The following is a 57,671-nucleotide window of genomic DNA, read 5'->3' on the forward strand; positions in this document are numbered from 1 at the left end:
CGCGGTCAGCGACCTTTCAAAGGGCGAGAGCGTCCATATCGATATGGATTCCCTGCGTCTGGAAACTACATTGTTAAATGGAAGCAGTTCTTATGTTGAATTTGCCGGTTCCTATTATGTCAACCCGCTGGAGGATGAGATCGCGCAGCCGGACGGCGTTCCATTTGATGTGCTGGCTTCCTCCGAGGAGGATTATAACCAGGTCACAACGGAGATAACAGGCAACCTGTTCGCAATTCTCCTGAAAGTCATGTCATAGGCGGCGGAAAATGCGAACATATATGATATATCTGCTGCTGACCGGAAAGCGCCTGCTCCGCCAGCTGCCGTATTTTCTGGCAGGGCTGGCGGTGATGGTGCTGCTCGTCGGCATGGCGGCGTTTTCGGCATCTAAGGTTTTATATGGGGAAACTTCATTAAAGAAAATCGAGGTGGGCGTGGTGCTTCCGGAGGACGATGCGCTTTCGGAAAAGATAACCAAAATGATTGCCTCGCTGGACAGCGTGGAAAGTCTCTGCGACTTTTCATATCTGGAACACGATGAAGCGTTCCAAAAGATGAAAAGCGGGGAGCTTCAGGCGGTTTTCGAGGTGCCGTCCGGCATGGCGCGCGGCATTTTGGACGGTACGAACCAGCCCGCCACGATCTGGTTTCCGGATGAGAGCGGGCTGGAAGGCACCGTTTTCAGGGAGCTGGCAGAGTCGGGCAGTTCGATGCTTGGCACTTCGCAGGCGGCGATCTACGCGGCAAATGAATGTTTAAATATCCAGGGAGTGCCGGAACAGATTCCGGTGTCTGAACAGGATTTGAACCGTATCTTTTTAAAATATGCGATGAACCGGGAGGCACTTTTCCGGAAGAAAACGGTCAGCGCGGCGGGGGATGTATCGACGGCGGTCTTTTATGGAATTTCGGGGATTGTATTTCTGATGATTCTTACCGGAATCCCGGCAGCGCCGTTTCTGGCGCCCCAGACGGAGGCGCTGGAACAGGGGCTTCGGCGTATCGGGATCCGGCGGTGGTATCCGCTTTTCTGCAAATGCTTGTGCATGACGCTTCTTCTGATGGCAGTCACGGCGGGCGGCTATGGCTGGGCGGTGCAGAAGGGATATGCGCTGGCGGGGCGGGAAGAACTGGCGGCGTGGGGGCTGACCTGCGCGGCAGTTTCGGCGTGGATTCTGCTGTTTTATGAGGTGTGCAGAAGTTCGGCAGCGGCGATTTTGACGTTGTTTGCGGTTAATGTGGTATTTCTCTTTCTGGCGGGCGGCATCATCCCGTCCGTCTTTCTGCCGGAGCTGGTTCAGAAAGTCGGAAATATGACGGTGACGGTGCTCTGGATGGATGGAATCCGCTTTATTGCTTCGGGCGAGGAGACAGGGGCGGTTCCGGTGCTGTGGAAACTGGCTGCGGCGGCATTGGCATGCTTTGCACTGGCGCTTGCCGCCGGAAAAAGGAGGGATTGACGGATGCGGAAGCTGGCGTGGTGGTTCTGTATGTTTGGAATGACGCTGCGGCGGGCTCTTTACCGCCCGGTGTTCCTCCTGTTTCTTCTGATCTTTCCATTGGGAATGGGCGCGCTCCATCAGGTGGAAAAACGGGATTCCGGGCGGATCGCGGTGGCGCTCTGCCCGGGAACGGATGCGTGGAATCAGGCGCTTGCAGAAAGACTGGAATCGGAAGAGAGCCGTTCATTTTTCTTTTATCCGTGCGGGACGGAGGAAGAGGCAAAGGAGGCGGTTATGACCGGACGGGCGGAGTGCGCCTACCTGTTTCCAGAGGGATTAAAAGAACGGCTGGACGAGGGGCATTATACCCGTGCGGTCCGCGTGCTGGTGTCGCCGTCCACAGTGGCAGAGAAAATTATATCAGAAAAGATATTTTCTGAACTGTTCGAGGTGTATGGGCGGGAACTGCTGGCGGACTATGGGAAAAATGGAGCGGCATTCCAGACGGTGATGGCGCGCTGCCAGACGACGGAGGCGCGGGAAAAGGCGTGCGGCGTGCTGATGGAACTTTATGAAAAATACCGCAGCAACGGAAGCACCTTTACCTTTGATTATCAGACCTTACAGGGAGGAACGGCACTGCAGACAGGGGCGATGAAGGTGGTCTTTCCAGTGCGCGGGCTGACGGCGGTTTTCCTTTTTATCATGGGGCTGGCGGCAGCTGTCATGGCGGGCGAGGATGCAGAGCGTGGGCTTTATGCGGCGGTTCGGAGCCGGGAGCGGTGGCTGCTGCAGACGGCGGAGATCGCGGCGTTTGTCTTTTTAGCATCCATTTCGGCCTATGCGGCGCTTCTGGCGTCGGGAAATGGGGCAGAGCCGCTTTTAGAGGCGGGAAAGCTGCTTTTTTATCTCTTCTTCGTGACCATGTATGCCTTTGGATGCCTGGCAGTCTGCCGGAAGCCGGGATTTCTGGCGGCGCTGATTCCGGTGTTTATCCTTGCGAGCCTCCTGCTCTGTCCGATCTTTTTTGACGCTTCGCTCTTTTTGCCGGGAGCCGCGGGTGTGCGAAAGCTGCTGCCGCCGTGGTGGTATCTGAGCGGCATTTTCGGTTCCAAAAGTGCCTACCCGTGAACAATTACTTTTTTACAACGTTTTTTTGGATAACTTCGATAAAAAGATTGCTATTTTTTCATTCAATTATTATAATAAAAAGAGACATCCGGTATCGAGCATCAATCTGCCGGATGTTTTCATGCGAGAAAATCAGGAGAGGAGTGAACACAATGGAAAGCCGGAGTCATAAGGCGGAATCAGACGGCAGCTACCCAGAACCGAAGGCAGCGTACACATGCATTTGCAGGAATGACAGCTGCAAACAGCGGATTCCTTGTGTACACTGCCGCATCTGTGGATAAGTTTCCGGCATTCTGCCTGTGTGCAGGAGCAGGAAGGGAGCAGCCTGTCCGATTTCCAAAATGACAATATTTTGGAAGGAGACGGGAATGTTAGAAGAAGAGAAGAAAGAAGAGCTGCTGGCTCTGCTGTCCGGGAAGAAGTACCGGGAGCTGAAAAGCCAGCTGGTCGAGATGAATGAGGTGGATATTGCCTCATTTATCGAAGAATTGGATTCAGAGAAGACGGTCGTTGTATTCCGTATGCTGCCGAAAGAGCTGGCATCGGAGGTATTTGCCTGTCTGGAAGTCGAACAGCAGCAGCATATCATTACCAGTATTACGGATAATGAGCTGCGTGCCATCATTGACGACCTGTATGTCGATGATGCGGTCGATATGCTGGAGGAGCTGCCGGCGACGATCGTGCGGCGCGTACTTCAGAACTCCAGCCCGGATACGAGAAAACTGATCAACCAGTTCCTCAATTACCCGGAAAACAGCGCCGGAAGCGTCATGACGGCGGAGTACGTGGGACTCAAGAAAAATATGACGGTGGAGCAGGCATTTGATTATATCCGGAAATATGGTGTGGACAAGGAGACGATTTACACCTGCTACGTCATGGATGAAAAACGCCGCTTAGAGGGCGTTGTGACGGTCAAGGATCTTCTGATGAATGATTATGCGGCGCTCATGGGCGATATCATGGATCCGCATGTGATCAAGGCGTATACGACGGAAGACCAGGAAAAGGTCGTGGAGACGTTCAATGAGTACAACCTCTTGAGTTTACCGGTTGTGGACGGCGAAGACCGTCTGGTCGGCATCATCACGGTCGATGATGTCATGGATGTCATGGAGCAGGAGGCGACGGAGGACTTCGAGAAGATGGCGGCGATGCTGCCGAGTGAGAAGCCGTACCTGAAGACGGGCGTGTTCCAGCTTGCGAGAAATCGTATTCCGTGGCTGATGATCCTGATGTTGAGCAGTATGGTGACCGGCGGTATTTTGTTAAAATATGAGAATGCCTTTTCGGTAATTCCGCTTTTGGTTACGTTTATTCCGATGCTGATGGATACGGGCGGAAACTCCGGCAGCCAGGCGAGCACGATGATCATCCGTGGTATGGCGGTCGGCGAGGTAGAACCGGCGGATATTCTGAAAGTTATGTGGAAAGAAATCCGCGTGGGAATGCTCTGTGGACTTTCTCTGGCGCTTGTCAATTTCGTGCGCCTGATGATCCAGTATCCGGGGCAGGTACTCATCTGCCTGACGGTAGTTATCAGCCTGTTCTGCACGGTTATCATCGCGAAGACGATCGGATGTGTGCTTCCGATTGCGGCGAAGACGATCCATCTCGACCCGGCGATCATGGCGTCGCCGATGATCACGACGATCGTGGATGCGTGCAGCCTGATGATTTATTTCCAGCTGGCGTGCCATCTGCTGAATATGAAGGCGTGATATAAATTACCTGCCTGCTGGCCCATGTTTTCGTACGGTCAGCGCAGTAAATGCGCAGACTTACGGAACAGTTACTTTATTTTATAATTCCAATATTTTAATTATTTCTAGGAAAGGAAAAACTGTTTGGAACATAAGCTTCCAGACAGCCGTGTGAAAAGTATGACAAAGATCAGAACCAGATACGCACCGAGCCCGACAGGCAAAATGCATGTAGGAAACTTAAGAACTGCATTATACGCATACCTGATTGCAAAACATGAGGGCGGCGATTTTATCCTACGAATCGAGGATACCGATCAGGAGCGTTTCGTTGAAGGCGCGACCGAGATCATTTACAATACGATGCGCGATACCGGACTGAAGCATGACGAAGGTCCGGACATCGGAGGTCCGGTTGGCCCGTATGTACAGAGCGACCGTCAGAAACAGGGCATCTACATGGAATATGCGAAGAAGCTGATCGATAAAGGCGAAGCTTATTACTGTTTCTGCGATCAGGAACGCTTAAACAGCTTAAAGAGAGAAGTAAACGGCGAAGAGATCATGACCTATGATAAGCACTGCCTGCACCTTTCCAAGGAAGAGGTAGAGGCAAACTTAAAGGCAGGAAAGCCGTTTGTCATCCGTCAGAACAATCCGACCGAGGGAAAGACTACCTTCCACGATGAGATTTACGGGGATATTTCCGTAGATAACTCCGAGCTGGATGATATGGTTTTAATCAAATCGGATGGATTCCCGACCTACAATTTCGCAAATGTGGTGGACGATCATTTACAGCAGATCACCCATGTAGTCCGCGGTAACGAGTACCTGTCTTCTTCACCGAAGTACAATCGTCTGTACGACGCATTCGGATGGGAGGTTCCGGTTTATGTGCACTGCCCGACCATCACGAACGAGGAGCACAAGAAGCTGAGCAAGCGAAGCGGTCATTCTTCCTATCAGGATCTCATCGATCAGGGCTTCGTTTCCGAGGCAGTTGTCAACTTCGTTGCCCTGCTTGGCTGGTCACCGGAAAATAATCAGGAGATTTTCTCCTTAGACGAGCTGGTAAAAGAGTTCAACTACAAGAATATCAGCAAATCTCCGGCTGTTTTCGATATGGTAAAACTGAAATGGATGAACGGCGAATACATCAAGGCGATGGATTTTGATAAGTTCTATGAAATGGCAGAGCCGTACATCAAAAAAGTAATCACCAAGGATCTGGATCTGAAGAAGATCGCGGCGATGGTTAAGACGAGAATCGAGATTTTCCCGGATATTGAGGGACACATCGATTTCTTCGAGACACTGCCGGAGTACGATCCGCAGATGTATGTTCACAAGAAGATGAAGACCAATCTGGAGACATCCTTAAAGGTATTAAAAGATGTTCTGCCGATTCTGGAAGCACAGGAAGACTACTCCAACGACGCCCTGTACGCGGCGTTGTCCGAGTATGTATCCAAAGAGGGCGTTAAGACCGGCTTCGTAATGTGGCCGATCCGTACCGCTGTATCCGGCAAGCAGATGACGCCGGCAGGCGCGACCGAGATTATGGAAGTGCTTGGCAAGGAAGAGTCGATCAGCCGTATCAAGAAGGGAATTGAGCTTCTGGAGGCACAGCAGTAGGCTGTCGTAACCGTCGATGTTCGACTTGAAGCAAGTTTGGCTTCGCAGATTAAATCAGTAGGTAGTAAATAAACAACTGCTTTTTCATGTATCGTAGATGCATGAAAAGCAGTGAAAAGGTGCGCTTTGTGAGAAATACATTCCAAGGCGCACTTTTCTTACATTTGTACTTGACAGATTTGCTTCAGATGCGCGGCAGAAGGATGTCTTGCACGTCAAAATGCGAATTTCGAAGCAAATATGCCGAGATATTCTTGAATTGTGGAGTAAGGAAACAGGAAATGGCATTCAGTAAAGCACAGACACAGGCAATCATGCATAAAGATGGTCCCATGATGGTTCTGGCGGGACCGGGATCAGGGAAAACAACGGTGATCACCCATCGGGTCCAGTATCTGACGAAGGAGTACGGAATCGATCCGGGGGATATTCTTGTGATTACCTTTACCCGGGCAGCAGCCGAGGAGATGCGGGAGCGATATGAAGCATTGACCGGCGGCGGATCCAGAGTCACCTTCGGCACGTTTCATTCGATCTTTTTTAGGATCTTAAAGCTGGCATACCGATATACTGCTGACAATATTGTCCGGGAAGAGCAGCAGATGCAGTTTGTCCGGGAGCTGGCTCAGGCCGGAGGTCTGGAGCCGGAGGATGAAAATGAGTTTGCAGCCTCCATTTTAAGTGAGATAAGCTCTGTCAAGGGAGAGAGGATTGCACTGGAACATTACTATTCCAAAAACTGTCCGGATGCAGTTTTCCGTCAGCTCTATGCAGGCTATGAAGAGAAAATGAGCCGGGCCGGACTCATCGATTTCGATGACATGATGGTGCTGTGTCTGGAACTTTTTACGGAAAGAAAAGATATCCTGTCTGCCTGGCAGAGAAGGTATCGGTACATCCTGATCGATGAGTTTCAGGACATCAACCGGCTTCAATATGAGATCGTGCGGATGTTAGCCAAGCCGGAAGATAATCTTTTTATCGTGGGCGATGATGATCAGTCGATTTACCGGTTTCGTGGGGCCAAACCGGAGATTATGCTGGGGTTTGAGCGGGATTATCCGGGTGCCGGACGGATTCTTCTGGATGTGAATTACCGCAGTACCGAGGAGATCGTGGCACCGGCATTGCGGCTGATCGGAGAAAACCAGAAACGTTTTTCAAAGGCCATCCATACAACGGGACGGCATGGGAAGAACGTGATCACGAAGCTCTGGCAGGATCCGGGGGAAGAAAATCTGGCCATTGTCAGGGAGATACAGCTGTATCTGCAGTCGGGAGTGCGGCCGGGGGATATCGCAGTTTTATACCGGACCAATGCTGGTCCTCGTTTTCTGATGGAAAAGCTGATGGAATACAACCTTCCTTTCCGGACAAGGGATACGGTGCCGAACCTCTATGAACACTGGATTTCGCGAAATATCCTGACCTATATCCGGATCGCCATGGGAAGCCGGGCGCGGGAAGATATTTTGCAGGTCATCAACCGTCCGAAGCGGTATATCAGCCGGGATGCGATGCCGGATGAGACGGTTTCGTTCGAGAAGATGAAGGTATTCTATGCGGAGAAAGACTGGATTGCCGAGCGGATCGAGAGTCTGGAAGGGGATCTGCGGGCCATCGCCCGGATGTCACCTCTGGCAGCCGTCAATTATATCCGCCAGGGCATGGGATACGACGAATATCTGATCGAGTATGCGGCATTCCGGCGGATGCGGCCGGAGGAACTTTTAGAGACTGCCGACGAATTAAAAGAAAGTGCGGCGGGTTTCAAGACCTTTGACGAGTGGTTTACACACATCGACGCGTACAAGGAGGAACTGCTCCGGCAGGCGGCGCAGCGGCGGACGGAGACGGATGCGATCACACTCGCGACGATGCACAGCGCCAAGGGGCTGGAATTTCCCATTGTCTATATTCTCGATGCCAATGAGGGCATCACGCCGCACAGCCGCGCGATGCTGGATGAGGATATGGAGGAAGAACGACGTCTGTTCTATGTGGCAATGACGCGTGCAAAGACCCGGCTGCATGTGTATGCGGTGCGGGAGCGGTACCATAAAAAGGCGGAAGTATCGCGGTTTGTGTGGGAGTATCTGGGGCGGGAGTCGTAGAGAAGATATCGGGTGGACGCATTTATCATGAAGCATAACGTATGGAAAAAAGAAAATAGATAGGAGGTGTTTGTATGCCGATTTTGTTTGCAATTATATTTTTAGCAGTTGTTTTTAAGGGCGTTGGCTTGCTCTTGGGCATGTGTGGAAGACTACTTGGTGCTGTTCTGAGCCTGGCAGGATTTATCCTTTCATTGGCAGTAGGAACGCTGGTGTTTGGATTGTCGGCGGTATTTTCAGTGGTGCTGTTGGGAATTGCTGGAGTGTGGCTGGTGGCGAAACTTTTGCTGTAAACGTCGAATGATACAAGATATAAATGAAAAAGAGTGAAAATGAATCCGTTTTTGTACTATGTGTGGAGAAAAAATTCATGCATATGTGTAGAAGCGGATTTTTGCGATATTCTGGTGGAAGAGTTTTCGGAGTGGTATGAGGAAGTGAGGAGTTGTGCGGTGCCGAAAGAGTGAAAAGCAACAAATAAAATACATTAGAAATTAATTGAATTGACATTTTTTACAAATGCAGCTTGAAATATTGATATAGCATATGGTAACATTGAATATATAAAATATGAAAATATTGACGGAAGATTGTTGCTTTGATGGTTTTACAAAAATAAAAAGACTCTTTCGAGCCTTTTTATTGCCGCACAATGCGGGCATACAATTTCGGATAATCCTTATTTGCACTCACCATGTAAGTTTGTAAACTTATGGTAACATAAAGGATAAAAAAGATCAAGGGTATAGAGAAGGAAATAAAGTACATGAAAGAGAAAATGGAATACTATTTAGGTCTTGACATGGGAACCAATTCAGTCGGATGGGCTGTAACAGATAAAGAATATCGTTTGATGCGGGCGAAGGGAAAAGATTTGTGGGGAGTTCGTTTGTTCGAACGTGCTAATACAGCTGAAGAACGGCGGGCATATAGGATTAACCGAAGAAGACGTCAGCGGGAAGTAGCTAGAATTGGAATTTTAAAAGAATTATTTGCCGATGAAATTGCAAAAGTTGATGCTAATTTTTTTGCACGCCTGGACGACAGTAAATATTATCTTGATGATAGACAGGAAAATAATAAACAGAAGTATGCGATATTTGCTGATAAAGATTACACGGACAAAGAGTATTTTAGCCAATATCAGACAATTTTTCATCTGAGAAAAGAACTGATCATGTCAGATCAACCTCATGATGTTCGTCTTATTTATCTGGCGCTGTTAAATATGTTTAAACATAGAGGCCATTTTTTAAATAAAACGTTGGGAACCTCGGAATCATTAGAATCGTTTTTTGATATGTATCAAAGATTAGCTGTATGTGCGGATGGAGAGGGAATCAAACTTCCAGAAACGGTGGATTTAAAGAAATTAGAACAGATACTTGGAGCACGTGGATGCTCTAGAAAGGCAACATTGGAACATATATCTGAAATAATGGGGATTAATAAAAAGAATAAACCAGTTTATAGCCTCATGCAGATGATATGTGGACTTGATACTAAAATGATAGACCTTTTTGGGCAGAAGATTGATGAAGAACACAAAAAAATCTCTCTTTCATTTCGAACGTCCAATTATGAAGAAATGGCAGAGGAAGTCCGTAATATGATAGGGGATGATGCATTTGAACTTATATTGACAGCAAAAGAAATGCATGATTTTGGCTTGCTGGCGGAGATTATGAAAGGATATTCATATTTGTCAGAAGCGCGGGTGGCTGTCTATGAAGAGCATCGAAAGGATTTGGCTAAACTGAAAGCCGTCTTTAAACAATATGACCATAAGGCATATGATGAAATGTTTCGAATCATGAAGAATGGTACTTATAGTGCCTATGTTGGAAGTGTAAATAGTTTCGGTAAAATAGAGAGAAGGACAGTAAAAACTTCCAGAGAAGAATTGTTAAAAAATATAAAGAAAATTTTAACAGGGTTTCCAGAGGATGATGCTACAGTACAGGAATTTTTGGGTAAGATAGATTCGGATACACTTCTCCAAAAACAACTGACAGCTTCTAATGGAGTGATTCCAAATCAGGTACATGCAAAAGAAATGAAGGTCATTTTGAAAAATGCAGAAAAATACCTTCCATTTTTAAGTGAAAGAGATGAAACAGGATTAAGTGTATCAGAAAAAATAATAGCTCTGTTTACATTTACGATCCCGTACTATGTTGGTCCTCTTGGGCAGCAACATTTAGGAAAGGAATGTGCACATGGCTGGGTAGAGCGAAAAGAAAAAGGTACTGTGTATCCATGGAATTTTGAACAAAAGGTTGATTTAAAGGCAAGTGCAGAACATTTTATAGAAAGAATGGTAAAACATTGCACGTATTTATCTGATGAGCAGGCATTGCCAAAACAATCATTGTTGTATGAAAAATTTCAGGTATTGAATGAATTAAACAATTTAAAAATTAGAGGAGAAAAAATATCGGTAGAATTAAAACAGCAGATATATCAGGATGTCTTTGAACATACTGGGAAAAAAGTATCGATGAAGCAGTTGGAAAACTATCTGAAGTTGAACGGCCTGCTTGAAAAAGACGAAAAGGACGCAGTTACAGGAATAGATGGTGGTTTCCATAGTTATTTGTCCTCTTTAGGAAAATTTATAGGAATTTTGGGAGAAGAAGCCCATTATGGTAAAAACCAGAATATGATGGAAAAAATTATATTTTGGGGGACAGTATATGGACAGGATAAAAAATTCCTTCGCGAACGGTTAAGTGAAGTTTATGGAGATAGATTGTCAAAAGAGCAGATTCGTCGTATTACTGGTATGAAATTTGAAGGATGGGGACGACTTTCTAAAGAATTCCTGTTACTGGAGGGGGCTTCTAGAGAAGAAGGGGAGATTCGGACATTGATTCGTTCATTATGGGAGACAAATGAAAATTTGATGGGGCTTTTAAGTGAACGATATACATATAGCGAAGAAGTACGAGAAAAAACGCTTGAGTGTGAGAAGAGCCTTTCTGAATGGACGATTGAAGATTTGGAAGGAATGTATCTGTCAGCACCGGTTAAGCGCATGGTATGGCAGACTTTGTTAATTGTAAAAGAGCTTGAAAAGGTGCTGGGATGTGCTCCACGACGTATTTTTGTGGAGATGGCACGCGAAGATGCGGAGAAAGGAAGGAGAACAGAATCACGAAAGCAGAAATTGCAGAATCTTTATAAAGCAATTAAAAAAGAGGAGATAGACTGGAAAAAAGAGATTGATGAAAAAACAGAGCAGGCATTCCGCAGTAAAAAATTATATTTGTATTACCTGCAGAAGGGGCGCTGTATGTATACGGGCGAGTCTATTCGATTTGAAGATTTGATGAATGATAATTTATATGATATCGATCATATTTATCCGAGACATTTTGTGAAGGATGATAGTTTAGAGCAGAATCTGGTGCTGGTAAAGAAGGAAAAAAATGCACATAAAAGTGATGTATTTCCGATTGAGGTGGATATTCAGAAAAAGATGAGTCCGTTCTGGAAAGAACTGAAAGAAAGAGGTTTTATATCAGAAGAAAAGTATATGCGTTTAACGAGGAGGTATGGCTTTTCGGAAGAGGAAAAAGCAGGTTTTATCAATCGGCAATTGGTGGAAACAAGACAGGGAACAAAGAGTATTACAGAGATATTGGGACAAGCTTTTCCAGATGTGGATATCATATTTTCAAAAGCGTCGAATGTGTCGGAGTTCAGACATATATATGGATTGTATAAGGTTCGCAGTATAAATGATTTTCATCATGCACATGACGCATACTTAAATATAGTGGTTGGAAATACGTATCATGTGAAATTTACGAAAAATCCGTTGAATTTTATTCGGGAAGCAGAAAAGAATCCGCAGAATGCAGAAAATAAATACAATATGAACCGGATGTTCGATTGGACAGTAAAAAGAGGAAATGAAACGGCATGGATAGCAAGTTCCGATAAAGAAGCAGGTAGTATTAAAATTGTAAAGGCTATATTGGCAAAAAATACACCATTAGTTACTAAGAGGTGTGCGGAGGCACATGGAGGAATAACCAGGAAAGCAACTATCTGGAATAAAAACAAAGCTGCTGGCAGCGGATATATTCCGGTTAAGATGAATGATGCAAGACTTTTGGATGTTACAAAATATGGCGGTTTGACATCTGTATCAGCTTCGGGGTACACTTTGCTGGAATATGATGTAAAAGGTAAAAAAATAAGAAGTCTTGAGGCGATTCCAATTTACTTGGGACGAGTGTCTGAATTGACAAATGAGGCGATTTTGAAATATTTTGAAAAGGTGCTGATAGAGGAAAATAAGGGAAAAGAAATAATAGAACTTCGCATTTGTAAGAAGTTTATTCCGAGAGAGTCGTTAGTGCGATATAATGGGTATTACTATTATCTCGGAGGAAAATCAGTGGAACAGATTGTATTGAAAAATGCGACACAGATGGCATATTCAGAAGAAGAAACATGTTATATAAAAAAGATAGAAAAAGCTATAGAAAAAACATATTATGAAGAAGTGGACAAAAATAAAAATGTGATTTTGACAAAAACTAGAAACAATGCAATGTATGATAAATTTATTATAAAATATCAGAATTCAATTTATCAGAATCAAAGTGGTGCAATGAAAAATTCTATTATTGGAAAAAGAAATGAATTTTTAACATTATCATTGGAAAAGCAGTGTAGAATATTGAAGGCACTAGTAGAATATTTTAGGACAGGAGATATTATTGATTTGAGAGAATTAGGAGGTAGTTCACAGGCAGGAAAAGTGGCTATGAACAAGAAAATTATGGGAGCAAGTGAATTAGTGCTAATAAGTCAATCTCCAACAGGTTTATTCCAACAAGAGATTGATTTACTAAAAATATGAGTTGGCGTACTGTTGTAATATCATCCAATGCCAAGCTGGATTACCAGCTTGGCTACATGGTAGTACGAAAGGATGTTACAACAAAAATTCATTTGGGAGAAATTGGAATGCTGATGGTTGAGTCAACATCTGTATCGATTACAGCAGCGTTATTATCCGAATTGGTAAAGCATAAAATTAAAGTGATATTTTGTGATGAAAAACGGAATCCAATTTCAGAGTTAATTCCTTATTATGGGGCACATAATTCTAGTGCAAAGATAAAGAAGCAGATGAGTTGGACGGATGAAAGGAAAACCACTATATGGACTGAAATTGTATATGAAAAGATACATAAGCAGGCAGAATTTTTACAGGAGTTAAGGCGGAAAGAAAGTGAGCTGCTTTATAGTTATCTGAATGAGATAACATTTGGTGATACAACAAATAGAGAGGGTCATGCTGCAAAAGTATATTTTAATGCTGTTTTCGGAAAAAATTTTACCAGAACGGCAGAAAACAATATCAATGCAGCATTGAATTATGGATATAGTATTATTCTATCCCTGTTTAATCGGGAAATTGTGTCAAATGGGTATTTGACACAATTAGGTTTATTTCATGATAATATGTTCAATCCGTTTAATCTGGCTTCTGACTTAATGGAGCCGTTTCGAATTTTGATTGACCGGAAAGTATATCGAATGAAATTAGACGTATTTGAACATGAACAGAAGATGGAATTAGTGAATATCTGTAATCAGGAAGTTGTTATTAATAAAAAAAGAGAATTAGTTAGCCAAGCGGTTAAAATATATTGCCGCAGTATATTTGATGCATTAGAGGAACAAGATGTTTCTTTGATTCGGTTTTATACAAATGAGTTATAGGTATATGAGAATTTTAGTGATGTTTGATCTTCCGGTTATTACAGATACAGATCGAAGAGAATATCGGAAATTTCGGAAATTTTTGATTTTAAATGGATTCCTCATGCTTCAGGAATCTGTATACTGTAAAATTGCACAGAATTCAGTGGTTGCAGATGGCATTGTAGAAAATATAAAGAAAAACAAACCACAAGCTGGATTGGTTCAAATGTTGAAAGTGACAGAAAAGCAATATTCCAAAATGGAGTATATCGTAGGTGAATCGAAATCAGAAGTATTAGATGGTGATGAAAGGCTGATAATTTTATGAAGTTAGTTCATGCGCCGTATCAGTTGAAAATTGATTTTCATGAAAATAAAGTACAGGTATTGGTTCTGGAGCGTGCAGAAACATTTGCGGAACTGGTGGGGGAATTGTTTGCTCAGATTTCTGGGGAAGAAGGGCAGTTTCTACTAGCAGATCAAAAGGAAATGAATTTAGATAAGTGTACAGAAATTGTAGTAAATCCATTTTCATTTGAGATAAATAATCGGAAAAATTTAAATAAACTTTATCAGGAAATGCATATGATTTCACAGGAAGAATACTTTCTTTCAAAGAGTATGCTGAATACGGAAACAGTGCGTTATTTGAATGATATTAGTCAAAAGTTGCCGTATGCAATTCAATTTGTAACAGATTTGAACGAGGTGGAATTATTTAAAATATATGATGTTAAATTGGAAGATAAGTTCAGTTCATTGTTGGAAAAATTGACAGAGTATTTGAAAATATTGGCGCTTTTGAGGAATATTAGACTGGTTGTATTGGTTAATCTAAAAGATTATTTGAGCAGTACCCAGGTGAAGGAACTGTATAAAACAGTATTTTATTATAAAATAAATGTTTTGTTAGTAGAATCTTCACAAAAAGAACGGTTGAACTGTGAAGATTATCATATATTGGATGAGCAGGATTGCCTGATTGAGTTTTAAGTGGTAAAATATACAACGTGGTATTAGAAATATAGGCTTACAGCATATGTCAGTATGTAAAAGTTCGGTGAGAACCGTAAAATTTTTAAATTTGAGGTTTGAGAACCATGTAAGTTTGTAAGGATCTAAAACCTGCCGAATCAAACAGTCCTCCTACAAGTGGTTTGAGAACCATGTAAGTTTGTAAGGATCTAAAACCCATAGGGGGATTAATATGTCACCCAGCACGTTTGAGAACCATGTAAGTTTGTAAGGATCTAAAACATGCTTTTGCTGAATAAACCTGTCCTTGCAGTTTGAGAACCATGTAAGTTTGTAAGGATCTAAAACAGCGTCCTGCCGCTCTCTCCGTTCCAGCAGGTTTGAGAACCATGTAAGTTTGTAAGGATCTAAAACTCGTTCGGAATAAAAAAGGTAAGACGGTAGTTTGAGAACCATGTAAGTTTGTAAGGATCTAAAACTGTCGATTGCAGAGTATAGCAAAGTATAGGTTTGAGAACCATGTAAGTTTGTAAGGATCTAAAACTAACTCTTTTTCGTCACTTTCCCGCCACTTGTTTGAGAACCATGTAAGTTTGTAAGGATCTAAAACTGATTTTACTTGCCATGTAGATGTAAATTGTTTGAGAACCATGTAAGTTTGTAAGGATCTAAAACTTCTTTTACTACTAAAACATCATTAGCTAGTTTGAGAACCATGTAAGTTTGTAAGGATCTAAAACCAAAATACACAAGATAATAATACACAGCACGTTTGAGAACCATGTAAGTTTGTAAGGATCTAAAACGAGGAATTCGACGAAGGCGTCATGTATCGTGTTTGAGAACCATGTAAGTTTGTAAGGATCTAAAACTTAAAAACGGCGGCTACGCCACCGACGTAAGTTTGAGAACCATGTAAGTTTGTAAGGATCTAAAACATTTTCTACAATAGCTCTACAAGTAAGAAGTTTGAGAACCATGTAAGTTTGTAAGGATCTAAAACTTTTAGCACTTAGCCAATCACGCAACATAAGTTTGAGAACCATGTAAGTTTGTAAGGATCTAAAACTTTGCTGGGATTGTTACAAAGGTTTGGGGTGTTTGAGAACCATGTAAGTTTGTAAGGATCTAAAACGATAAAGTTAGGAAAATACGCAGAATCTTTGTTTGAGAACCATGTAAGTTTGTAAGGATCTAAAACGAGCACTCCTAGACAGTCCTACAGCCTTTGGTTTGAGAACCATGTAAGTTTGTAAGGATCTAAAACATCAATGATGAATCATTACCAGATACCAGAGTTTGAGAACCATGTAAGTTTGTAAGGATCTAAAACTATGGAATGTTTAGCGTTTATCGTTGGATTGTTTGAGAACCATGTAAGTTCGTGAAAATCGAAAGCATTTTTAAGAATATAGTAGAGATTCTAAGTCATAAAAAAGATATGTGCAATGTCCAATCATAGGGCGATTAAATGCCTGAAAAATGATAGTATCATTCTCCTTATGAGGATAAATCCAGGAGGAAAACAATGCCATTAGCCAACCAAAAATCTTATACCATAGAAGATATATACAATCTTCCCGAAGGCGCACGCGCCGAATTAATTGATGGTTCTCTTTATATGAGGGCGTCGCCCAGCCGGGTGCATCAGGAGATAGTGGGAGAACTGTTTGGGGTTATAAGGGATTATATCAAGAAGGAAAATGGTTCCTGCAAAACTTATGTGGCGCCGTTTGCTGTCTTTTTAAATCAGGATGATCGAACCTATGTGGAACCGGATATCAGTGTGATATGTGATTCGTCCAAGTTAAATGATAGGGGGTGTCTGGGAGCACCTGATTGGATTATTGAAGTGGTTACACCGGGAAGTCAGCGAATCGATTATATGATTAAGCTGTTTAAATACAGGGCGGCAGGTGTAAAGGAGTATTGGATTGTAGATAAAAGTAAAAACCGGATTATGGTATATAATTTCGAACAGAATGACATGGGTGAATATACGTTTTCCGATATTGTGTCAGCGTGCATTTATGAAAATTTAAAGATTGATTTCTCTGTAATCGATGAGAGTTAACAAGAATAGAATAAATGGTAGATTTTAAAGAATAAGAATGGGCTTGTCACATTAGCAAATATATTTTGCTAAGTGAAAGCCCATTCTTTTTGAAAAGGCGTAAAGTTCTTCCCCCCTCTGTTTCGCGTTTCATATCCGATATATTTACAATTCCCATCCAACTGACTATAATAAAGAATGCCCGTTTGTCTGCAAAGGCGCGGAACCATATCCATCTGCATCAGGGCGATATGACAGAAAAATGAACTTAAAAGAATGGAAGAAAGAACAATGGATGTAATTGAAAAATTTGGAAATAGGGTGAGCAGCCAGGCGCTTAAGGATCCGGAAAAAGCGCGTCGGCTGCTTCTTGCGGGATACCGCCTGCAGGAAAAGAAGCTTCAGTTTTTGCCGGATCGGGGACTGCCGTCGTCGGGACAGTATGTGGCGCGGGTGGTTATGAAAAATATCATTCAGTCGCTGTCGGAACCGGAGAATGCGGCGATGGTCAGCATATTTGTGCCGGGAGAGCTGGTGATGGCGGCAGGGCTGACGCCGTACTCAGTGGAGGCGATGTCCTGTTTTATGGCGGGAACGAAGTGTGAGCAGACGTTTCTTCGGAAAACGGAGGAAGAAGGATTTCCGGAGACGATGTGTTCGTACCACAGGGTGTTTCTGGGGGCGGCGCTGACGGGGATTCTGCCAAAACCGAACTGCATGATTTATACGAACCTTGCGTGTGATGGAAATATGATGACGTTTCCGTATTTAAAGGATAAATTTGAATGTCCAGGCTTTTATATTGATGTTCCGTATGAGAAAAACCGGGAATCGGTTCTGTATGTGGCGGATCAGCTGCGGAAATTGAAACGGTTTCTGGAGGAGACGACGGACAGACGGATTTCGGAGGAAACAGTGCGGAGTGCGGTAGATAACAGCCGGAAAGCGGCGGCGAATTATAAAAAACAGCTTGCCCTGCGGTGTGCGCATGACCCGGTGACCTCTCTGACGAATGAATTGTATGCGCTTTTTATGTGCCATCTGATGGCTGGCTCAGAGACGGCGGTTACCTATACGGAAAAACTTCTGCGCGATGTGCGGATGTCACCGAGGGGAGATGGTCTTTCGGTAATCTGGATGCACATCATGCCATTTTTACAGGAGCCGGTTAAGGATATTTTTAATTATAGTAAGAAAATGCACATCCGCGCTTGTGATTTCATCGCAGATGGTTTTCAGGAGATGCATGCGGAAGACCCGTATGAGGCGATGGCAGAGAAAATGGTCTATTGCATTTACAATGGCAGTGTGAAACAGAGAGTTGAGGAAGCGGAACGGCTTGCCAGGATCACGGAAGCGGATGGTGCTGTTTTATTTGCCCACTGGGGCTGTAAGGGAACGATCGGTGCATCCAGCCTGATTAAGCAGTCCTTAGAAAAGACAGGACTTCCGACGATGATTCTCGACGGTGACGGCTGCAACCCTGCCAATACAAGCGACGGTCAGGTATCGACGCGGCTTCAGGCGTTTGTGGAAATGCTGGAAAAGGGCAAGGAGGAGAAACACGCATGATTTATTACGTCTGTAAGTACACCCCGATTGAGCTGTTCCGGGGGTTTGGAGAAGAATGTTATGTTTTGGAGGAAATGCCGGAAAATTTCGAACAGTCGGATCAGATTGCACATGCAAATCTGTGCGGCTTTGGAAAATCGGTCATTCAGGCAGTGCTGGAAGGAAAGGTTGAACAGCTGGTGCTGGTAAACTGCTGCGATTCGATGCGGCGCGTTTACGATATCGTGGAGAGCACGGGAAAATGTAAGTTTTTATATATGCTGGATCTGCCGCATGATGATAATGAATGTGAAAAAGTGAAATTTGCGGGCACGATCCGGAAGCTTAAAAAGGCATATGAGGCATATTCCGGGAAAGTGTTTGATAAACGCGCTTTTATCAAGTCCTTTATTACGCCGGAAATGAACACGGAGCCGTACATTGGTGTGCTGGGCGTGCGGGTCAGCGGCATTCTGGAGGATATGATCCGGGACAATATCCAGATGGATGTGGAAAATCTGACCTGTACGGGTGGTCGGAAACTGTCGGTCGTACAGGATGAAATGTGGAATATGGAGGAAGAGGAGCTGTTTCTTTCTTACGCGGACGTCCTGCTGGGACAGATGCCGTGTTTCCGCATGAACCGTTCGATCCGCAGAAACCGTCTGTATCTGGATCCGAATTTAAAAGGAATTATTTATCACACGATCAAGTTCTGTGATTATTATGGATTTGAGTATGCGAGTATCAAGCGGGATATCAAGGTTCCGCTCCTTAAGATTGAGACTGATTTTACGAGCCAGAGCGCGGGGCAGCTTTTGACGCGCATTCAGGCATTTGAGGAGACGATCGAGGGATCAGAGGATATGGATCCGGGAAAAGGTATCAGTGAGGAGGCAAGAAAGAAGATGGAGTCGGGCATTTTTTATGTAGCGGGAATCGACAGCGGTTCGACAAGTACGGATGTGGTCATACTGGATCAGGATGGAAAAATTAAATCGACGATGATTATTCCGACCGGCGGCGGTGCGATGATGAGCGCCGAGAAGAGTCTGGATCTGGCGATTGAGAAAGCGGGAATTAAGAAAGAGGAGATCGTGCGGATCGATACGACCGGATATGGACGATCCTACATTGACAGCGGGGATGACAGCATCACGGAGATTACCTGTCATGCCAAGGGCGCAAATTATCTGAATCCGAATGTCCGCACTATCATCGACATTGGCGGGCAGGATATCAAGGCGATCAGCATCGACGGACAGGGAGCCGTGAAAAATTTCCTGATGAATGACAAATGTGCCGCCGGAACGGGACGTTTTCTGGAAATGATGGCGAAAACGCTGGGACTTTCCCTGGAGGAAATGAGTGTGAAAGGGCTGGAATGGAAGCATAATATCGTGATTTCCAGCATGTGTACGGTGTTTGCAGAGTCGGAGGTCGTGTCGCTGGTGGCACAGAATAAGGATGTGGCAGATATTATCCACGGTTTAAATGTGTCAGTTGCCTCAAAAGTCGGCGCGTTGGCAGCCCGCCTTGGAAAGGATCATCCAGGCGAATATATGATGACCGGCGGTGTGGCGAAGAACCAGGGTATCATCCAGGCATTGGAAGAGAAGCTTGGTGCTAAACTTTATATCTGTGATGAGGCGCAGCTCTGCGGTGCGCTGGGAGCGGCGCTATTTGCTTATGAGAAATGTAAAGGCAGTGCGGAGGAAACGCGATGAAGCGGCAGGGTTAAAACACTTGTATCGATATTTTCGTCAGATATTCACTGGGAGAGGCTGTGGCCAATTCGTCGATCACAGCCTCTTTATAAGAGTATTTGCCGGTTTTAAACTTGTGTTCATCGGTCCAATCAAAGAGTTTTTCGTAGGTGGCTTTCGAGTCATAGTAATTTCCCATTAAGTAAGCAACCACGTAGGTTCCGGCCGGTTTTAAGTGATAGGGGTGATTTTTCGGTTTTGTTATAACTTTTGTGAAAAAATAAGCATAGGTATCCAGATGATTTTTTCGTAAATCTGCCACATCAAGCATGGCACCATAAGGATGACCGGCATTTAGAGCGTGGGCATTGCAGTAACCGATGTGGCGGCAAAGAGCCTGGATGATTTTCTGATGGTCATCTGTATGAATCGGATCGCTTAGAATCAGATATTCTTCCGGTGTCGTCTCGAGAAAAATACGACCATTTTTATTTTCTGTATGGAAGAATAATTCATCTTCTGTGTATTCTGCCTGTTTCTGATTCAGTGATTCCTGGAGTGATACCAGGGATAATTTTATATGATTGGACTGTAAAGTGAATAAAAATCCAAGAATGCATCTACATTCTGAAATCAGAAATCAAATTAAAACATTATAATCTTCGATGCCTCGTTGGGAAGCCAACGGGGTATTTTTTTACCCAATCAGGCTGTATAGGACACCTCATTTTTGATGTCTTTGGACGGTGCGGGAAGCATTACTGATTGGAATCCTTATATCTATGATATAGCTTTTTGCAATACAAAAAGACTTTACATATGGCTATAAAAATCAACTGTATTCCAAGCGGAACCTTCCCCCATTTTCTGGAACACGAAAAAGAAGAAACGCTTTCGGTCTATCTGGAGGCCGTCAAATGGGCGCTTCTGGAAGAATGAATATGTCCGAAAAAATGTTGGAATTATAATAATATTAATCGAAAAAATGTGATTTATAATAAAATAATGTCCGCAAAAATGCTGTTTAGCAATGGAAATATGCCCTGAAAAGTGTTAAGATAGAATACAGATGCTTTTGGATGTATATGTTGCGCAGGAGGTTTCTTAATGGAAAGAGAGCTGTTTACGAAACTGGAACGATGGATGAATAAAAAGAACAGAAAGCCGCTGATCATACAAGGAGCGCGCCAGGTCGGAAAAACCTGGATTATGAAGGAATTTGGAGCCAGGTTCTATGAAAATACAGTCTATATCAATTTTGATAATAATAAAGCAATGAAGGATGTATTTGACCTAGACTTTGACTTAAAGCGGATCCTTTCTGCAATCAAAATTGAGTACGGAAAGAGTTTTCAGGCTGAAAATACATTGATTATTTTTGATGAGATCCAGGAAGCACCAAAGGCGCTGGCATCTTTAAAATATTTCTATGAGAATGCACCGCAGTATTCTATCATTGCAGCTGGTTCCCTGCTCGGTGTTGCATTACATCAGGGAACATCCTTTCCTGTTGGGAAAGTTGATTTTTTAAAATTATGCCCTATGAGCTTCAATGAATTCATTTTGGCAGTTGGTGAAAAGGGGTTGCATGAAGCGTTGAGGTCCCAAGATTATGAACTGATCAATGCATATGCCGGGAAATATACGGATTTGTTAAAAAAGTATTATTATGTGGGCGGAATGCCAGAAGTAGTCCAGACATATATTGATTCCGATGATCTATTTGAGGTACGTGAGATCCAAAACAATCTTCTGCAGTACTATGAAGAGGATTTTAGCAAACATGCGCCAAAGGAAGTTGTTCCGCGCATCATGATGGTCTGGAATTCGATTCCTTCCCAATTGGCTAAGGAAAATCGTAAGTTTATGTATGGAGCACTACGAGAGGGTGCACGGGCAAAAGATTTTGAACTTGCAATTCAGTGGTTGGAAGATGCAGGGTTAATCCTGAAAAGCTATAGAGTATCAAAGCCAGATATTCCACTGATTGCGTACATGGAAATGAACAGTTTTAAAATGTTCATGTTCGATGTGGGATTGTTAACAGCAAAGGCCGGACTATCAGCAAGACTTCTATTGGAGGGAAGCCGGATCTTTGAAGAATTCAAGGGGGCACTTACGGAACAGTATGTTGCACAGGAGTTGCACGCTGCAGGATATCCGCTTTATTATTTTGCAACAGCACGATCAACTGGAGAGATAGATTTTATGTTGCAGGGAGATTTAGACTGCGTTCCGATTGAGGTGAAGGCAGAACAGAATCTCCGTGCCAGGAGTTTGAGGGCATTTTGCGATAAATATAAGCCGGGCATGGCGATTCGTAGCAGTATGTCAAATTATAAGCAGGAAGACTGGCTGACAAATGTTCCGTTATATATGCTTGCGGAATATTTGAAAAGAACAATATATGTGGTAAGCTGATAACAATTTACCTCAAAACCAACGGGGTATTTTTTGTTCTGAATCAGACAATACAGAAGTTCGCGCTAAGCGAACTAATGAAATGGAGGTTCTGGGTCCCCTCACGGCAATGTAGTATGTGCATTAGCTGCCGGAATCGGTGACTATGTGCGATGTACTCTCTTGGAATATAGCTATCACGATGGCCAGTTTTGGATTTTTACAGAAGGCGGCGAGAAGTTCATAGGACTTGAGAGGAATAAAAATGTCAGTCTTGCTGTCTTTGAAAAGCCCCCGGACTTTGGTGCGCTGAAAAGCGTACTGGTCATGGGAACGGCAAAGCTCATCGAGCCGATGTTATTTGAGATTCCTGAATTTGATGAATATTCGGAAAACTTGATAAAAAGTTCGATGATAGGAGTTCGAAAAATTTCTTTCGGGAAAGAATCTGTTGCGGAAACGCGGGAAATACCGTATAATAATGCGGTCTGATCTGCACATATGCAACAGATTTGTCCGTAAAAAAATGAAAAATCAGAATTGTGCGTATTTCAGAAACAATTTTTTGCTGTAAGAGTGAAAAAAGTTATGTAAACTGTCTGCAAAAAAATACTTGACAAGAATTTGTATTTTTACGTTTACGGAGAAGAACAAAAAAAGAACTAAAAAACAGCGATGAACACATCGCAAAAAATGAGAAATGTAGGTAAAAATAATTTTATGAGAAAATTAGCATTAAGTGATGAAATCCTTCTCAAGATCTCCCAGCCGGCGCGTTATATTGGCGGTGAGGTGAATATGGTGAAGAAGGATCCGTCGAAGGTAGCAGTCCGGTTTGCCATGTGCTTTCCGGATGTGTATGAGATCGGTATGTCCCATCTGGGCATCCAGATTCTTTATGATATGTTCAATCGCCGGGATGACGTTTACTGTGAGCGCGTTTATTCCCCGTGGATGGACTTAGATCCGATCATGCGGGAGCAGAAGATCCCGCTGTTTGCTGTTGAAAGCCAGGATCCGATCAAAAAATTTGACTTCCTTGGAATTACAATCCAGTACGAAATGTGCTACACCAATATTTTGCAGGTGCTGGAATTATCACAGATTCCGCTCCATGCAGAAGATCGCACTGAGGAGGATCCGATCGTTATCGGCGGCGGTCCGTGTACTTACAATCCGGAGCCGATCGCGCCGTTTTTTGATCTCTTCTATATGGGCGAGGGCGAGGTGGTTTATTTTGACCTGATCGACCGTTACAAGGAGATCAAGGCGCGCGGCGGCAGCCGGAAGGAATTTCTGGAGCAGGCGGCGCAGATTCCGGGTATCTATGTGCCGGGATTTTATGATGTGACGTACAAAGAGGATGGCACGATCGAGGCGATGACGCCGAACAACCCGCACGCGCCGCAGACCGTTTCCAAGCAGCTTGTCATGGATATGAGCGATACCTGGTATCCGGAGAAGCCGGTGGTTCCGTATCTGCGCGCGACGCAGGACCGTGTGGTTCTCGAGATCATGCGCGGCTGTATCCGTGGATGCCGTTTCTGCCAGGCGGGCATGGTATATCGCCCGGTGCGCGAGCGCAGCCTGGAGGAACTGAAACGTCTGGCGCGGACGATGCTAAAGAGCACCGGACATGAGGAAATTTCGCTGAGTTCGCTGAGCTCCAGTGATTACACGAAGCTGGAGGGAATCGTCAATTTTCTGATCGACGAGTTTGACGGAAAGGGCGTCAATGTGTCTCTGCCGTCCCTGCGTATTGACGCATTTTCCCTCGATGTCATGAGCAAGGTGCAGGACGTGAAGAAGAGCAGCTTGACCTTTGCACCGGAGGCGGGATCCCAGCGTCTGCGTAACGTTATCAACAAGGGTCTGACCGAGGAAAACATTTTAAATGGTTCTGCCGAGGCGTTCAAGGGCGGCTGGAACCGCGTAAAGCTCTACTTCATGCTGGGACTTCCGACTGAGACCGTGGAAGATATGCAGGGCATTGCCGAGCTTTCGGAGAAGGTGGCGGAAGTGTACTATGACACGGTTCCGAAGGAGCAGCGCCACGGCAAGGTGCAGGTAACCGCCAGCACCTCGTTCTTTGTGCCGAAGCCATTTACCCCGTTCCAGTGGGCGCCGATGTGCACGAAAGAGCAGTTCTTGGAGCGCGCGAGCATCGTCAACCACCGCATGAAAGAGATGTTAAATAAGAAGAGTCTGCGCTATAACTGGCATGAGGCGGATGTGACCGTGCTGGAAGGTGTTCTGGCGCGCGGCGACCGCCGGGTGGCAGCTGTGATCGAAGAGGCGTACCGTCAGGGTGCAATCTACGATTCCTGGTCAGAGTATTTCAACAATGATATCTGGATGAAGGCGTTTGAGACCTGCGGCGTGGACATTGATTTCTATACGACGCGTGAGCGAAGCCTTGATGAAGTGTTCCCGTGGGATTTTATCGACGCGGGTGTGACGAAGGATTTCTTGAAACGCGAGTGGGCGAACGCACAGGCGGAAACGGTAACGCCGAACTGCCGGATGCGCTGTTCGGGATGTGGTGTCCGTAAGTACGGCGGCGGAGTCTGTTTCGAAGAACGGGCATGAGGAAGGAGCGGTCATGAAGATACGAATTAAATTTCAAAAACAGGGAACGGTGCGTTTTATCGGTCATCTGGACGTGATGCGTTACTTCCAGAAGGTGATGCGCCGGGCGGAAGTGGATATCCGTTATAGCGAAGGATTCAGCCCGCACCAGATCATGTCGTTTGCGTCTCCGCTCAGCGTGGGGCTTATCAGCCATGCGGAGTATGTGGATATTGATGTCAATTCCAGCGGAAATTCGACCGGGATGGTGCGCCGCTTAAATGAGGTCAGCGCCGAGGGGCTGGAGGTGCTCAGCTACCGCGAGCTTCCGGAGACGGCAAAGAATGCGATGTCGCTGGTGGCAGCTGCTGATTACACATTCTGGTTTAAAGAGGGATTTGCACCGGAGGACGGCAGCAGTGTAGAAGAATTTTTCGGGAAATTCCTGACATTCTGCAAAAACGAGACAATTCCGTTTGTGAAGCAGACGAAAAAGGGCGAGAGAACCGTGGATCTGCGTCCGCTGATCTGTGAGGCGCGAATCGCAGAGCGGAAAGAGTATGTTCCGGCGATGGTCGCAGACTGGTATCCGGATCTGGAAAATGAGACGGTTGAGGAGGAAAAACAGGCGGAAGGAATCTGTGTCTTCCTGCGTCTCTTATCGGGCAGTGCGGCAAACGGAAAGCCGGAGCAGGTATTGCAGGCATTCTATGAGAGCCTGGGGCTGACCTACCGCCCGTTTGCCATTCAGGTCGAGCGCGAGGAGCTGTATGCGGACGAGGGCGCCGAGGGCGCACCGGAATATGTGCCGCTTGAGGCGTATGGAAGCGAGATCGTGTAAATGCTTCAATGTTCATTAAAAGATGAAATGCGAAGCGCCAGCAAAATCCGGCTGCAGGTAGCGCGAAGTGTGAACGGCAGCAAAAAATGAGAGGAGACGAAGAGTTTGGATCAGTTAATAGTGACAAAATGGAAGGATCGAAGCCTGACGGCGCTCCTCTCGGACGGGCACTGCCGGTCGCTGACGCTGGAATCTGGCGATGAAAGCCTGCTGGGGAATATTTACATCGGCAAGGTAAAAAATGTGGTAAAAAACATCAACGCCGCGTTTATTGACCTCGGCGGTGGAAAAACCGGATATTTCAGCCTGGCGGAAAACCTGGTTCCGCTTTATACAGACGAGCTGAACCAGCTATGTTCATTCGGATATTCTGGAAATTCTGAGAAGAAAGTAAGTCCACGGAAACTAAAAGCTGGAGACGAGCTTCTCGTCCAGGTGTCCCGCGACGCCCTGAAAACCAAGGATCCGTCCGTGACCTGCTGTCTGAATTTTCCGGGTACCTATATGGTTCTGACGGTTGGAAAACCGCAGATCGGATTTTCGGCAAAAATCAAGGATAATGCCTGGAAAGAGAAGGTGCGGGAGGAACTTCTGACACATAAGGATGAGCGTTTTGGACTGATTGTCCGGACGAACGGGGCGTCGGCTTCCATCGAAACACTCTGTGCCGAGACGGAGAAGCTGAAACAGCAGATGGAAGAACTTTTTGCCCGGGCAGCCTGCCGCACCTGTTACAGCCTTTTAGAGCAGGGTACGCCGCCCTATATCCAGAGTCTTAGGGATGCGAAGAAAGGAACCCTTTCGGAGATCATCACAGATGTGCCGGAGTATGCGAAGAAGATTGAGGCATGGCTGGAGGAAGAGAAGGAAGAGGACAAGGAACAAAAAGAAAATCAGACCCAGGCAGATAAAAATGAAAGCATAAAACAGGCGGTTCCGAAATTGTCCCTATATATAGATGAGAACCTTCCATTAATGAAGCTGTACCGCCTGGAATCGGTGCTTAAAAGTGCGTCGGATCGCCGTGTCTGGATGAAATCCGGTGGATATCTTGTGATTGAACCTACGGAAGCGTTGACAGTTATCGATGTCAATACGGGGAAATACACCGGCAAGAAGACACCGGCGGAGACCATTCTTAAGATTAATCTGGAGGCGGCGCATGAGGTGGCGCGCCAGCTTTCCCTGCGGAATCTTTCCGGTATTATTATTGTGGATTTTATCGATATGGAATCGAAAGAAGATCAGGAGACGCTGATGCGGACGCTCGGGGAAGAGCTTTCCCGTGACCCGGTCAAAACGATCCTGGTGGATATGACGCGGCTTGGGCTGGTGGAGATCACCCGCAAAAAGGTGCGCCGTCCGCTTCATGAGATTTTGTAGCGGTTGAATCATAGAATGAAAAACACAAGGAGAAGAAAAGATGTTTGAAAAAGTATTTAAGCTATCCGAGCATCAGACGACCGTAAAGACGGAAGTCATGGCTGGAATTACGACCTTTATGACGATGGCGTACATTCTGGCAGTTAATCCGAGCATCCTCGGATCGACCGGCATGGACCCGACTGCGGTGCTTCTGGCTACGGCTCTGGCATCATTCATCGGTACTGCCTGCATGGCATTTATGGCGAACCTGCCGTTCGTTCTGTCCGCAGGCATGGGGCTCAACGCGTATATGGCGTATACGGTGTGCGCGGGCTATGGCTATAGCTGGCATGTTGCACTGCTGGCTGTATTTGCAGAGGGTCTGATCTTCATCGTGCTGTCTCTGACAAACGTGCGCGAAGCGATCTTCAATGCGATTCCGTTGACTTTAAAGCGCGGTGTGTCCGTCGGTATCGGTCTGTTCATCGCATTTATCGGTCTTCAGAATGCGGGACTTTCAGTAGACTCTTCCACACTGGTAACGATCATCAGCTTCCCGGAAAATTTCCATACCGCAGGTATCTGCGCGCTGCTGGCGCTGATCGGTCTGTTTATCATGGCGGTTTTATACACCTACCGTGTAAAGGGCGCGATTCTGTACGGCATTCTGGGAACCTGGATTCTCGGTATGCTGTGCCAGGTAACCGGCATTTACACACCGGACGTAGAGAATGGTTTCTACACCCTGTTCCCAACCCTGGGAATCACCGATTTCTCCAAACTGGGAGAGACATTTGGTAAATGCTTTACCGTTGACTTCGATGCAGTTGGAATTATCAATTTTATCGTAGTTATTTTCTCATTCCTGTTTGTAGATATTTTTGATACACTTGGTACATTAATTGGTGTAGCAACCAAGGCAGACATGCTGGACGAGGAAGGCCGTCTTCCGGGTATCCGTCCGGCGCTGATGGCAGATGCGATCGCAACTTCCTTTGGTGCGGTATTAGGTACTTCCACAACGACTACCTTCGTTGAGTCTGCATCGGGTGTTGCAGTCGGAGGACGTACCGGTCTGACTGCCCTGGTATCGGCACTCCTGTTCCTGCTTTCCACCCTGTTTGCACCGATTTTTACGGCGATCCCGTCCTTTGCGACGGCTCCGGCATTAATCATGGTTGGCTTCCTGATGGTGGGAACTGTAACCGAAATTCGTTTCGATGAGGACAATATCACCGAGGCAATCCCGGCATATCTGGCAATCATTGCCATGCCGTTGTTCTACAGCATTTCCGAGGGTATTTCCATGGGAATTATCTCTTATGTGCTTTTGAATGTGGCAGCAGGAAAAGCAAAGAAGATCACTCCGCTTATGTATGTGCTGGCGGTACTCTTCGTTCTCAAATACATTTTCCTGTAACAACTTGTAATAATTTAACCCCTGAAAACTTGACGAAAACAGGTTTTCATAATAAAATAGTCTATATCAAAAAAAGTTTTTAAAATTTTTTTGATTAACGTGCAATAAAATGCGTATGCAGCGCATTAACTTATTGAACGGATGAAAATCATTCCCGCGCGGAAGAACGCGGACAGAGACGAACAAAAACAAATCAAGTTACTCGAAATTCCTTGATGCATTACACTCCGTTACGAACTGTCCAAGATTTTCTGCTGGGATCTTTTCGGTATCGGTTGACAACCAGCAACCGATATTGGGTAAAAAGCGCCGGACCTGCTTGCAGTGCCGGCGCTTTTTACTGTACAAAAAAGGGGTAATTTTTATCAGGAATATCTCATTGACATTTTGGCGGGCAGACGGTATAAAGGACAGAGGAGGTGGGGTACATATGAAGATAGAAAATGATTTGGGGAGGGACGATATCTGTCAGCTGGTGCTCCGCCTGGCGATTCCTTCGATGCTGGCGCAGTTTATCAATGTGCTCTACAGCGTGGTCGATCGAATCTATATTGGAAATATCCCGGTGATCGGGGAGACGGCGCTTGCGGGCGTCGGCGTCAGCGGACCGATTGTGACGCTGATCTCCGCGTTTGCCTATCTGGTCGGTCTGGGCGGCTCGCCGCTCATGAGCATCCGTATGGGCGAGGGGCAGGATGAGAAAGCGAAAAAGATTCTGGCAAACAGCTTCTGGATGATTGTCGGGCTGTCGTCGGTTCTGACGTTGGTTCTGTTTGTATTTAAACGAGAAATTTTGACGCGGTTTGGTGCGAGTGAGGCGATTCTGCCGTATGCGGAATCGTACTTTACGATCTATCTGCTGGGAACGGTCTTTGCGCTGCTTTCGATCGGAATGAACCAGTTTATTATCTGCCAGGGATTTGCGCGGATCGGAATGATTTCGGTGGCGCTCGGTGCGGTAACGAATATTGTGCTGGATCCAGTGTTTATTTTTGTGTTTGACATGGGCGTGGCGGGGGCGGCGTTTGCCACGGTTCTGTCACAGTTTGCGTCGGCGGTCTTTGTCCTTCGTTTCCTGCGAGGAAATCGCGTGCTTCTGCGGCTTGAATTTGAATGTCCGCAGGTGAAGACAGTCTGTAAGATTGCGCTGATGGGACTGTCGCCATTTTTAATTATTGCATTTGACAATGTGCTGATCATTTCGCTCAATACGGTAATTCAGATGCATGGCGGCGCGGAGGCGGACATGCTTTTGACCTGTACGACAATCGTGCAGAGCTTTATGCTGATCGTGACGATGCCGCTCGGAGGCATTACATCGGGAACGGGGGCGATCCTGGGCTTCAATTTCGGCGCGGGACGCCCGGATCGGATCCGGAGCGCACAGAAGTATATCACATTGCTGGCGGTGGTGCAGTGCAGCATCATGTTCCTGTTTTCACGGACGCTGGCGCAGTATTTTGTGTATCTCTTTACGCGCAATGAGTCCTATGTGGAACTGACCGTTTGGGCGATCCGGGTCTACACGATGGGGATTATTCCACTGGCAGTCCAGTATGAGGTCGTAGATGGATTTACCGGAATGGGCGTGCCGTCGGTGGCGATCTCGCTGTCAATGTTCCGGAAGCTGCTGTACCTGGTCAGCGTGTTCCTGATTCCGGTGTTTGCGGGAGTTGAAAATGTTTTCTACGCAGAAGTGGTATCGGATTTCGGCGGAACGACGGTGTCGGTGATCGTGTATCTTCTTTTGATTGGGCGCATTATGGGGCGCTGTGTAGAGCGCGCTAAATTGAACGGTAACTCAGATAACGCTGTCATCAATCAATAAATGATAAAAATAGTAGATTGACAAACGGATCCTCTGGATCTATAATGCAATACAGATAATGAATGACAACAAAATAACGATATCTTCAGGGCAGGGTGTAATTCCCGACCGGCGGTAAAGTCCGCGAGCGCATGGCGCATGATTTGGTGCAATTCCAAAACCGACTGTATAGTCTGGATGAAAGAAGAGAAAACGTAAATAAAAACGGCGGTGCCGGGAAGCTTCCAGATACACTCCCCCGGATGATGGATATGGCGGATATATATCGCTATGGCAAAAGAGAGAGAAAAGTCATCGAGAATGGATGTAAAAAAAATATTTACGATAATTAATATCATGAAAGATATTATAAAATAGAAATTATAAGCCCTGAGATGTGAAAATAAAAGTATTTCACATTTCAGGGCTTTTTTGTTTCAATAGAAAATTGTATCATATGAAACAAAAAACGCTCCGTGAGGATGCACACTTGCGCGAAGCAGAAATATGTCGCAGGCGACCGCGTTCGGTGCGAGAATGTGCCTTGGCACATTCTTTTGATAGAAAGGTGGGGAAAAAGATGGAACGAATCCATGTAAAGGTTCCCGGTGAGCAGCTACAGGATCGGGAATATATGAAGCAGGCGTTAGCACTGGCAGAAAAAGGGCACGGATGGGTCAATCCGAATCCGATGGTCGGCGCGGTGCTGGTAAAGGATGGACGCATCATCGGCGAGGGATATCATACACGATATGGACAGCTTCATGCAGAACGGGAGGCATTTAAGAATGCGGCAGAGCGAGGCGAAGAGACGGCGGGAGCAGATTTGTATGTGACGCTGGAACCCTGCTGTCACACCGGAAAACAGCCGCCGTGTACGGAAGCGGTGCTGGCATCCGGGGTGAAGCGCGTGATTGTCGGCTGCACGGATCCGAATCCGGTGGTGGCAGGGCGCGGCATCCGGCTTCTGAGGGAAAAAGGGCTGGAAGTGGTGGCCGGAGTTTTACGCGGAGAGTGTGAACGGCAGAATGAGGTGTTCTTCCATTTCATGCGGACGAAACTTCCGTTTACGGTGCTGAAATACGCGATGACACTCGACGGAAAGACAGCGACGGTGTTGGGTAAATCCCAGTGGATCACGGGCGAGGCGGCGCGGAAGCGGGTGCATGAGGACCGCGGGCGTTATATGGCGATTCTGACTGGCGTTTCGACGGTGCTGGCGGACAATCCGCAGCTGACCTGCCGGATTCCGGGAGGGAAAAATCCGATCCGGGTGATTGCAGATACGAAGCTTCGGACGCCGCTTTCATCGACCGTGGTACAGACCGCGCGGGAGACACCGACCTGGATTGTGACGGCGGTATCGGATGCCGGAAGAAAGAAAGCATATGAGGACGCCGGCTGTCGTGTTTTAAGTGTCCCGGCAAAAGAGGGAGAACTGGATTTGCAGGCGATGATGCAGCTGCTGGGCGAGGAAAAAGTGGACAGCGTGATGGTCGAGAGCGGCGGGACGCTGGCATGGTCGTTTTTAAAGGCAGGGCTTGTGAACCGGGTGCAGGCCTACATTGCACCGAAGATTTTCGGAGGGGCAGGCGCCCCGACCCCGGTGAGGGGAACCGGTGTGGATGCGCCGCCGGAGGCATTTCTTCTTAAAAAGCCGGAGGCAGTGTGGCTGGGAGAGGATCTGCTGCTGGAATATGAGGTGTCCGGTCAAGATGCATGAGGCGGTGTTAGAACGGGAAAAAATCGCTGATTTGAAAAGGAGAAAAGATGTTCACAGGAATCATAGAGGAAGTGGGAAGGATCCGTGCGATTGAGCGCCAGGCAGTCTCGGCACGGCTGACGGTTGCTGCGTCCAAGGTGCTCTCGGATGTTCATCTGGGCGACAGCATTGCGGTCAACGGTGTGTGTCTGACGGTCACGTCATTTGGGAGAGATTATTTCTGTGCGGATGTAATGCATGAGACGCTGAACCGTTCGTCCCTGGGGGCGCTGGGTGTCAAAAGCCCGGTCAATCTGGAGCGGGCGATGCTGGCGGGCGGACGGTTTGGCGGACATATCGTCTCCGGTCACATCGATGGAACTGGAACCATCCGGGATGTGCGCCGGGACGGAAATGCCGTCTGGTATACGATTCAGGCCCCAGAACCGATTCTGCGGCTGATTGTGGAAAAAGGATCGATCGCGATCGACGGAATCAGCCTGACGGTCGCACGGGTGGATCACGTATCATTTTCCGTTTCCATCATCCCGCATACACTGCAGGAGACAGCGCTTGCGTTTAAGAGGGCAGGCGATATCGTCAATCTGGAAAATGACTGCATTGGAAAGTATGTGGCGAAGCTGATGGGAGTAGAAGAAGAGGATAAGGCAGGAAAGGGCATGACAAGAGAATTTCTGCAGCGATATGGATTTTAATAGAGGAGGAGAACAATGAAGCAGTTTGATACAGTTGAAAAGGCTCTGGACGAGCTGAAACAGGGACATTTAATCCTGGTTACGGATGACGAGGATCGCGAAAACGAAGGCGATCTTATCTGCGCGGCAAGTTTTGCCACGACAGAAAATGTCAATTTCATGGCGACGCATGCGAAGGGCTTAATCTGTATGCCGATGAGCGCAGAAATCTGCCGGAAGCTGCAATTCCCACAGATGGTGATGGATAACACGGATAACCATGAGACGGCGTTTACTGTATCGATCGACCATAAAACGACGACCACCGGTATTTCTGCCGAGGAGCGCGGTATTACGGCGCGCGCGTGCGTGGATCCGGACACAAAGCCGGAGGATTTCCGCCGTCCGGGACATATGTTTCCGCTGATGGCGAAGAAAAACGGCATTCTGGAGCGCAACGGTCACACAGAGGCGACGGTAGACCTGATGCGGCTTGCAGGGCTGCCGGAATGCGGTCTGTGCTGCGAGATCATGCGCGAGGATGGAACGATGATGCGGTCGGAAGAATTATTTGCGATGGCAGAACAATGGGGTCTGGCGATGATTTCCATTAAACAGCTGCAGGAGTACCGCAAGAGACATGAAAAGCTGGTCGAGTGTGTGGCAGAGACGCGGATGCCGACGAAATACGGCGAATTCCGCGCGTATGGCTACCTGAATCTCTTAAATGGAGAACACCATGTGGCACTCGTCAAGGGCGATATCGGAGATGGGAAAGATGTACTCTGCCGCGTGCATTCGGAGTGCCTGACCGGCGATGCATTTGGTTCCCTGCGGTGTGACTGCGGACAGCAGCTTGCGTCGGCGATGACCCAGATTGAGAAAGAGGGACGAGGCGTTCTCCTTTATATGCGGCAGGAGGGACGCGGCATCGGGCTTTTAAATAAGCTGCGCGCCTACAAGCTGCAGGATGGCGGCATGGATACGCTGGATGCGAACCTGGCGCTGGGATTTAAGGGCGATCTGCGGGAATACTACATTGGGGCGCAGATTTTAAAGGATCTGGGAATCAAGACGCTGCGTCTTCTGACCAATAACCCGGATAAGGTATATCAGCTTTCGGATTTTGGCATGGAAATCAAGGAGCGCGTGCCGATTCAGATGGAGGCAACGCCGTATGATGGATTTTACCTGAAAACGAAGCAGGCGCGGATGGGACATATTTTGAATTTTAAATAGAAAAAGTGACAGGCGAAAATAGATCGTCGGAAAGGATGGTACTTATGCGTACATTTGAAGGAAACGTAGTAGCGGAAAATAATATGAGGATCGGAATTGTGGCGGCACGATTCAATGAGTTTATCACCTCGAAACTGGTTGCAGGCGCGCAGGATGCGCTGCGTCGTCACAATGTCTCGGAGGAGGATGTAGATGTTGCGTGGGTTCCAGGTGCTTTTGAGATTCCGCTGATTGCGTCGGAGATGGCGAAGTGCGGAAAGTATGATGCGGTGATCTGCGTGGGTGCAGTTATCCGTGGAAGCACAAGCCATTATGATTATGTGTGCAGCGAGGTTTCGAAAGGAATCGCACAGGTTTCTCTGGCAAGCAGCGTGCCGGTTATGTTCGGTGTGCTGACGACGGATACGATCGAGCAGGCGATCGAGAGAGCGGGAACAAAGAGCGGAAATAAGGGATTTGACTGCGCGATGGGAGCAATCGAGATGGTGAATTTGCTGCGGGAGATCCGGAAGTAAAAATAATCAGGTAATCGGGCATCGAAAAAGCCAGGACTGCGGAATGCTGCAGCCCTGGTTTTTTGTCTTAGGAAAATTCGTCCATGCGCCAGGTTTTGGTGTTACCTGTTTTTGTTTGCTATCATGTTACTCTGTTTTCAACAGCCCCTGTTCCGTATAATATTTCTCAGCTCCCGGATGCAGCGGAATAGGAAGCTGGCTGCATATATATTCCGGATCAGATAAGTTACTTAAGGAGGGGTGGGCGCTGATCAGTTCTTCACGGGATTCGTCGAGAATCTTGGTGATGGTGTAGACCAGCTGTTCGTCCATGGATGCGTCCACGCAGAGAAGGCATTTGATTCCGAAGGTTTTCAGTGTCTCGGTTTGTCCCGGATAGGTACCGGCTGGGACGGTGGCGCGGACGTAGAAGGGGCTGGCTGCAAGAATTTTTTGCAGTTCTTCGTCAGTGTACTCCAGCAGGCGGCAGGGCGTCTGGCTGGCCAGGTCGGTCAGGCTGTGGACCGGGATTCCGGCGAAGCTGTGGACGGCGTCGAGTTTACCGTTTAAGACAGAGTCCACGCTGGCGGAGAAGCTGTAGTTTTCAAGGGCAGTGTTGGCAATATTGAGCCCGGCTGCCTTGAGAGCGGTGCGGGCGGAAAGCTCCGTGGTGGATCCTTCTGGTCCGACGGCAATGTGGTGTCCGGCGAGTTCATGAACGTAGGAGATATGCTCGGATTCCGGCGCCATCCAGGTGGACAGGCTTGAATAGACGGCCCCGATCGCCCGCAGGGATTCGACCGGATGACCGGAAAATTCGTCCGTTCCCTGATAGGCGGAAAATGCCACATCGCCGCTGACCAGTCCCATATCAAATTGTCCGTTTTTGATATTTTCCACGTTTGTGTAGGAACCGTTGGAGGCGCTTAAATTGACCTTGAGCTGTTCATCATGTCCGCTTAAAACAGAGGCGATGGCACTGCCAACCGGGTACATGGTTCCGCCGCTGTCGGCAGTTCCGATGGTCAGAACGTGCAGCTCTTCGTCTGCTTCGCTGGGATGGTCGTTGACCCGCGCATCTGCGGAGGTGCTGCCGGAACAGCCGGAAAGTCCGAGCAGGAAGGTAAGAAGCATCATTGGTGCCAATTTTACTAGTTTTTTTATTTTCATAGATCTCACCTTTTCGTAGTTTATCAGTATATAAAAAAACGCAGCGGTTCTGTCGAATGCTGCCTTAGCGATTAAAAGAATATTAAAACTCTATAAAAGTATAACATAAAAAACAGTGATAAGACAAGACCAAGATAGAAGATAGGTAAATAGAAAATTTCTATGAAAAAAAGAGCGTCCGGTTTATGTGGGGGAACCGGACGCTCTTCTTTCAGGTTACATTTTCAATTGAGCTTTAGGTATGTTGTTATATAAAAGATGTCTTATATGAAGTGTTCCTATCTCGTCTCAGTGATTATTTTGTAATCAGGCTGGAGAAGATGGAAAGGAAGATCGGGTTGTAAATATCGTCGATGATAACTGCGAAGGACGGATACAGAACCCAAGCAACGGTGTGCCATCCATACTGATCCATAACGGCTTTCTCGTTTGCTACTGCGTTCGGACCTGAACCACAGCCCCATCCACAGTTACCAGCTGCCATAACAGCTGCACCGTAATCGCGGCCAAATACGTTGAAGGATACGAAGATTGCAAAGAGTGCCATCAGGATAGCCTGTGCAAGGAGGATGATACCCATCTGACCAGCTACCGGAGCCAGCTTTGTGATATCGATGGTCATCAGAACCAGTGCCAGGTAGAGTTCCAGGAACATATGCTCGATAGCGTCGATCTCCGGAACCGGGAATTCGATACCAGCTGCATCCATGATGTTTCTTGCGATAGCACCTGCGAACAGACAGCCGATGAATTTCGGCATCTCGATCATCGGGATGTTGTCTAACAGGCAGTAGATCGGCATACCAAGTGCTGCTACAAGCAGAGACAGGGCAAATGCTTTGATCATACGGGTGTTGTTAAGAACAGCTGCTGAACCTGCTTTTGCGGATTCCGGTCTGTCGTTCGGGTCAGATTTCAGACCGTGACGGGAAATCAGGAAAGCTGCAACCGGACCACCGATTAAGGAACCCATGATGTTGCCCATAGTACCGGCTGCTACACCGACTGTGGTTGCATCCGGAGCACCCATGTTCTCGAAGATAGGACCAAATGCAGAAGCAGTACCAACACCGCCGGACATAGCTGAGGAAGAACACTGCAGAGCCAGAAGCGGATGAAGACCGATGGCGCTGCCTACCAGGTAACCAACGACATCCTGTAAGGTAATCAGGACACAGGCTGCAACTGCGATTGCGATACAAAGCTTTCCGCCTGCGTGCTTTAACATCTTGTAGCTGAAGCCGAAACCTACGCACAGGAAGAATAAGTTCTGGCATAAGTCTTTTACGATTTTTGCATCAAAGGAAAAACCGATGATTCCGGAACCCTTGATGATAGATACAACAACAGAAAAGATGATACCGGAGATAACCGGAGCCGGTATAGCATATTTTCTGAGCAGGGCGCTGTGAGCGACAATCGCGCGTCCTAAGAAGATAACGATGGCTGCGAAACCAAGTGTGGTCAGATACTCGAACTGGAATGTTGCGATGGCACCGTCCGCTGCCGGTGTGTAAGTTCCAAAGTATCCCATAATGTGTTCTAACATAGAACTTCCCTCCATTCTTTTTTTAAGAATTTGTTTATTTCTTTTATAAACAGTTTATAAGATTGAAAAAGGGAAGTCAATTTATGTAATTTTAAATACAGTTTTGTAAGTATTGTAAATAAAAATGACTATAAAAAAGCGACTGCAGTATAGATTCGACTCTATGGTGAATCTGTACAGCTGCAGCCGCGAAAAGACAGGAAAAACCTGAATATTGCTGGAAAACGAAGTGGTTCTTATTTTCCGGAATATCTATATTTAATAGAAGGGCGTCCACCGGTCTGGTAATCGATCATGCTGACCAGTTCGTTGGTTTCGACTAAGTAATTTAAGTACCGCCGGACTGTAATACGGGACAAATGAACCTGTTCCGAAATCTGTTCGCTGGACCAGACCTCCTCCGGATGTTCGGAGAGGAAGAGGCGGATCAGTCCAAGGGTGCGTTCATTTAGGCCCTTTGTCAGCGGAGCGCTCTGGGAGGAGACATCCGGGACGGAGAAGAGGCGGTCGATCTCCGCCTGTCCCAGATCAGAAGCGGACGCCGATGTTTTCAATTCCTCCTGACGTTTCGCAAATCGTTCCAGGGCAGCTTTGAAACGGTCATATTCAAATGGTTTGACGAGATAATCGGTGACGCCGCGGGAAATAAGCCGGCGGACGGTCTCTGCGTCGTTGGCAGAGGTTACCATGATGATCGCAGGGGTCATGCCAGCCGCGTGGAGCTGGTCGATAAATTCGTCGCCGTTCATCTGAGGCGTGTAGTAGTCGAGAATAATCAGGTCAACCGTGCAGTTCTGCAGATACTGCAGGGCAAGGATGCCGTTTTTGAAAGTTGCCTCCACGTGAAAAGAGGAGGTCAGCTCGACGTACTGTTTATTGATGGATGCAACCATCGGATCATCTTCTATAATAATGACTTTATACATTAGATTCTGTCTCCTTTCGGGTAAATGTCAGGGTGAAGCAGGTGCCCTCGCCAGGCTCTGTGTCGATATCGATGGTTCCACCGTACTCCTCCATCAGCTCATGAACCAGGAAAAGCCCGGTTCCGCGGTTCTCGCCCTTGGAGGAAACACCTTTTTCGAAAATATGATCGAGCAGCTGTGGTTGTATGCCGCGCCCGGTGTCCTCGCAGGTGATGATGTTGACGTCTGGGCGGCAGTAGATGCCGATGTGGATCTCGCGCGGACTTTCAGATGCGTGAATGACATCCGGACTGGCGGTGTGATCGTGGCTTAGCTCTTCAATGGCATTTTCCATCAGATTGCCGAGAATGGTGACAAATCCTTCCACCGGGATCAGCAGATCATGGTCGCGGCAGGTGCTGTCGGCGCTGACCTGCAGGCGGATGCCAAGCTCGGCGGCGTGCATCATTTTCCCGATCACAAGCGCACAGATTTTCGGAACGCGGATGCAGTTGGCTGTCTCACGGACGGACTGGCTGGAGACAAGGCTGCTGTTGGTGATAAAATTCATCGCCTGCTGAATCTCCCCGGTCTGTAGGTAGCCGAGAATGATGTGCAGCTTATTTAAAAATTCATGGTTGAACGCGCGCAGCGTGTCCAACATATTGTGGGCGCCGGAAAGCTCGTCGGAGAGACGCAGGAGGTCGGTGCGGTCAAATAAAACGATCAGGACACCTCGGCGCGCCTGTTTACCGCGTCCATGGATCGGCACCTCCTTGACGATGAGCTGGCGTCCGGCGAAGCTGATGCTCTCGTGCGTTACACTTTCGCCGGTTTTTATGACCTGATCGAAAGCGGTCTGTGGAAACAATTCCTGAATCGTTAAGTGGGTGAGCGGAGGGTCGTTTGCAGGACGACCGAGTATTGTGGAAACTTTCTGGTTGGCAAAGAGAATTCTGCCGTCCAGATCGGTTGCGGCAAGTCCCTCGTCGATCATATTCATGACCTCATCCTGGCGGGTATAAATATTGACGAGTTCTTCCGGGTCATATCCCAACAGGGAGTCGCGCAGCAGGGAGAACATTGTGTGCGTCAGGGAAATGCTGACGATCATCATGATCAGGAATATAATTATATAAAAGAACAGCAGACTGCGGTGCTGGGCGGACAGGGTAGCGGTGAACAGGGAAACCATCACAAAACCGACGATCTCTCCGCCGCTGTTTTTTACTGCGTGAAAGGCGCGCCGCTGCATTCCGTGCGTGCCGTAGCCGGTTGTGATATATGGATCGCTTCCTGCCAGAATAGCGTCCTCGTCACCTGCCACGTAGGAATCGCCGGTTTTCAGACGGTTCGTGTGGTAAAAGCGCAGTCCGTTTTTATCACTGATGACGATGACATTGATATCTGGTATATTCGAAGAAAGAGAATCCAGGTCGCGGGTCACGGTGGAATCAGGATAGCCGTTTTCCAGCATGGCGGCGACATCCGGAATTGCAGCAATATAAGAAGCAGTACCGCTGATCAGCTTGTCCATATCCTTTCGCTGCCTGGAAATATCAAAAAACAGAGTAAAACCGAGTGAGATGAGCACCAGGGTAGCGGAAAGGAGCAGAAAGGATCGGTACAGATTCTGTTCCAGCGCTGATTTTCCTTCCTTTATCTTCATATATAAAACCTCCGGAATTTATTTGATGTAGGAAATGAGTTGATCCGGTCTGCAAAATGTGTAAACCAAAACGATGATTAAAGTTATTATAGTAAAAAAAGAAACGATCTGCAAGAAAGTGTGGAGGTTTACAAGGCGCTGGATGGCGAATTGCAAAGTGGCCGGGTTATTGTTCACGGGTAGGCACTTTTGGAACCGAAAGTGCCGTAAGAAAACGTGGTGGCAGCAGGAATTTGCCGTATTCAAATGCGAAGCCACGGCAAATTCCGTTACTGGACACGTATGCGTGTACAATAACGAAAGTGTAACGGTTTACGAGACGCTGGATGGAAAAAGGTTGAAAAACGGCACACCGCATTCTCGTTACTTTAGCCTGCAAATAAAAAGTCAAGACTTAATGGGTAAAAAAATATAAAATTTTACATGGTTAAAATTAGGCACTAAAATAAGACCACCACAAGCAGTGCTGGTTTGCAAATAAAAGTTTTGAATTAGCTTGACTCAGAAAGAATACAGAGATATTCCTTCACTCGTCCATAATAAATTCTGAGAAATTTATTAGCGCCTGCAGTCATGTAAACATAGTACGGTTTACCCTGGGCACGTTTTCTGTCCATGAATTGATATACAGGATCATCTTGCGGCATTGTTTTAATAAGAACATCCATTACTTGAAAAAGAGTCTTTCTTAAATTTGAAGACCCACGTTTGGATGTTGGAACACTTTTTTGTGCATAGGAGCCAGACTCGTTTACGCCAGGATCTACCCCGGCGAAAGCAGTAAGGGCTCCTTTATGTGTAAATCTGGTTATATCACCGATCTCAGCCATAAGCTGTGGACCAAAAGATGGACCAATCCCTTTAAACTGCATAACAATCGGGTACTCTGGAAGTTTTGAGGCGGTTTCATTCATGAGAATGCGTATTGTTTCGACGGTAGCGGAAGTGCTGTTAAGCTGAGCGATAGCTTGTCTAATGATGCGTTTGGTTATTTCGTTTTTAGGAAATACCGGGACAAGTTCCGTTGCCTTGGTATAAATTTCTTCGGCTTTTGATTTATTGAAGATATATTTTTTTTTGCTTGCACCAGTTTTGATAGTGTTTAACAAAAGAATTTAGAGACATTTTACGAACGCAATCTACATGCCAATACGTATAGACAAAATCAACCCATTTTTGGGAGCCATCACTGCGGGGTGGACTATTAAAATAAGTATTTGCATTTGGGTATGTCTGGTCAATGAGATTAATAAGATTATTTTTCATAGCCGTTTTTTGTTTCACATAGAAATGAAACTGACGATTCATGGCCTTTAGTTGTGTGCGCAATTCATCCACAATACTATATGGTTTAAGATTTTGCCATTTGTCAAGAGCATAGCGGGCGATCTTGATGGAATCAGCTTTGTCAGATTTAACTTTGCGAAGAGAGTCATTATTAAAGTTTTTGACTAGCTTAGGATTAACAGCACTGACAAACAGACCAGCTGCTGAAAATTGCTGAGCAAGTACTTCGTAATAGTGTCCGGTGTGCTCCATTACAATTCGTGATTCACCTTCGATAGAGTGAATAAGTTTAATTAGTGAAAGGATATCACTGGATGTGTGCTTGATCTCAAAAGGAGAGGATACAATCTCACCAAATGGTCTTAGAATTGTAACCATGCTTTTACCTTTTGAAACATCAATACCTACTGCGTTCATAAATTTGTCACTCCTTAAAAATATTACAATGGATAAATACCAGATTTACTCATTACCTGCTCAAACTACTGTGTGTGACACGAATGCACTTAATGTGATTCAACCTGCATAAAACGAACACTGTGAATGAGGAGCTGGTTATCAGTCTAAAGTACGGACGCTAAGTCCTAGTGATGAAGTCGATATACCATTGCATCCTACATTCTAACAGTTTAAGTAATGAGATGGATAAATCCTTACTGGATGTAAGGGGATTACCCATAAGTATATTGTAGTAGTGATGAGTTAGGTGTGCCAATTATTTTAATAGATATAGAACAAATGTTTGCTTTGCAAAGAGATGCATGGTATAATATAAATGTAAATATAGTGTATTACCTACGAAAGAAAAATTACTTTCGTAGGTAGAAGAAATGCGTATTTTTTACAGTATCATTTTGCACAGTGTGCGAAATATCGAAAACAGAAAGCAGGGACCTTTATGCAGATTGTATCCAGCTATGGAGTAGAAATTAAAAAAAAGAATATACCGCTCCGCTCTACGCTGGATATTTTTCGGAAAGCAGTTTCCTATCTGATTCCGGTGTATGCAGAGATCTGGGAAGAACTTTCAGAAATCAAAAATCTACAAAAACGCTTTAATGAGGCGGAACATCTGGTACATGAGACAAAAAAGAATCATGCCAGATTTCCGTTTGACCGTCATTTTCCTAAGATGCCATCTTATCTGAGAAGAGCGGCGATTCAACACGCACTTGGAGCCGTGTCCTCCTATCAATCACGCCTTAGTTTGTGGGAAAAGGGAGAACTGAGGGGGAAACCGAAGCTGGTCTGTGAGAATCATGCGATGCCGGTATTCTATCGGGATGTCATGTATAGAGAAGCAGAACCGGGAGAAGATGTGGCACATTTAAAGCTATTTGATGGGCGTGAGTGGAAGTGGTTTCAGGTAAAATTACTTCATACCGATATGGAATATCTTCGGAAAAAGTGGAGCGGGAAAAAGGCATCCGCACCAACTTTGGAAAGGAAACATCATAAATATTTCCTTCGATTTTCATACACAGAGGAAGTAACCTTATCGAAAACAGCTGTAAAACAGCAGGTGATATGCAGCGTTGATTTAGGAATCAATACGGATGCAGTTTGTAGTATCATGCGTGCAGATGGCACTATTCTGGGACGTAAATTTATAAATTTCCCCAGTGATAAAGACCATTTGTATCATGTGCTTGGCAGAATCCGCCGTTTTCAGAGAGAACATTCCTCCAGACAGGTTCAAAGCCGATGGGATTATGCAAAAAGGCTGAATATGGAACTGTCCCGTAAAATAGCTGCGGAAATCACGAAATATGCCGTAGAATATCAGGCAGGTGTAATTGTTTTTGAGTATCTGGAAATGCAAGGAAAAATATCCGGAAAAAAGAAGCAAAAACTTCATTTATGGAGAAAGAGGGATATTCAGAAGCTATGTGAACATCAGGCACATCGGAACAGGATTCGTGTGTCCAGAGTTAGTGCCCGGAACACCAGCAGGCTGGCCTGTGACGGAAGTGGAGCGGTAGTAAGAAATCCGGAGAACCATAGCCTATGTATCTTCCAGACAGGAAAGCAGTATAACTGCGACCTGTCAGCAGCCTATAATATTGGAGCGAGATATTTTATACGGGAACTTTTAAAACCCTTGCCGGAAACGGAAAGGTCTTCACTGGAGGCAAAAGTCCCTGTAGTGAAGCGTAGAACCTCCTGTGTTTATGCAGATTTAAGAAAGCTTTATGTAGAAGTAAACAACTTAAAAGCAGCATAAACGCAGGCAGATATACAGCGGACTACCTGTAATGTGGAAACCAGCCGTATCCGGTGTGGAAAAAGTGCGTATCCGCACGAATTCTAAGATACTGGCGTATCCGCCGATATTTAGTCTTGCCGTTTAAAACGGCCGAGAAGCACGTGACTTTAGCCATGTGAGGTTCACAAACAAGAAGAGATCGATTAAAATGAAAATAGTTCGAATTAGAGCATTTGGTTAAAAAATTATGCAAAATTAAGGCTGTCAGCACAAAATTCCATTTAAGGTATGACAATCCGTCGAAGTTGTGCGCAGCAAGAGAGAAAATACTGAATATTTGCTGTAAAATTTACAAAAAACCACTTGCTATTTTAGGAAAAGTTGGGTACAATACAAGCAGGGTTGATTAATATTTAACAATCATGAAGATGAATTTCTAGGAGGAATGAGATCATGGCAGTAAAAGTTGCAATTAATGGTTTTGGTCGTATTGGTCGTCTGGCTTTCAGACAGATGTTTGGCGCTGAGGGTTACGAAGTCGTAGCTATCAACGATCTGACAAATCCGAAAATGTTAGCTCACCTGTTAAAGTATGATTCTGCTCAGGGCAGATACGATGGACATACGGTAGAAGCTGGCGAAGATTATATTGTAGTAGATGGCAAGAAGATTACTATCTACGCAAAGGCAAACGCTGCTGAACTTCCGTGGGGCGAGATTGGTGTAGACGTAGTTCTGGAGTGTACCGGATTCTATACATCCAAGGCAAAAGCACAGGCTCATATCGATGCAGGTGCTAAGAAAGTCGTTATCTCCGCACCGGCAGGCAATGACCTTCCGACTATCGTATACAATGTAAACCACAAGACACTGAAACCGGAAGATAAGATTATCTCCGCAGCATCCTGTACAACTAACTGCCTGGCTCCGATGGCTAAGGCATTAAACGATTATGCTCCGATTCAGTCCGGTATCATGTCCACCATCCACGCTTACACAGGCGATCAGATGATTCTGGACGGACCGCACAGAAAAGGCGATTTAAGAAGAGCAAGAGCAGGCGCTGTCAACATCGTTCCGAACTCCACTGGTGCTGCAAAAGCGATCGGTCTGGTTATTCCGGAATTAAACGGAAAGCTCATCGGTTCCGCACAGCGTGTTCCGGTTCCGACTGGTTCCACTACCATTCTGACAGCCGTTGTTAAGAAAGCTGACGTTACTAAGGAAGCTATCAACGAGGCTATGAAGGCAGCTCAGACTGAGTCCTTCGGCTACAACGAGGATGAGATCGTATCTTCCGATATCGTAGGTATCCGCTATGGTTCCCTGTTTGATTCTACACAGACTATGGTATCTCCGATCGGTGATGACTTATATCAGGTACAGGTTGTTTCCTGGTATGACAACGAGAACTCCTACACAAGCCAGATGGTTCGTACAATCAAATACTTCGCAGAGCTGGCATAATTTTATCGATTCGATAGAAAATCATAAGGATTCAAGATGGGTCCGGTCCTCGGTCGGGACCGGACCTGTTTTTTATTCTTTTATAATGTAAAGGAGACAGGATATGCTGAATAAAAAATCCGTGGATGATATCAATGTAAAGGGCAAACGCGTTCTGGTACGCTGTGATTTCAACGTACCGTTAAAAGAAGGAAAGATCACCGATGAAAACCGTCTGGTGGCAGCGCTTCCGACGATCAAAAAACTGATTGCGGACGGTGGAAAGGTAATTCTCTGCTCTCACCTCGGCAAACCGAAGGGAGAGCCGAAGCCGGAGCTGTCTCTGGCACCGGTAGCCGTTCGTCTGTCTGAACTTCTGGGACAGGAAGTGAAATTTGCAGCCGATCCGGAAGTGGTTGGACCGAACGCAAAGGCAGCCGTTGAGGCGATGAAGGATGGCGAGGTTGTTCTGCTTGAGAACACCCGTTACCGTGCCGAGGAAACCAAGAACGGTGAGGCGTTCAGCAAGGATCTGGCATCCCTGTGTGATGTCTATGTGGACGATGCATTTGGTACTGCACACCGCGCACATTGCTCAAACGTAGGCGTGACCCAGTATGTGGACACCGCAGTAGTTGGTTACCTGATGCAGAAAGAGATCGATTTCCTTGGAAATGCAGTAGATAACCCGGTCCGCCCGTTCGTTGCCATTTTAGGCGGCGCGAAGGTAGCCGATAAATTAAACGTTATCTCCAACCTGCTGGAGAAGTGCGACACGCTGATCATCGGCGGCGGCATGGCATTTACCTTCTTAAAAGCACAGGGCAAGGAGATTGGTAAATCCTTAGTCGATGATACAAAGTTAGATTATTGCCGTGAGATGGTAGAGAAGGCAGCGAAGCTTGGCAAGAAACTGCTTCTTCCGGTTGATGCAGCTGTAGCAGCATCCTTCCCGGATCCGATCGATGCACCGATCGAGGTACAGAATGTATCGGTTGACGCTATCCCGGCTGACACGATGGGACTTGACATAGGACCGGAAACTGCAAAGCTGTATGCAGACACCGTAAAATCTGCTAAGACAGTTGTATGGAACGGACCGATGGGTGTATTTGAGAACCCGACTCTTGCACAGGGTACAATCGCAGTTGCAAAAGCACTGGCAGACACCGAAGCGACCACGATCATCGGTGGCGGCGATTCTGCAGCAGCGGTCAACCAGCTTGGATTTGGCGACAAGATGACCCATATTTCTACCGGCGGCGGCGCTTCCCTGGAATTCTTAGAGGGAAAGGAGCTTCCGGGCGTAGCGGCAGCGAATAATAAATAAATGTTACTGTTTACAGGTAGGCACTTTTGGAACCGAAAGTGCCGTAAGAAAACGTGGTGGCAGCAGGAATTTGCCGTATTTAAATGCGAAGCCACGGCAAATTCCGTTACTGGGCACGTATGCGTGAACAGTAACAAATAAACAAACAGAAAAGAGGAATAGAATAGTCATGGCTAGAAGAAAGATCGTAGCAGGCAACTGGAAAATGAACATGACGCCGTCGGAGGCAGTAGCTCTGGTAGAGCTTCTGAAGTCGCTCGTTGTTTCGGAAGATGTAGACGTTGTATTCTGTGTACCGGCGATTGATATTATCCCGGTTGTAAAAGCGTGCGAGGGAACCAACATCGCAGTCGGCGCTGAAAATATGTATTTCGAGGAGAAAGGTGCTTACACCGGCGAGATTTCCCCGAATATGCTGACCGATGCAGGCGTTAAATACGTGATTATCGGACATTCCGAGCGCAGAGAATACTTTGCAGAGACCGATGAGACGGTCAATAAGAAGGTACTGAAAGCATTTGAGCACGGTCTGACCCCGATCATTTGCTGCGGCGAGACTCTGACCCAGAGAGAGCAGGGCATCACGCTTGACTGGATCCGCCAGCAGATCAAGATCGCATTCCAGAATGTGACCGCAGAGCAGGCAAAGACAGCTGTGATCGCATACGAGCCAATCTGGGCGATCGGTACCGGCAAGGTAGCGACCACCGAGCAGGCTGAGGAAGTGTGCGGCGCGATCCGTGCGTGCATCAAGGAAGTGTACGATGAGGCGACCGCAGAGGCGATCCGCATTCAGTACGGCGGTTCCGTATCCGCAGCATCGGCTCCGGAGCTGTTTGCACAGCCGGATATCGATGGCGGTCTGGTAGGCGGCGCATCCTTAAAGGCAGATTTTGGAAAGATTGTAAATTATAAATAAGAGATGGGTAAAAGGGGGCTGTCGCACGTGTGAGGCGTGGCAGTCCCCTTTTTGCCAGTAAAAAAAGAAGGTGAAGGTTTTGACCTGAAACAATCAAAATTGTTGGTTCATCCGGTTGTTTCAGAAAAACGGTTCATTTCATGGAAGGAAAGGAAGAAGAAAGAGATGAAAAAAAAGCCAACCGTATTAATGATTCTCGATGGATACGGCATGAGAGATACCTGTGAGCACAATGCCGTGTGTGAGGCAAAGACACCGATCATGGATCAGCTGATGAGCCAGTGCCCGTTTGTGCGCGGCAATGCCAGCGGTCTGGCGGTCGGTCTGCCGGACGGACAGATGGGTAACTCGGAGGTTGGTCATTTAAATATGGGCGCCGGACGTATCGTATACCAGGAGCTGACCCGTATCACGAAATCAATCGAGGATGGCGATTTCTTTGAAAATCCGGAATTTCTGGCAGCCGCAGACACCTGCAAGAAAAATGATTCCGCCCTGCATCTGTTCGGACTGGTATCAGACGGCGGCGTTCACAGCCATCTGACTCATTTATTCGGACTTCTGGAGTTCGCAAAACGTCAGGGACTTAAAAAAGTGTATGTGCACTGCTTTCTGGACGGACGTGATACACCGCCGACCTCCGGCAAGGAGTTCGTAGCAGAATTAGAGAAGAAGATGCAGCAGCTTGGCATCGGCGAGGTGGCTTCCGTGATGGGACGCTACTATGCGATGGACCGTGATAAAAACTGGGATCGTGTCCAGAAAGCTTATGATGTGCTGACAAAGGCAGAGGGCGAGAAGGCAGAAAGCGCGTGTGCAGGCATTCAGGCATCCTATGATAAAGAGGTAAACGATGAGTTCGTCGTACCGTTCTATGTAGAGAAGGACGGAAAGCCGGTTGCCACGATTCAGGATGGCGATTCCGTCATTTTCTTCAACTTCCGTCCGGACCGTGCAAGAGAGATCACCCGCGCATTCTGCGATGAGGGATTTACCGGATTTGCGAGAGAGAAGAAGCTTGACCTGACGTTTGTATGCTTTACCGATTACGATGAGACGATCGGGAACAAGCTGATTGCGTTCAAGAAGGAAGAGATTAAGAACACGTTTGGAGAGTTCCTGGCGGCGCACCATATGACGCAGGCACGTATCGCCGAGACCGAGAAATATGCACACGTAACATTTTTCTTCAACGGCGGCGTGGAAGAGCCGAACGAGGGCGAGGACCGCATTCTGGTTCCGTCTCCGAAGGAGGTTCCGACCTACGACCTGAAACCGGAGATGAGCGCACCGATCGTGTGCGATAAGCTGGTGGAGGCGATTGAGTCCGGCAAATATGATGTCATCATCATCAATTTTGCAAACCCGGATATGGTAGGTCACACGGGCGTGGAGTCGGCTGCGATCAAGGCGATTGAGACCGTCGATGCCTGCGTAGGACGTGCAGTTGAAGCCATCAAGGCAGCCGGAGGCGTTCTCTTTATCTGCGCCGATCACGGTAATGCAGAGGTGATGGTCGATGAGGCAACCGGCGAGCCGTGGACCGCTCATACGACCAATCAGGTGCCGTTTGTCCTGGTCGGCGCTGACCCGGCGTACAAGCTGCGCGAGGGCGGACGCCTCTGCGATATTGTGCCGACGCTGATTGAACTGATGGGACTTGAGAAGCCGAAGGAGATGACGGGAGAGTCGCTGTTGGTGAAATAGGGAGAATTTTCGAATATATTAGGAAAGTATAAATATAACCGTCAATAAGAATCGGGAAAACTGCCATAAAGCAAGAAAAGATCATAAACAGAGAAATGGTCGGGGCTTGTTTTGTGGCAGTTTTTTGTTCACAGGTAGGAATTTTCTGAACTGAAAATCCCGTTACTTCTCTCTTCCATTTCATAAGAAAATAGGATAAAATAAAATCATCTATGTGAACCGCTCGGAGGCTGTTCCAGGGCAGACATTTTTAGAAAAGAAAGTGTTATGCGGAAAGGAAAATAGGATGGCAGCAGATTCACAGGGAAAACAGGAGGAAACAAGCATGAAGGTAGCGGTTGTTACAGACAGCAACAGCGGAATTACACAGGCACAGGCGAAAGAGATGGGCGTATATGTCCTGCCGATGCCGTTTATGATTGATGGAACCGAGTATCTGGAAGATATAAATTTGACACAGAAGGAATTTTACGAGCATCTGAGCGGGGATCACGATGTGAGCACATCCCAGCCGTCCCCGGAGACGATCTTAAATCTCTGGGAAAAACTTTTGGAGGAATACGATGCAGTTGTGCACATTCCGATGTCCAGTGGGCTTTCGAGCTCCTGCCAGACGGCAAAGATGCTGGCAGATGATTTCGACGGAAAAGTGCAGGTGGCGGATAATCACAGGATTTCCGTGACCCAGCGCCGTTCGGTGCAGGATGCGCTTGACATGGCGGCAGCCGGCATGGACGCGGAGGCGATCTGCAAAAAGCTGGAAGAGACAGGTTTGGATTCAACTATTTATATCACGGTTGACACATTAAAATATCTGAAAAAGGGCGGTAGAATCACACCAGCGGCAGCAGCGCTCGGAACACTTCTCCGTTTAAAACCGGTTCTGACGATACAGGGCGAGAAGCTGGACGCATTTGCGAAGGCGCGGACGATGAAACAGGCGCGTTCCATGATGATCACGGCGATCACCCGCGATCTGGAAAATCGGTTTGATGATATGACGGGAGAAAAAACGTATATTGATGTAGCGCATACCGACGATGATGAGATGGCGCAGGAGCTGGCAGCCGAGCTTCGGGAACTTTTCCCGGAGACGGAAGTCCGTGTAGAGCCGCTGTCCTTAAGTGTAGCCTGCCATATCGGACCGGGAGCGCTGGCGATTGCGGCAACGAAGAAGCTTGAAATCGGATCGTTGTTGTGAAAAACGCAGTTACAGAGCAGCATTTCGGGGTTACAGTTCACAGCCAATGTCAGTAAGTTAAGCAACGCAAAGAGCGTGTGAATTGTAATCGTTCAGGACAGGAACATGAGAAGAATAGCAGAACATAAAAGAAAGATATGGAAAGCGATGGAGCACACGATCGGGATGAGAATCCCTCTGTTCCTCGCCTTTCTGATTCTGACGCTGGTTCCGCTTCTGGTACAGGTTCGTTTTACATCGGGGTATTTTTACCAGAGCCATGTGGAAGAACGGATGGCGGAAGCGCAGAACCGGTGTCTGATTTTAGCAAACAAGATACGCAGCAGTGATTATATCAATGTACTGCTGTCGGGAAATCCAAATCCGGCGCTGGATGCGGAACTTAGTACAACGGCGGATCTGATGAACGGAAGAATCGTGCTGGTGGACGACAGCTTTAAGGTTTTGAAAGACACATTTGGTCTTTCCAGAGGGAAAACGCTGGTTGTATCGGATGTGTTAAAGGCATTTGACGGGGAAACTTCCAGCTATCTGAACCAGAAGAAAAAGTATTTCTATGTAGCGCAGCCGATTCAGGCAAAAAGCACGGATGCAGCGCCGATCGATTCGGATGTGGCAGCCGGAAATGGGAAAAATACGGCAGGCGTGCAGGGAGTCCTTCTTCTGATGGCGTCCACGGAAAATTCGGCGCTTTTGCAGGAGAAAATTGTGCAGAAGACGGGATTTTTGCAGCTCGTTATGTTCTGTTTTATTCTGATCGCAGATTTATTGGCGGCGGCTTGCCTGCTGAAACCATTCCGCCGCCTGCAGCAGCAGCTCGATATGGTGGCAGAGGGAAATCTGGATCAGGATATTGATGTAAAAACATATCGGGAGACGCGGGACATTTCGGAGGCAGTCATGCAGACCATCCGGAAGCTGAAAAACCTGGATCAGTCGCGTCAGGAGTTTGTTTCCAACGTGTCGCATGAGCTGAAAACACCGCTGACTTCGATAAGGGTGCTGGCGGATTCTCTGATGGGGATGGAGAACGCCCCGGCGGAGTTATATCAGGAGTTTATGCAGGATATTTCGGCGGAGATTGACCGCGAGGGCAAGATTATCGATGATCTGCTGACGTTAGTCAAAATGGATAAATCATCGCCGGATCTGAATATTGCCCAGACTTCGATCAATGGTCTTCTGGAACAGATTTTAAAACGTCTGACCCCGATCGCGAAGCGGCGGAACATTGAGATCACGTATGAGAGCAAGCGGGAAGTATCGGCGGATGTGGACGAGGTAAAATTGAGCCTGGCACTTTCGAACCTGGTGGAAAATGCGATCAAGTATAACCGCGAAGAGGGAAAAGTCTGGGTGACGCTGGATGCTGACCACAAGTTCTTTTATGTGAAGGTAGAGGATAATGGCGTGGGAATCCCGAAAGAATTCCAGGAGCGCGTATTTGAGCGTTTTTACCGTGTAGATAAGGCGCGCTCACGCGAGACAGGCGGTACCGGGCTGGGGCTTGCGATCACGAAGAATATTATTCTTCTTCATCAGGGCGCGATCCGCCTGAAGAGTGAAGAAGGCAAGGGAGCAACCTTTACGGTGCGGATTCCGTTGAATTATATTCCGTAGACAGCGTGGTTCTGGGCGGTTTAGAGGTTCGAGATGGTTGCTGGTGCTGCGGTGTTCGAATATTTCGGTGTTTGAATGCTGTCGTGTTCGAATATTTCGGTGTTTGAATGCTGTCGTGTTCGAATGTTTCAGTGTTTGAATGTTGCGGTATTTGAGTGTTGCAGTGTTCGAATGTGAGGTCAGGGAAATGTCTATTGTGAGATAGATTGCAAAATAACAACAGGAAATAATAAATGGAGAAAATAAGAAAAAAAAGCTCTGGAAAACGGGCAGGAAGCGTAAGTTCGTGGCTGATCCTTTGCCTGGCATGTCTGCTTCTTCTGAGCGGATGCCGAAAAAAAGAAGAGGTGCATCCGACGGCGGGTGAGGACGGCGTCTATCAGATTTATTATCTCAATTCGACGCGCACGGGGCTGGCGAGTGTTTCCTATCAGACGGAGACGGCGGACGCTGAGATCCTGATCGGGGAGCTGGCGGGGCAGATCCTTGCGGCGCCGGAAAACCCGGAGTATCAGGCAGTTTTAAGCGATAAGGTTGAATTCCTGGATATTAACCGGGACAATAACGTGCTGACGTTGAATTTTAATCAGGAATATATGAATACGAAAGCGTCGCGGGAGATTCTGTGCCGGGCGGCGCTGGCAAAGACCTTTACACAGGTTAAGGGAGTCGATTATATCAGCATTAATTGCGAGGGACAGCCGCTCCTGGACACACATGGGAACCCGGTGGGCGCGATCGCAGGAAGTGATTTTGTAGACAGTATTTCGGATGTCAATTCGTATGAAAAAGTAGAGCTGACCCTGTATTTTGCCAATGAAGAAAAAGATGGTCTGGTGGCAGAAAAACGGGAAGTATTTCACAGTATGAACACGTCGCTGGAACGCCTGGTAGTGGAACAGCTGCTGGCAGGTTCCCAGAATGGCGGGCTTTCAGTGATGCCGAAAAATACAAAGGTATTAAACGTATCACTGACAGATAATACCTGCTATGTCAACCTGGATAGCAGTTTTATTTCCGGGGATATCGATGTGGCGGAGTATATTCCGATTTACGCGATCGTCGATTCGCTGACAGAGCTTCAGACGGTAAATAAAGTACAGATCACGGTCAATGGCTCGGCAGATGTGACGTACCGGAATGTGATTTCGCTGGTGCAGCCTCTGGAGAGAGAGGAGAAGTATATTGTGAAGTAACTGTCAGACAGAATGTATATGCCATATTTGGAAGAGAGCAGCAATGGGATTTTGTTGATGTTTTGTAGAATACAGGAAAAGAGGAATTGAATATCAAACGACCGGTAATGTGGATGATGGTGGCTTTCGTACTTGGAGAGGTCGCAGCGTACCAGATGGGCATGACGGTGTGGTTTATAATTGCAGCAGCGTTTTTTTTGCTTGCAGTCATAAAAACAGCAGAAGGACGGGTAGATTCGGACTTTCAGACAGACGCAGAACGCGTCTGGAATTGGAAAGATCCGATGATGTGCCGTGTCTTTCTGCTGTTTTTCTGTTTCCTGGCAGGATGGGGACGGATGATGGTGGAAATGCGCCCGGATGCGCTGGAACGGATGGTAACGCAGAAGGGCGGTTCGGCAGAGGTGGCGGTATCGGGAACACTGGATTCTATTTCGGAAAAAAATGGGTGGTGTACGATGATTTTGACGGGGGTGGAGGTAGAGGATGAAAGTGTAAGAAAGGTACTGATATCGTGTAAAAGCGATTTACTGGAGAAGTGTGAAGAGAAAATTCTGCCACCCTGCGGAAGTCAGATTCATCTGACGGGAAACGCTGAGTTTCTGGAAGAAGCGCGCAATCCGGGGCAGTTTTCGTATCGGATGTATTATCGGGGACTAGGAATCAGAAACCGGGTGACGGCGGATCGGATTTTTATTTCAGAAGGAAAAAGTTCCCCTCTCCGAAGTCAGGCAGAATGCTTTCGGGCGTACGCGACGGCTGTTTTTCAGGAAATCTGTGTTCCAGAAGAGGCAGGGATTTTCCAGGCAATTTTGCTGGGGGATAAATCCGGGTTATCGGAAGAGCTGCGCGAACGGTTTCAGGATAATGGGATTGCACATATTCTGGCAGTCAGCGGGCTTCATGTCTCTTTGATTGGCATGAGCGTTTACAGTGCACTGCGTTTTTGGGGCATATCGTATGGATGGGCGGGACTGGGTGCTTCAGCGCTTCTTACCTTTTATGGTTTAGTAACCGGATTTGGAGCATCGGTATTCCGGGCGGTATTTATGGTAGAGGTGTCCTGTCTGGCGGCATATCTGGGGCGGAGTTACGATCTGCTGAGTGCGCTGTCGCTATCTTTGATTTTACAGGCGTGGCAGTCGCCGTATCTGCTCTTTTCGGCGGGATTGCAGCTTTCCTATGGCGCGGTTGCCGCGATTGGGCTGGAGACGGAGGAGCTGCGGAAAGTGGGAAAAAAGAGAAAAGAGCGGGAAGAGGAGGAACAAGAGAAAGAAAAAAAGAAAGGATATGAAACACTCATGCTCAGCTCGGCAATACAGCTTTATACAATGCCGATTCAGCTGTATCACTATTTTACATTTCCGATGTTGGGAATTTTTCTGAACCTGATCGTGATTCCGCTTCTCACGTATGCAGCCGGAAGCGGTCTGCTGGCGCTTGGAATTTACAGTATAGCGTTTGTGGGAGGAAAAATGGGGGGAATGGGCGGAGGCAGCAGCATTGCGGGAGTACTTTCGGATTTTGGAGGTGCGGCATCGGGAATATCAGAAATACCAGAAATATTCAGAATAGCGGCAAGTGCATGTACGGGTCCGGGGCATTATATTTTTCAGTTGTATGAATGGCTTTGCATCCAGGTGGAACGCGTGCCGTTTCATTCCATCGTGGCAGGACGCCCGGAAATGTGGAAAATAGGGGTGTTTTATGTGGCGCTGGGGATTCGATATGTGTGGAGTGTGGGAGAAGCAAGAGAGAATTTAGGGAGAAAAGGGATTTTTCGGTTTCCAAAAGACTGGAATGCACAGGGAAAAAATAGTGTATTTATTGCTGTGGCGGTAGTCTTTTTAGTGGTTAAGCCTGTTCATGGCTTTCAGAGCTGGTTCCTCGATGTAGGACAGGGCGACGGCGTCTTTCTGCGGACGCGGGATGAGGCAATTCTTTCGGACTGTGGCAGCAGCCAGGATAAAAAAATCGGGAAAAATGTGCTGGGACCATTTTTGAAAAGTCAGGGAATCCGCACGCTGGACTGGATTCTGGTCAGCCATGCGGATGCGGATCACACGAACGGGATCGAGTGGCTTTTGAAGGAGGAGGCAGATATCCGGGTGCGGAATCTGGCACTTCCGGCGGCGGGAAAAGGGCAGGAGGCATATAAAAAACTGGAAACTCTTGCCAGAAAACGGGGTGCGGAAGTCTATTATCTGTATCGGGGAGAAACGGTGCGGGCGAAAAGCCTGGCGCTTCGGTGCCTGTACCCGGAGGCGGGGGAAAAGCCAGTCGAGGAGCGAAATAGTCATTCACTGGTGTTTGATGTCACGTATGGAAAGTTTCGTATGCTTCTGACTGGAGATATTGGAGTGGAGGAAGAAAGAGAAATTCTGGGAATGGAAGAGGACAAAAAGGGGGAAAAAGTGACACTGTTAAAAGCTGCACACCATGGTTCGAACGGTTCCTCCTCAGAGGAGTTTTTGGAGTGCTTTTCCCCAGCTTTCACGGTGCTCTCTTATGGAGAGGGAAATACTTACGGGCATCCGGCACCGGAGGCGGTGGAACGTCTGGAACAGACGGGAACGGAGATCTGGAGAACGGCGGATTCAGGGGCAGTGAATGTGTGGACGGACGGGAAACGTATGTATATCAAGGGATATAAGAAACAAGATTATGGGAAGGAAAGAGATAAAAACAGATAAAAAACTAATTGTTAACTATATAAAAATAATAGGTTGACAATAGAAAAAGGCTATGTTATGCTTGCAATCAGTTCTGCATCTGTTTCGACTACCCGGGATCTGGAACGGCCGCTGCTGTTTTAGATGGTTGGAACAGGGGTTGCGGAGAGAAATTTATGTACATGTGCGAGAATAGAATGGCTTCGGATGCCTGAAATCATTCAGATAACCAAGGAGGAAAAAGGTTTGAAACACATGAAGACAAAGGATTTAGTTTTGTGCGCGATGTTTGTCGCACTGATTGCAGTGGGAGCATTTATCAAGATACCGGTTCCGGTGGTTCCATTTACATTGCAGTTTTTATTTACGATGCTGGCGGGTCTGCTTTTAGGTCCGGTCAACGGGGCGCTGGCGGTTGTGGTTTATATCGTATTAGGTTTAATTGGACTTCCGATTTTCACTCAGGGCGGCGGACCGGGATATATTTTCCAGCCGAGTTTTGGATATATCATCGGATTTGCGGTTGCGGCGTATGTGAATGGTAAGATTGCCAATGCCAAGACGCATCCGAGTTACCGGCGCCTGCTGGGAGCTAATTTTCTGGGACTTTTTATTGTCTATGCATTTGGAATGATTTATTACTACGTGATCAGCAATTTCTATCTGAATTCGCCGATCGGCGTAGGAGCGCTGTTTTTATATTGCTTTGTTCTGGCAGTTCCGGGCGATATCGTGCTCTGTATTGTGGCTGCCATCATAGGAAAACGGATGATTCCGCTGATTAAGGGAGGGAGACTTGGATAAAAGATGAGCAAGGGGATTTTTATAACAGGTACGGGAACGGATATTGGAAAAACGTATGTGACAGGCTTGATTGTGAAAAAACTGCGGGAGAGCGGCGCGGATGCGGCGTATTATAAAGCGGCAATGAGCGGCAATGAGCGGCGTGCGGATGGAAGCCTGATTCCAGGAGATGCTCTGCAGGTAAAAACAATGTCGGGAATCGGGCAGCCGCTTGAGGAAATGTGTCCGTATGTGTACGAGACGGCGGTATCGCCGCATCTGGCATCCCGTCTGGAGGGCAACCCGGTCCAGATGGATCGGGTGCTGGAAGATTTTCACAAAGTCTGTGAAAAATATGAGTATGTGACGATGGAAGGAAGCGGCGGAATTCTCTGTCCACTCTGCATAGACGAAGCGGATATCCGTCTTCCAGAAGTAGTAAAAGCGTGCGGGCTTGGCTGCCTGCTGATTGCAGATGCGGGGCTTGGGACGATCAATGGCGTGGGGCTTACTGCCTATTATCTGAAACAACAGGGAATTGCCCTGAAAGGAATTATTTTCAACCATTATGAGACGGGGAATCTGCTTCATGAGGATAACCGGAAAATGTGTGAATATTACACGGGCATTCCGGTTGTTGCCTGTGTGGCGGATGGGGATACGGAGCTTTCCATGGATGCGGAGACGCTGAAAGGGCTGTATGCGTAAGACAGAAGATAAACGAGAAGAAAAATGATCTGGTATCCATATGAACAGTTAAAAACAATGAAAGCACCTTATGAGATCGTGGATGCGAACGGGGTATATCTTTACACGAAGGATCAGAAGCTGATTGATTCGGTTTCATCTTGGTGGAGTGTGATTCATGGATATAAACATCCGGTGATCAATCAGGCAATTATTTCACAGGTAGAAAAATTTTCTCATGTGATGCTGGGCGGGCTGACGCATGAGCCGGCGCGCAGGCTTTCAGAAAAATTGGCATCCTGGCTGCCGGGCGATCTGGACTACTGCTTTTTTTCAGATTCCGGCAGCGTGGCGGTTGAGGTAGCGCTGAAAATGGCGCTGCAGTATTATATGAACCGCGGCGATGAGAAGCGGACGATGATTCTGGCGTTGGAACACGCGTACCACGGCGATACCTTTAAGACGATGGAGGTAGGCGATGATGAGGACTACCATTTTGTGCTAAAAGCCTATGGTGCAAGCCCGTATGTGGTTCACATTCCGACTGAGATCCCGGCGCTGGAGAAAGCATTTGAACAGTATCATGACAAGTTGAACTGCGTGCTGGTGGAACCGCTTTTACAGGGCGCTGGCGGAATGCGGATGTACGACATTTCATTTTTGGAGAAGGCAAGGGAACTCTGTGATAAGTACGGCGTGCTGCTGGTTTTTGATGAGGTGGCAACCGGATTTGGCAGAACCGGA

General features: G+C 46.9%; 42 protein-coding genes, 1 pseudogene, 1 CRISPR repeat array and 1 riboswitch (2 of these 45 cut by a window edge). Of the genes and pseudogenes, 37 read left to right on the forward strand and 6 right to left on the reverse strand.

The genetic code is table 11. The features are described 5' to 3' along the window. The 14 genes from DW739_RS12515 to DW739_RS12580 form a co-directional block, all read left to right on the forward strand. A protein-coding gene (locus tag DW739_RS12515; protein ID WP_118743148.1) for a zinc ribbon domain-containing protein crosses the window boundary here: on the forward strand, positions 1-259 show its 3' end. 1,565 nt of this gene lie to the left of the window's left edge; the window shows 259 of its 1,824 coding nt (coding positions 1,566-1,824); its start codon lies off the left edge, out of view; the stop codon is at positions 257-259. A gap of 10 nt (positions 260-269) precedes the next feature. Next, positions 270-1,463, forward strand: coding sequence for an ABC transporter permease (locus DW739_RS12520; protein WP_118743149.1), 1,194 nt, complete (start codon positions 270-272; stop codon positions 1,461-1,463). A 3-nt stretch (positions 1,464-1,466) separates the two neighbouring features. Next, positions 1,467-2,576, forward strand: a complete 1,110-nt coding sequence (locus DW739_RS12525) for an ABC transporter permease (RefSeq protein WP_118743150.1) — start codon at positions 1,467-1,469, stop codon at positions 2,574-2,576. 371 nt (positions 2,577-2,947) lie between these two features. Continuing rightward, positions 2,948-4,303: a magnesium transporter gene (gene mgtE, locus DW739_RS12530; RefSeq protein WP_118467208.1), complete on the forward strand. Its 1,356-nt coding sequence runs from the start codon at positions 2,948-2,950 to the stop codon at positions 4,301-4,303. Between the two features lie 162 nt (positions 4,304-4,465). Beyond that, positions 4,466-5,923 (forward strand): glutamate--tRNA ligase, encoded by a 1,458-nt coding sequence (gene gltX / locus DW739_RS12535; protein ID WP_118743178.1) that lies wholly within the window; start codon positions 4,466-4,468, stop codon positions 5,921-5,923. A gap of 281 nt (positions 5,924-6,204) precedes the next feature. Then, positions 6,205-8,037, forward strand: coding sequence for an ATP-dependent helicase (locus tag DW739_RS12540; protein ID WP_118743151.1), 1,833 nt, complete (start codon positions 6,205-6,207; stop codon positions 8,035-8,037). Positions 8,038-8,111: 74 nt separating this feature from the next. After that, on the forward strand, positions 8,112-8,330 hold the full coding sequence (locus DW739_RS12545; RefSeq protein ID WP_118684671.1) for a hypothetical protein: 219 nt from the start codon (positions 8,112-8,114) through the stop codon (positions 8,328-8,330). A 473-nt stretch (positions 8,331-8,803) separates the two neighbouring features. After that, positions 8,804-12,913, forward strand: coding sequence for a type II CRISPR RNA-guided endonuclease Cas9 (gene cas9, locus DW739_RS12550; RefSeq protein ID WP_243023777.1), 4,110 nt, complete (start codon positions 8,804-8,806; stop codon positions 12,911-12,913). Beyond that, complete coding sequence (cas1, locus tag DW739_RS12555; protein ID WP_118743152.1) at positions 12,910-13,782, forward strand: type II CRISPR-associated endonuclease Cas1; 873 nt, start codon at positions 12,910-12,912, stop codon at positions 13,780-13,782. The genes cas9 and cas1 overlap by 4 nt, the downstream gene beginning before the upstream one ends. Before the next feature lie 4 nt (positions 13,783-13,786). Further along, on the forward strand, positions 13,787-14,092 hold the full coding sequence (cas2, locus tag DW739_RS12560; RefSeq protein ID WP_118684667.1) for a CRISPR-associated endonuclease Cas2: 306 nt from the start codon (positions 13,787-13,789) through the stop codon (positions 14,090-14,092). Beyond that, entirely contained in the window at positions 14,089-14,757 is a 669-nt protein-coding gene (gene csn2, locus DW739_RS12565; RefSeq protein ID WP_118743153.1) for a type II-A CRISPR-associated protein Csn2, read from the forward strand. Before cas2 ends, csn2 begins: the two co-directional genes overlap by 4 nt. A gap of 96 nt (positions 14,758-14,853) precedes the next feature. Continuing rightward, positions 14,854-16,138: a CRISPR direct-repeat array (repeat unit 36 nt; unit sequence GTTTGAGAACCATGTAAGTTTGTAAGGATCTAAAAC). A gap of 129 nt (positions 16,139-16,267) precedes the next feature. Next, positions 16,268-16,813, forward strand: coding sequence for a Uma2 family endonuclease (locus DW739_RS12570; protein WP_118743154.1), 546 nt, complete (start codon positions 16,268-16,270; stop codon positions 16,811-16,813). A gap of 270 nt (positions 16,814-17,083) precedes the next feature. Beyond that, positions 17,084-18,364, forward strand: a complete 1,281-nt coding sequence (locus DW739_RS12575; protein ID WP_118684663.1) for a 2-hydroxyacyl-CoA dehydratase family protein — start codon at positions 17,084-17,086, stop codon at positions 18,362-18,364. After that, complete coding sequence (locus DW739_RS12580; protein ID WP_118743155.1) at positions 18,361-20,070, forward strand: acyl-CoA dehydratase activase; 1,710 nt, start codon at positions 18,361-18,363, stop codon at positions 20,068-20,070. Before DW739_RS12575 ends, DW739_RS12580 begins: the two co-directional genes overlap by 4 nt. A 10-nt stretch (positions 20,071-20,080) precedes the next feature. Here the strand turns inward: DW739_RS12580 and DW739_RS12585 are convergent, their stop codons facing one another. Continuing rightward, positions 20,081-20,371 carry a hypothetical protein gene (locus tag DW739_RS12585; RefSeq protein ID WP_147355511.1) on the reverse strand — a complete coding sequence of 97 codons (291 nt, stop codon included), beginning with the start codon at positions 20,369-20,371 and terminating at the stop codon, positions 20,081-20,083. 785 nt (positions 20,372-21,156) lie between these two features. Between DW739_RS12585 and DW739_RS12590 the strand changes: the two genes are divergently transcribed. The 11 genes from DW739_RS12590 (at position 21,157) to ribE (ending at position 34,601) form a co-directional block, all read left to right on the forward strand. Then, a complete protein-coding gene (locus DW739_RS12590; protein WP_107001083.1) occupies positions 21,157-22,470 on the forward strand; it encodes an ATP-binding protein in 1,314 nt (437 codons plus the stop codon). Between the two features lie 147 nt (positions 22,471-22,617). Beyond that, entirely contained in the window at positions 22,618-22,941 is a 324-nt protein-coding gene (locus tag DW739_RS12595; RefSeq protein WP_270224132.1) for a pyridoxamine 5'-phosphate oxidase family protein, read from the forward strand. Positions 22,942-23,169: 228 nt separating this feature from the next. Continuing rightward, positions 23,170-25,038: a TIGR03960 family B12-binding radical SAM protein gene (locus DW739_RS12600; RefSeq protein ID WP_118743180.1), complete on the forward strand. Its 1,869-nt coding sequence runs from the start codon at positions 23,170-23,172 to the stop codon at positions 25,036-25,038. 13 nt (positions 25,039-25,051) lie between these two features. Next, positions 25,052-25,858 carry a TIGR03936 family radical SAM-associated protein gene (locus DW739_RS12605; RefSeq protein ID WP_118471964.1) on the forward strand — a complete coding sequence of 269 codons (807 nt, stop codon included), beginning with the start codon at positions 25,052-25,054 and terminating at the stop codon, positions 25,856-25,858. A gap of 105 nt (positions 25,859-25,963) precedes the next feature. Next, positions 25,964-27,241 (forward strand): ribonuclease E/G, encoded by a 1,278-nt coding sequence (locus tag DW739_RS12610; RefSeq protein ID WP_118743157.1) that lies wholly within the window; start codon positions 25,964-25,966, stop codon positions 27,239-27,241. A 40-nt stretch (positions 27,242-27,281) separates the two neighbouring features. After that, entirely contained in the window at positions 27,282-28,643 is a 1,362-nt protein-coding gene (locus DW739_RS12615) for an NCS2 family permease (protein ID WP_022359656.1), read from the forward strand. A 430-nt stretch (positions 28,644-29,073) separates the two neighbouring features. Continuing rightward, positions 29,074-30,471 (forward strand): MATE family efflux transporter, encoded by a 1,398-nt coding sequence (locus DW739_RS12620; protein WP_118743158.1) that lies wholly within the window; start codon positions 29,074-29,076, stop codon positions 30,469-30,471. A gap of 77 nt (positions 30,472-30,548) precedes the next feature. Further along, positions 30,549-30,664: riboswitch (FMN riboswitch) on the forward strand. 366 nt (positions 30,665-31,030) lie between these two features. Continuing rightward, positions 31,031-32,173, forward strand: coding sequence for a bifunctional diaminohydroxyphosphoribosylaminopyrimidine deaminase/5-amino-6-(5-phosphoribosylamino)uracil reductase RibD (gene ribD, locus DW739_RS12625; RefSeq protein ID WP_118743159.1), 1,143 nt, complete (start codon positions 31,031-31,033; stop codon positions 32,171-32,173). A gap of 47 nt (positions 32,174-32,220) precedes the next feature. Beyond that, positions 32,221-32,868, forward strand: coding sequence for a riboflavin synthase (locus tag DW739_RS12630; RefSeq protein WP_118471970.1), 648 nt, complete (start codon positions 32,221-32,223; stop codon positions 32,866-32,868). Between the two features lie 15 nt (positions 32,869-32,883). Next, positions 32,884-34,086, forward strand: coding sequence for a bifunctional 3,4-dihydroxy-2-butanone-4-phosphate synthase/GTP cyclohydrolase II (locus tag DW739_RS12635; RefSeq protein ID WP_107001076.1), 1,203 nt, complete (start codon positions 32,884-32,886; stop codon positions 34,084-34,086). Between the two features lie 44 nt (positions 34,087-34,130). Next, positions 34,131-34,601 (forward strand): 6,7-dimethyl-8-ribityllumazine synthase, encoded by a 471-nt coding sequence (ribE, locus tag DW739_RS12640; RefSeq protein ID WP_022359479.1) that lies wholly within the window; start codon positions 34,131-34,133, stop codon positions 34,599-34,601. A gap of 126 nt (positions 34,602-34,727) precedes the next feature. Here ribE and DW739_RS12645 read toward each other — a convergent pair whose 3' ends face one another. From DW739_RS12645 to DW739_RS12670, 5 genes and pseudogenes are all read right to left on the reverse strand, one after another. Further along, positions 34,728-35,750 (reverse strand): TAXI family TRAP transporter solute-binding subunit, encoded by a 1,023-nt coding sequence (locus tag DW739_RS12645; RefSeq protein WP_118743160.1) that lies wholly within the window; start codon positions 35,748-35,750, stop codon positions 34,728-34,730. A 295-nt stretch (positions 35,751-36,045) separates the two neighbouring features. After that, positions 36,046-37,299, reverse strand: coding sequence for a sodium/glutamate symporter (locus DW739_RS12650; protein WP_107001073.1), 1,254 nt, complete (start codon positions 37,297-37,299; stop codon positions 36,046-36,048). A gap of 236 nt (positions 37,300-37,535) precedes the next feature. Next, on the reverse strand, positions 37,536-38,225 hold the full coding sequence (locus DW739_RS12655; protein ID WP_117795944.1) for a response regulator: 690 nt from the start codon (positions 38,223-38,225) through the stop codon (positions 37,536-37,538). Next, complete coding sequence (locus tag DW739_RS12660) at positions 38,218-39,873, reverse strand: ATP-binding protein (RefSeq protein ID WP_118743161.1); 1,656 nt, start codon at positions 39,871-39,873, stop codon at positions 38,218-38,220. Before DW739_RS12660 ends, DW739_RS12655 begins: the two co-directional genes overlap by 8 nt. Before the next feature lie 491 nt (positions 39,874-40,364). Next, positions 40,365-41,577, reverse strand: a pseudogene (locus DW739_RS12670) (IS110 family transposase). 481 nt (positions 41,578-42,058) lie between these two features. Here DW739_RS12670 and DW739_RS12675 point away from each other — a divergent pair. The 12 genes from DW739_RS12675 to bioA all read left to right on the forward strand — a co-directional run. Then, a complete protein-coding gene (locus DW739_RS12675; RefSeq protein ID WP_118481883.1) occupies positions 42,059-43,384 on the forward strand; it encodes an IS200/IS605 family element transposase accessory protein TnpB in 1,326 nt (441 codons plus the stop codon). Positions 43,385-43,819: 435 nt separating this feature from the next. Beyond that, a complete protein-coding gene (gene gap / locus DW739_RS12680; RefSeq protein ID WP_022359484.1) occupies positions 43,820-44,833 on the forward strand; it encodes a type I glyceraldehyde-3-phosphate dehydrogenase in 1,014 nt (337 codons plus the stop codon). A gap of 103 nt (positions 44,834-44,936) precedes the next feature. Continuing rightward, a complete protein-coding gene (locus DW739_RS12685; protein ID WP_107001070.1) occupies positions 44,937-46,142 on the forward strand; it encodes a phosphoglycerate kinase in 1,206 nt (401 codons plus the stop codon). A 169-nt stretch (positions 46,143-46,311) separates the two neighbouring features. Then, complete coding sequence (gene tpiA / locus DW739_RS12690; protein ID WP_118743163.1) at positions 46,312-47,061, forward strand: triose-phosphate isomerase; 750 nt, start codon at positions 46,312-46,314, stop codon at positions 47,059-47,061. Between the two features lie 165 nt (positions 47,062-47,226). Beyond that, positions 47,227-48,768 (forward strand): 2,3-bisphosphoglycerate-independent phosphoglycerate mutase, encoded by a 1,542-nt coding sequence (gpmI, locus tag DW739_RS12695; protein ID WP_022359186.1) that lies wholly within the window; start codon positions 47,227-47,229, stop codon positions 48,766-48,768. 325 nt (positions 48,769-49,093) lie between these two features. Then, entirely contained in the window at positions 49,094-49,969 is an 876-nt protein-coding gene (locus DW739_RS12700) for a DegV family protein (protein WP_118743181.1), read from the forward strand. Positions 49,970-50,074: 105 nt separating this feature from the next. Then, positions 50,075-51,589, forward strand: coding sequence for an ATP-binding protein (locus tag DW739_RS12705; protein WP_118743164.1), 1,515 nt, complete (start codon positions 50,075-50,077; stop codon positions 51,587-51,589). Between the two features lie 233 nt (positions 51,590-51,822). Continuing rightward, positions 51,823-52,785: a GerMN domain-containing protein gene (locus tag DW739_RS12710; protein ID WP_118570818.1), complete on the forward strand. Its 963-nt coding sequence runs from the start codon at positions 51,823-51,825 to the stop codon at positions 52,783-52,785. Positions 52,786-52,871: 86 nt separating this feature from the next. Beyond that, positions 52,872-55,478, forward strand: a complete 2,607-nt coding sequence (locus DW739_RS12715; RefSeq protein WP_147355510.1) for a ComEC/Rec2 family competence protein — start codon at positions 52,872-52,874, stop codon at positions 55,476-55,478. 234 nt (positions 55,479-55,712) lie between these two features. Next, positions 55,713-56,261 (forward strand): biotin transporter BioY, encoded by a 549-nt coding sequence (locus DW739_RS12720; RefSeq protein ID WP_243023779.1) that lies wholly within the window; start codon positions 55,713-55,715, stop codon positions 56,259-56,261. 3 nt (positions 56,262-56,264) lie between these two features. Beyond that, positions 56,265-56,948, forward strand: a complete 684-nt coding sequence (gene bioD, locus DW739_RS12725) for a dethiobiotin synthase (protein ID WP_118743167.1) — start codon at positions 56,265-56,267, stop codon at positions 56,946-56,948. Between the two features lie 24 nt (positions 56,949-56,972). Next, positions 56,973-57,671, forward strand: partial view of an adenosylmethionine--8-amino-7-oxononanoate transaminase gene (gene bioA, locus DW739_RS12730; protein ID WP_118743168.1) — the 5' portion only. It continues 504 nt past the right edge of the window; 699 of the gene's 1,203 nt are visible here — the first part of the coding sequence; it begins with the start codon at positions 56,973-56,975; its stop codon lies off the right edge, out of view.

It is taken from the genome of Clostridium sp. AM28-20LB, assembly GCF_003480665.1.
Taxonomy (GTDB): domain Bacteria; phylum Bacillota; class Clostridia; order Lachnospirales; family Lachnospiraceae; genus Otoolea; species Otoolea fessa.

Excerpts from the sequence above, each read along its gene's own strand:
- DW739_RS12520 (WP_118743149.1), top strand. The coding sequence starts at position 270 with ATGCGAACATATATGATATATCTGCTGCTGACCGGAAAGCGCCTGCTC.
- DW739_RS12525 (WP_118743150.1), top strand. The coding sequence starts at position 1,467 with ATGCGGAAGCTGGCGTGGTGGTTCTGTATGTTTGGAATGACGCTGCGG.
- mgtE (WP_118467208.1), top strand. The coding sequence starts at position 2,948 with ATGTTAGAAGAAGAGAAGAAAGAAGAGCTGCTGGCTCTGCTGTCCGGG.
- gltX (WP_118743178.1), top strand. The coding sequence starts at position 4,466 with ATGACAAAGATCAGAACCAGATACGCACCGAGCCCGACAGGCAAAATG.
- DW739_RS12540 (WP_118743151.1), top strand. The coding sequence starts at position 6,205 with ATGGCATTCAGTAAAGCACAGACACAGGCAATCATGCATAAAGATGGT.
- DW739_RS12545 (WP_118684671.1), top strand. The coding sequence starts at position 8,112 with ATGCCGATTTTGTTTGCAATTATATTTTTAGCAGTTGTTTTTAAGGGC.
- cas9 (WP_243023777.1), top strand. The coding sequence starts at position 8,804 with ATGAAAGAGAAAATGGAATACTATTTAGGTCTTGACATGGGAACCAAT.
- cas1 (WP_118743152.1), top strand. The coding sequence starts at position 12,910 with ATGAGTTGGCGTACTGTTGTAATATCATCCAATGCCAAGCTGGATTAC.
- cas2 (WP_118684667.1), top strand. The coding sequence starts at position 13,787 with ATGAGAATTTTAGTGATGTTTGATCTTCCGGTTATTACAGATACAGAT.
- csn2 (WP_118743153.1), top strand. The coding sequence starts at position 14,089 with ATGAAGTTAGTTCATGCGCCGTATCAGTTGAAAATTGATTTTCATGAA.
- DW739_RS12570 (WP_118743154.1), top strand. The coding sequence starts at position 16,268 with ATGCCATTAGCCAACCAAAAATCTTATACCATAGAAGATATATACAAT.
- DW739_RS12575 (WP_118684663.1), top strand. The coding sequence starts at position 17,084 with ATGGATGTAATTGAAAAATTTGGAAATAGGGTGAGCAGCCAGGCGCTT.
- DW739_RS12580 (WP_118743155.1), top strand. The coding sequence starts at position 18,361 with ATGATTTATTACGTCTGTAAGTACACCCCGATTGAGCTGTTCCGGGGG.
- DW739_RS12590 (WP_107001083.1), top strand. The coding sequence starts at position 21,157 with ATGGAAAGAGAGCTGTTTACGAAACTGGAACGATGGATGAATAAAAAG.
- DW739_RS12600 (WP_118743180.1), top strand. The coding sequence starts at position 23,170 with ATGAGAAAATTAGCATTAAGTGATGAAATCCTTCTCAAGATCTCCCAG.
- DW739_RS12605 (WP_118471964.1), top strand. The coding sequence starts at position 25,052 with ATGAAGATACGAATTAAATTTCAAAAACAGGGAACGGTGCGTTTTATC.
- DW739_RS12615 (WP_022359656.1), top strand. The coding sequence starts at position 27,282 with ATGTTTGAAAAAGTATTTAAGCTATCCGAGCATCAGACGACCGTAAAG.
- DW739_RS12620 (WP_118743158.1), top strand. The coding sequence starts at position 29,074 with ATGAAGATAGAAAATGATTTGGGGAGGGACGATATCTGTCAGCTGGTG.
- ribD (WP_118743159.1), top strand. The coding sequence starts at position 31,031 with ATGGAACGAATCCATGTAAAGGTTCCCGGTGAGCAGCTACAGGATCGG.
- DW739_RS12630 (WP_118471970.1), top strand. The coding sequence starts at position 32,221 with ATGTTCACAGGAATCATAGAGGAAGTGGGAAGGATCCGTGCGATTGAG.
- DW739_RS12635 (WP_107001076.1), top strand. The coding sequence starts at position 32,884 with ATGAAGCAGTTTGATACAGTTGAAAAGGCTCTGGACGAGCTGAAACAG.
- ribE (WP_022359479.1), top strand. The coding sequence starts at position 34,131 with ATGCGTACATTTGAAGGAAACGTAGTAGCGGAAAATAATATGAGGATC.
- DW739_RS12645 (WP_118743160.1), bottom strand. The coding sequence starts at position 35,750 with ATGAAAATAAAAAAACTAGTAAAATTGGCACCAATGATGCTTCTTACC.
- DW739_RS12650 (WP_107001073.1), bottom strand. The coding sequence starts at position 37,299 with ATGTTAGAACACATTATGGGATACTTTGGAACTTACACACCGGCAGCG.
- DW739_RS12655 (WP_117795944.1), bottom strand. The coding sequence starts at position 38,225 with ATGTATAAAGTCATTATTATAGAAGATGATCCGATGGTTGCATCCATC.
- DW739_RS12660 (WP_118743161.1), bottom strand. The coding sequence starts at position 39,873 with ATGAAGATAAAGGAAGGAAAATCAGCGCTGGAACAGAATCTGTACCGA.
- DW739_RS12675 (WP_118481883.1), top strand. The coding sequence starts at position 42,059 with ATGCAGATTGTATCCAGCTATGGAGTAGAAATTAAAAAAAAGAATATA.
- gap (WP_022359484.1), top strand. The coding sequence starts at position 43,820 with ATGGCAGTAAAAGTTGCAATTAATGGTTTTGGTCGTATTGGTCGTCTG.
- DW739_RS12685 (WP_107001070.1), top strand. The coding sequence starts at position 44,937 with ATGCTGAATAAAAAATCCGTGGATGATATCAATGTAAAGGGCAAACGC.
- tpiA (WP_118743163.1), top strand. The coding sequence starts at position 46,312 with ATGGCTAGAAGAAAGATCGTAGCAGGCAACTGGAAAATGAACATGACG.
- gpmI (WP_022359186.1), top strand. The coding sequence starts at position 47,227 with ATGAAAAAAAAGCCAACCGTATTAATGATTCTCGATGGATACGGCATG.
- DW739_RS12700 (WP_118743181.1), top strand. The coding sequence starts at position 49,094 with ATGAAGGTAGCGGTTGTTACAGACAGCAACAGCGGAATTACACAGGCA.
- DW739_RS12705 (WP_118743164.1), top strand. The coding sequence starts at position 50,075 with ATGAGAAGAATAGCAGAACATAAAAGAAAGATATGGAAAGCGATGGAG.
- DW739_RS12710 (WP_118570818.1), top strand. The coding sequence starts at position 51,823 with ATGGAGAAAATAAGAAAAAAAAGCTCTGGAAAACGGGCAGGAAGCGTA.
- DW739_RS12720 (WP_243023779.1), top strand. The coding sequence starts at position 55,713 with ATGAAGACAAAGGATTTAGTTTTGTGCGCGATGTTTGTCGCACTGATT.
- bioD (WP_118743167.1), top strand. The coding sequence starts at position 56,265 with ATGAGCAAGGGGATTTTTATAACAGGTACGGGAACGGATATTGGAAAA.